Source organism: Clostridium peptidivorans (genome assembly GCF_900205925.1).
Lineage (GTDB): Bacteria > Bacillota > Clostridia > Clostridiales > Clostridiaceae > Clostridium_AK > Clostridium_AK peptidivorans.
In genome coordinates, this window is sequence record NZ_OAOD01000021.1 from 1 (window position 1) to 54179 (window position 54179).

The window sequence follows — 54179 nt, forward strand, 5'->3', positions numbered from 1 at the left end:
TCAACCATATCTTTAGATTTTATTCTAGCAACTTTGCTTAATTCAGCATTTAATGTTAGTGGTTTTAAACCTTGTTTTGATCTTTCAATATTTGTAAGTCTTACTACTTCTTTTTCAAATTCATTTACCTGTGAATCTCCAGCTTGTCCAGCATTGTTATCTGGAGTAGTTGGCTTTGGAGCTTCTGGTTTCACTTCAGGCTGTTTAACTGGCGTAGTAACTTCTGTTTTTTCCTCAGGCTGTGTAACTGGTGCAGTAACTTCTGGCTTGTCTTCAGGCTGTGCTACTGGTGTAGTAGGTTGTTGTTTAATTTGTGATTTATCAACTTGATTCACTATGTCTGTCCACTCACTTGTATCAGTAATACATTTATCATCATTTTGTACATTAACTTCTTTTTCATCTTTATTATTTATAGATGTTTTATCTTTTGAATCATTTTTGTCATTTTTCTCTTTAGCTTCTACTTTAGTAGTTTCTTTATCTTTAGTAGTCTTTTTGTTTTCTGTAACTTTTGAAATTCCTTTTTCGGTTTCTACTTGGCATTTAATTCCTTCTCCATTTGCACTGGCTACTGGTACACTATTAGCCCCTGCTAATTTTTCTACTGATGAATTGCTACATCCTGAAGCTAGAGATGCTATTATCGCAATTGTTGATACAAAAATCGCTAATCTTTTCATTGATAATCCCCCTCTATCACTTTTATTGGCTATTCACCAGACTGATTATAACATGATTTTGTGTGAATTTTAATATTATTTTAAAAATACCATCAATTCCATAAATTTTTTTCAATAATTCACCAACAATGAAAGTTAATTATTTATTTGCTAACCTCCACGACCTAATGTACATTCCCCTCTACCATTAATTATTTATTTTAGCAGTAGGAATATCTTAAATATTATTAAATTATTCCTAAATAGTTTTTAAATGTAAATATTTATAGTAGAATATATTATATAGAAATACTTTAAAAAAATCATAAAAAGGGAGGATGGGAAAATTAAAATGCAAAATTTATTAAATTCACTATTTCATTTACTACCGATAATAATTGTTGTAATAGCAGTATTAGCAGTAATATTATGTTTTTGGCGAAGAGTACCTGCTGACAAAGCAATGGTTATTACAGGATTAAAGAAAAGAGTTTTATCAGGAAAAGGGGGTTTTATGATCCCTATATTAGAGACATCTTGTACCATTTCATTAGAGAATATATCTATGACAACAGATGTAAATGAAGCTCCTGCGAGACAAGGTATATTTGTAAATATAGTAGGTACTGCTGTAGTAAAGGTTAAAAATGATGCTGAAAATGTATTAAAGGCTGTTGAACAATTCTGCAGCGGTGGAGATAATAATACCGTAAATGTTATAAGAACCATAGTTGAACAGATATTGGAAGGTAAATTAAGAGGTATAATTTCTACTTTAACAGTAGAACAAATAAACGAGGATAGAGCTTCTTTTGAGCAAAGAATTGAAGATGATATAAGAAATGAATTAGAATCAATGGGTCTAGTCCTAATATCTTATACAATCTTAAAAATAAGTACTCAAGGTGGTTACCTAGAAAATAGAGCAAAACCTCAAATAGCAGCAGCAAAGTCTGAAGCTGATATAGCTGAAGCTGAAAGAAAAAGAGATACAGAAATAAAAACTGCAAGTGCTACAAGAGAAGGTCAAAAGGCAAAGTTAGAAGCTGAAGCTGAAATAGCTCAAAGCGAAAGAGATAAAAGAATAAAATTGGAATCATACAGAGCTGAGCAAGATAAAGCAAAAGCAAATGCTGACGTTGCATATAAATTACAAGAAGTTGAGAATAATGCAATACTCGCTGAGCAGCAAGCTGAACTTGCTGAAAAAGAAGCACTAGTTGTAGAAAAGAAATTAATAGCAGAAGTTAAAAAGCCTGCTGATGCTAAAAGATATGAAATTGAGGTTGCTGCTGAAGCACATAAAATAGAAGCAATTAAACAAGCTGAAGCTGAAGCTGAGACTATAAGAGTACGAGCAATAGCTGAGGCAGATGCAAAGAAGATACAAGCTCAAGCAGATGCAGAGGCAATAAGAGCAAAAGGACTCGCAGAAGCTGAGGCCATAAAGGCAAAGGGTATTGCAGAGGCTGAGGCAAAAGATAGATTAGCAGAAGCAATGGCGAAATACGGTGAAGCTGCAGTAGTTGAAATGATAGTAAATAAATTACCAGATGTAATGAAAGAAGTATCAAAACCATTAGAACAGATAGATAATTTAACAGTAATAGACAATGGAGGCACCCAAGGGGCATCAAAAGTATCCAAAATAGTTACAGATGTAACCGCAAATGGTTTTGAAGTATTAAAGAATTTAACAGGCGTAGATTTATCAAAGGCATTAAATAATTTTGTTAATAAAGATATGAATACTAATTCTAATGATATTGAACCCAAAGATCTTACTGCTGCAGTGAAAGATGTTAAAAATGAAGAGTCAACTAACATGGATTAAGAGTCTGCCAATAAATTTGTGTAAAATTCTTTAAAAAACTTAAAATGTAGATATATATTTTATTATAAAGAGGATAAATTTGAATTTATCCTCTTTTAATTTTTTCATTCATTGTTGGTTAAAATAACGTCAATACTAAACTACATGGTAGACTTCTAAGATAAATGAAGATAAAATCATTTCCAAGGAACTGGAACATATTCATAAGAATGAAGATTGGGTTGTTTCCAGTTTAAAAACCTTATATCAAACTTAAGTAAAAAGCATTTTACTTGGAACCGTTGATAATAAATGTAACCTAAAAGTTTTTTTATATAAGTAAACTCTTGAGCCCTAACCATACCCATATATATACGGGTTGATTTAAGCTTATTTGCTTCTAAAAAAACTCATTTGTTTATAATACGGTTCACCGTATCGTTATCAAGTGCGATTTTTTGTAAATAAAAAGAGTATACTTAATTGCCTTGTATACTCTTTTATCTTTATTAGGTCTTAAATGTGCATATTATTACCGGTAACGGGAATAAAGGGTATGTTTTATCTGAATTAAAATCAATTACGCAATATTGAAATGTTAAACAAAAGGTACCAGGCTTTAAGTTATCCATTTGATGAACCAAATGAATAACTTAAAGCCTGGCATTTATTTAGATAATATCTATTTAAAACCTGTAAGCAGACTGCATAAGAGCCTGTTTAAGTCATTTCTAATTTATTTTAGCCTGTCTAATGGGAAATAATAATCAGTATATTGTCTTAATACCAGCCCTGTTTTTGCTCGCTTGGGCATAACCTCCTGGCAAAGCACTTCTGAGCGTATTAAGCTTTCCGGCTCATTTATTCCAAATAGTAACCGCATGCATGTAGAACTGCTGAATCTGGGATTTATTTCGAAAATTACTGGCATGCAATCTTTAAGGCGCAATTGAATATTTATAGCCCCATAGGCTCCCAGTGTACTTGCAACCATGGCACAATAATCTGCAATGTGGTGATAATCATCAGAAACTGCAGCAATAGAAACCCCTTCCAGCAAATACCTCCTTAAGGCTATTTTGGAAATGACCTTTCCCTTTTGATTTATGCAAATCCCTACGGTAAACTCTTGCTCCTCATCTGTAAGATATTCCTGTATAATTAGGCTTTTCTTACCCTTTATATTTTCAAGCAGCTGCTGCTTATCCTTAACTAGAACAACACCTACTGAGCCACGTCCAAAACGCGGCTTGACTATCAAGGGAAACCCAGTACTTTCAATAAATGAGGAGAGCATACCAGCATCTTCAGGATACCTGATACTTGCAGGAATTTGAAAACCGGAGCATGATAAATGGCACATGGTCAGCCACTTATCGGTGCAAAGCTCTATCACTGCAGGAGAATTTACAAACACCTTTGCTCCTGTAGATCTTTCAAGGGATTCTCTATTTCTGGAATAAAAGGGAAGCTCCGCTGTAGAGCCGATAAATATCGCTTTAATCTGATGATTTATACAAAGATTTTTAATAAACATATAATATCTTTCTTCATCTGCTACCTGTGGAGCGATAAAGCTTTTGTCGGCAAAAAATAAACCTAGGGAATATGGGTTAGCGTCAATTGCTATTGTTTCAACAGGAAGCACCGATTCTTTCAGTGACCTGATAATACCCAGCCCGTATACGGAACCTGCACCTGTAACCAATACACTGAGAGTACCATTGATTTCATTCATATTTTTGCAAACTGCTGACAATGTAATCAACCTCCTGTTCTGTTAATCCTGGGTAAACAGGTATTGAAACTACCCTTTCGGCAGCTATTCGGGCATTTGTGAAAGATCCGAGAATTTCTCCCTGCTGATACAGGGTCTGGTCAGGGATAGCTGTGGGATAATGGATACCATAGCCAATACCCTGTGTTTCCAGGAATTCTATGAAACCGCTGCGATTGTTGACCCCAAGGGTATATTGGTGATATACATGCTCAAAACCCGTTAAGCACACGGGCTTAATAAAAGCGGGGTTGGTTATCTCCCTTAAATATCGCTCTGCAATAGCTTTGCGCCTTTCATTGAAGCCAGTCAGCTTTCGCAGCTGTTCTATGCCGATTGCTGCATGGATATTGGTCATCCTGTAATTGTAGCCAAGTACATCATGCCGGTATTTGGCTATCTGGCCATGGTTTATCAAACTCCTGGCCTTATCAGCCAGCTCTTTGTCCCAGGTCACAAGCATGCCACCTTCTCCGCAGGTCATGTTTTTTGTAGGGTAAAAGCTAAAAACTCCACAGTGCCCAAAGGTTCCGACTTTGTTGCCATTGATGGATGCACCGTGAGCTTGTGCACAATCCTCTATCACTGGCAGATTGTATTGATTGGCTATTGCCATTAGCTCTGCCATACGCGCGGGATAGCCGTAAAGATGAACTATTAGGATTGCTTTTGCATCAGGATGTTTTTTGATGGTATCTTGCAGCTCTTGAGGCGAAATGTTGTAATCCTGCAGATTAATGTCACAAAAGACAGGAACAGCTTGCGCATAAAGTATGGCATTTGAAGTTGCAATAAAAGAGAAAGGTGTGGTTATAACTTTGTCCCCCGGTTTAATACCTAAAGACAGCAGTGCCACATGAAGGGCTGAGGTGCCTGAAGAGGTGGCGACACAATGCTTGCTGCCCTGGAATAGGGCAAAGTCCCGTTCAAACATTTCCACATATTCTCCATGGGCTAGCTTTCCACTGGAAAGAACTTCACTCACAAGTATTTTTTCCTCTATACCAAGCATAGGTTTAGCTAAAGCGATCATCATTACACTCCTCATAAATTTTTTTACACAACTCTAGATTTAACCGGTGACCGGATCTGAAGCCTATTACATGTCCCAGTACCTTTTTCCCAAGTAAGCCAAGGTCTCCGAGAAGGTCAAGCACTTTATGACGGGCAGGTTCATTGGACCATTTCCAGGACCTGTACTCAGCCCCGGATTTGACTACCAATACATTTGAGCTGACTTTCCCAGTTAGGTTTACAACATCTTCAATCTCTGACTCAATTATATAAGAACGGGCATCTGCCAGCTCTTTAGCAAAGGTTTCAGGAGTTATGTCCATTTCAGCTACTTGAGATAATTGAGGCAGATTGGGATAGTCAACCACATAGGTTAGTTTAAATCCATCGTAGGGAAGAGCTATCAGGAACTTTTCATATTCCATATCCCCTAAGCTTTCACGTTTATATACAATAATGGGCTTAAGTATTTTTATCATTTCCTTCTTGGCATTTTGTTCCACTATCCCAGCTTCCGTGAGCGCTCCTTTGAACTCTTTACTGCTGTAATCCTCTGTTACGGGCAGGCTGGCCTGTTCCAGCTCAATAAATACGTTATCCAAACCTAATCCTGATAAGGCTGCCAAGGCATGCTCCGTGTGTTCGATGCGAACATCTCCATCAACAAGAGAAGTCCATCTGTATTCAACCTTTGCTTTTTCAAATGAGCATTTTACTTTAGGGCAGCCTGGCAGGTCATTACGGATAAATATTATACCTGTATTAGGCGGGGCTGGATAAAAAGTTACCTTTGCATCAGTTTCGCCAGCAATGCTAGTACCCATTAAAGAAACCCTTTGTTTAATAGTTGTCTGATTATCCATTTCAATTTCAATTCCTTTCAACTAAACTGCAGAAATCAAGAATTTGTCTGGCGCGTTCCTTATAACTATGTTTTAAATAAACCTCCAGCTGACCATTGCGCGCTATTTCTTGCCGTGCTGCGGTATTTTTAAGAAAATAATTTACCAGGTCAACTGTATCTTCTGGGGAAGAGGCACATGACAGGTGAACATTATTTATAAACAGCTTGGTGACAGATTGTGTTGGTACGGTAAGCAAAAAACCGCCCGAACCCAGTACTTCAAAAGTCCGAGATGTTAACATGTCATGGTCATTTTGCAAACCTAATATAATTCTAGCTGAATTATATACTTTATTTGTTTCCTCATAAGGTAGTTCACCTTTAAGCATATGCGTTGGGATCTTAAAACCCATTAGCTCCTCATTAAAACGGTCCCATCGCTTACCCCAAATAGCAATGTTATATCCCCTTTCCACTAAAGGCTTAAGTAATATCTGAACGCTATCCTTCCGATATGACTTCCACTCTCGTCCCCCATTCCCAATTAGGACCACATCATAATCATATTTACTGCTTGGAGGTTCATTCTTATTGAATTCCGGATTGCAGCCAAAATCCAGATGCCCGGCGGGAAGCCCAAGCTCCCTGTATTTATTTACACTACCAGGATGTATGGTCATAATTGCATTAGGTTTATAGATTTCAATACACCTGAAGGAACACTTTTCGGTCCATCTTGGATCTTCAGTTGCCCAATAGACATGTTTCACCTTATATTTAGAAGCTCTTTTCACCAACTCGTCTATATGCTCACGGCTATACCTGCGGTAAGCCCATCCCGTTGTTATCATAATCTCAGGCCTAAAGTTGTCAATTGCGTCTATTATAGAGCTTCTACTTAAATCCCTCAGGACAAAAACAGGGCAGTTCAATTCTCTAAAGCCCTGCGGCAGCCCAAGAGTATATTTAGAACTATGTGAAAAAAACAATATTCTTTTCATACTTACACCTCTTTCAACAAAAGCTTGCGTGTGCCCGTTGCCCCACAATTAAATAACATATCAACTATAGACAAATTGGGTATAAAATTGCCCCAAAGCTGCGGATATGCTATAGGCTCATAATCCAAATACTCCAATTTAATACCTTGTTTTTCAAAAATCTCTGGTTGATTATATGCCCTTCCTCCAATACCGGACAGGTAACTGTCAGCAGAAAAGTGGCGACAGATTGCAGCTATCAGTTCATTTTTTCGAAGCTCAGAAAATTGAGGTAAATCTGATAAAAACACAAGCTTTGTTTTAAGTCCCAGCAGGTCATATACCAGCTTGATAAAAGCTATGTTGGTATCTATAAGATATCCGGTATCTTGCAATACCTGCTCCATCATGGGGAAAACTTCTTTGAAATGAGGTGCTTTTGCGTAGTTTACTTTGAGTGCCATAAGATGATGCCTTTTCCAACCCGGTATAACAGTAACTTCATTAAACCGCTGCAAGCCCATGCCTTTGCGTTTCACCGGCACAGTCAGTACCTGAGTCCCTTGGGAAGTTTTGATAAGATTCCTATTATCCAATGAACTGCCTGTTTGAAACTGAGCAGTATCTAAAATAGAAAAAATATCACACTGTGCCATCTTAACAAAATATCCCGGCCAGGGAATATAATTCGGTTGATGACCTGCTAATTTCATTGCCTCACTCCTTTAAATTATTTGCTATTGTTTACTTCATACAAATAGCATTCCCGCAATACCCCATGCCCTCCATAACCTTCTTTGAAACGAAACAGCCCTGTATTGACTCCACTTCCTTTTACCTCAGTGGAAATACCCCAATCTAAATATGAAAAGCCGTTTTTTAGTCCCCATTCCATCATATGACCAAAAATAAGGTTTAACGGCCGCTTATGCTGGAAACCATCGTGGTGGGCAATATAAAAACAGTTTATAACTCTGTCGTTCAGTAAAAATGCCAAAACACCCGCTGCAGGAGTTACTCCTTCATATGCTGCAAAGAGTTTTATCCTGTGAGAATAAAGAGTTTTTAGATGTTTGATTTCATCTAATGTATGTGCAGGCTTTGCATTATGATTATGTTTAAGTTTATTTTCCAGAATAGGCCAAAAATCATTTATATCGGCATCCTCCACCACTGATAACCCACTTTTCAATGCCTTCTGATAGTTTCGAAAAGCTGTGTCACTCATTACCCGCTTTACAAAAGATTCCTCACCTTTTTTTAGCTCAAGGACTGTGGCCAGCTCTGTATACTCAAGCCTAAACCCAGAAAACCTTAAAGCAAAGTCAAGTTGGTCCGAAAGCTCCTTATGGTAAACCTTCGGAACAGGTTTTAGCCGTATATAGTCAAAACCAGCCATGGCACAATATTCCACAAGGGCACTTACTAACTCCAGGCATTTTTTAGTGCTTAGACTGGACTTTATTATGAGCCCTCCATGGGAAGCGCCGGGGTGGGAAACTAGGATGCGTTTATCCTCTTGTTGTACTACGGCAGCAGGAAGAACAGCAATGATTCCCTTATCCTCCATAAATATCAGGGAATGATCTGAAAACCTGTCTGAAGGATGATAACCCAGGAATCTTCTCTCCTGCATAAAAGTGCCGTTAACTGAGGAACTCACAAATCCCTCCCATTCATTCTCAAGTTCTTTTGAATAGCTCTTTACAAACAATATAATTTCACCACACTTTCCTGATTATAGTGCTTAGCATCTCCATCAAAAGATGTTGATTTTCTCTCCGCCTTTTGCGAGAGATTCTGAAATGCAATCAGTTATTTTTGCCACAAATTCTATATTTTTTCTACCGCTAAGAGGCTCCTTGTGTTCTCTAATGCATTCCATAAAATGAATACACTCCTGTGTCAGAGGTTCCGAATTGTCTTCCACTGCCAAAAAATGCTCCTGCTCTCCGTTATGGAAGATTTGGATTTTTCTATCGGCAGTCTGTGCATCGTCAAATACCAATTTTGTTTTCGATGCAACCAGTGTCATTTTCCTGGTTTTTTCCGTATGAATGAAGCTAGCAAATATAGAAGCTATTTTACCATTGGGGAAACCCAACAGTATATTGATAACATTGTTACAAGGACTTTGAATATATCTTTCACCATGGGCAATTACCCAGATAGGGTCCATCCCTATGAGGTGGCGTGAAAGATAAATATCATGAACTGCCAGATCATGAAGAACATCTACTTTGGGAGCCTGAGAGGTGGAACTGGTTCTGGACATGTTGAAGTAACATAGATCATCAATAATATGTTTTTCTTCCAGAAGCCCCTTTATCCTTTTCACAGCAGGATGGTAAATCAATGTATGGCCGGCCATCAATACGGTATTTTGAGCAGCAGCCAATTCAATTAGATCATGACTGTCTTTCCTGTTAATTGTCACGGGCTTTTCTACGAGAACAGCTTTGCCTTTGCTTATTGCTTCCTTCGCCAACATGTAATGGCTTTCAGGTGTCGTGGCAATAACAACCCCCTGTACCGTACTGTCATTTAATATATTGTTTATGTTTTCAGTGTACTGGACTTGAGGGTATGGAGATAAAGCCTCCTTTAGTTTTTGAAGGTCAAGATCATAGGCCCACTTTAATTCACAGCCTTCTATTGAAGTTAAGGTTTTCAGATAATGTTTGCCCCATTTTCCACACCCTATCAAAGCTAGCTTAATCATTGCAATTCCCTTTCCAATTATATTAGATATATATTAGAGTATATGTTAGTGTGCCATATAATAGTATATTCACCAATAAAAAAAAGGGGCATATGCCCCAAAAACTTCTAATTCAAGCTATTCACCGTTTTATTAACACCACACACTCTACGCGGATGGTTTATAGAACATGCTTTAAAAACCTCTGTTACTTGTGATACGGTTCAGTGTCCCTAATTCTAATATTTTAATATAATTCATCGTCATAATATACTATTGTATCCCTACTTAATTGTCCAGATTAAACTAAAAAAATTTCACTATGATGAAATTTCCTCCTTAATCAATCTTAATAAAGACATTTTTAATGTTGAATATAGTATGAGATTTGCATCGTAGAAAGCATTGAGCAAGCATTAAAGGCTCTTTATTTCTGACTTTAAAACACCGTTAAGAGCCTTCTACTGTCTGAGCGACAGCGAGTTTAGAAGGCTTAGGTGTTTTAAAACCGAAGAAATATTAGAGCCTTTTTGCACAGTGAATTGCTTTACTAGATGCAAATCCCATACTACTAATTCAACATTAAAAATCTCTACTTTCTTTTCTTTTTCTTCTGTACTGAAAATCCAAACTTACCTATTGATTTTTCAGGCAATGGATAATATTCTCCATGACAATAAGTCATTAAATTTGCCTTCTCATAATGTATCTTTCCATTTTCATCTATAAGAAAATCCTCTACCTGTACATTTGTAACTTCTCCCAAAAATAGATCATGGGAACCTAGTTTTATAATATCTTTTAATTTACACTCTAGTGCCACAGGGCATTCCTTTATAGATGGAACTGAAATACTCTTGCTTTCTTCTATATTTAAATTAAAGTGTTTTAATTTATCTAGATCTCTCCCAGACTTAACTCCGCAAAAATCCACTGCCTTTACCAAATCCTTAGATGGTAAATTGACCACAAATTCTCCTGTTTCTTTTATATATTCATAGGAAAGTCTTTCAGGTCTTATAGCAAGTGATATTATAGGAGGTCTTGTGCAAGCGGTTCCTACCCACCCCGCTGTAAATACATTTACCTTTCCCTCTGAGTTTTTAGAAGTTACTAAAACTACAGGAACAGGATTTAACATAGCGCTGCCTTTAAAATTTGTTCTACTCATAATCTACCTCCGAAATTTAAAAAGTTGCCCGCAACTTTTTAGGTTCTAGGTACTATCCCCTAGCATCTTTATCCTAATTCCTTAAAATTGCATAGCGATTTCTTATAAATTATATACTAAGTAAAGGAGTTTTTAAATATATGTAGAACTTAATAAATACAATTTATTTTGCATAATTTATATAAATCTGTGATTTCATTACAGATCATCACATCTCAATTCATTGAGATGTTTCATTAATTATAAAGATATGGGGTGAATTACTTAATGAATAGCACAAAATCAAAAATTGTTCTTATGGTACAAAGTGCACGTAAAGTTTATTGCTATTTTACAGTGTCTCCTTTATTTATAAAGGAATTTAGTGATAAGTACGGAGAGCCGCTTTGGAACAGCTCAAAACCTGTTCTTACGGTTTATGAGCTAAATGGGGATGAAGAAAAGGAAATTGAAAGCATATTTATAGATGCTTTTGCTGATAATTGGTATATAGATTTGGATAAAGATGCTATAGATATTTTAATAAAGCTTAGAAGGCTTCTTCCAGATAATACTTATATAGATATTGCTACTTCTAATAAGGTTACAACTCCACGAATGGTCGAATCTCAAGATACATCAGTTTACTACAAGGATATTAAGGAGTGATTTTTTTGAAAAAAGGATACGTAGCTATGGTACTTCACAGCCATATGCCCTTTGTAAGACATCCAGAAATAGATGACGCCCTAGAAGAAAGATGGCTATTTGAAGCTATGAGTGAATGTTACATACCTTTAATTCAAGGCTATGACAAGCTTTTAGATGAAGGTATAGATTTTAATATAACTATGTCCATAACCCCTCCTCTTATGGAAATGCTTGAGGATGACTATTTAAATAAAAAATATGAAGAGTATTTGACAAAAAGCATAGAGCTTTCGGAAAAAGAAATCTTACGAAATAAGGGAAACAAGGGATTACAAAGCTTAGGAATATTTTATAACGAAAGATTTAAGGGACTTTTAAAAACATATAAATCTTATGATAAAAGACTTATGAATGCTTTTAAAAAATTTGATAAGCTAGGAGTTCTTGAGATAATAACTTGCTCTGCAACTCATGGGCTTTTACCTCTACTTTCTGTAAATCCCGAAACTGTAAGGGCTCAAATTTATACTGGGGTAAAATCCTATACAGATTGTATAGGTCATGAGCCTTCTGGAATATGGCTTCCTGAATGTGCTTATAGCTATAATTTAGATGATGTACTTAAAGAAAATGGGCTGAAATATTTCTTAGTTGAAAATATAGGTATATTAAATGCTTCACCAAAGCCTTTATATGGGACCTACGCTCCAATTGTAACTCCTAATGGATTATGTGCTTTTGGACGTGATTTAGAATCTTCTCATCAAGTATGGAGTAACTTTATAGGCTATCCTGGCGATCCTGATTATAGAGAATTTTATAAGGATATAGGCTATGAACTTCCTATGGAATACATAAAGCCTTACTTAAACAAAGCTGGAATACGAGTGGATACTGGATTAAAATATCATAGAATAACAGGCTCTACTGATGATAAAGAATATTATGTACCAGAAAACGCCTTAGTTAAAGCAGAAAGCCACGGTGGTCACTTTGCACACTGTAAACATCATCAAATAGAAAAAGCAAGTTCTCATATGGATATACCTGCTATAATAACTTGTCCTTATGATACAGAATTATTTGGTCACTGGTGGTTTGAAGGCCCTGATTTTATATATACATTTTTAAAAAGATCTTCAGAAAATTGGACTTCCTATGAGCTTACAACTCCTAAAAAATACTTAGAAAAACATTCTAGGGTTCAATGCTCAAGTCCATCCCCTTCTAGTTGGGGAGAACATGGAGATTATTCAGTTTGGATTAATAGTTCAAATGATTGGATATACAGAGACCTTCATGAAGCTGCTGAGAAGATGATAAGACTTGCAAATACTTTTAAGAAACCTACTTCATTACAAAAGAGAGCTCTTAACGAAGCTGCTCGTGAGCTTGTTTTAGCTGAATCCTCAGATTGGCCATTTATTATAAAAAATAACACTTCTGTACAATATGCAGTAAATAGACTAAATGCTCATATAGAAAGATTTAATAAACTTTACGAGCAAATAACTAAAAATGCAATTGATATAAAATATCTTAATAAAATAGAATCTCTTGATAATATATTTCCTAATATAGATTATTCTGTATATAGAAGTCTCTAGTTAATCTTTAGTTTTTATAAATATTAAATAAAAAAGCTTTGCATTAAAGAATTGTTAATTAATTCTTTAATGCAAAGCTATTTTTTATCTAACTATTAAATATTCTTTTTAACTGTTGATTTTTTTCTATAAAAAGCATTAATGGCAAACCAAGACCATAGCATGCTAAAATCTGTCCGAACCCTACTTGAAGCATAGTTATAGCAATAGGCCATTTTAAAGTATAGTTTAAAAGCCAACCTACTATAAGTGCATTTACTACTACTGGTGGCATTGGTGCTAAATATTTTTTAAATCTCAGATTGCTCTTACCAATTAAATAAGTCATAAAAGCTGCTATAAGTGAAGCTAAAGACCCAAATATTATATCTAGTGGTCCAACGGGACTTAATAGATTTGATATTAAACAACCTACAAAAAGACCTGGTATAGCTGCCGTTGAAAAAAAAGGCAGTATTGTAAGAGCTTCTGCAACTCTAAACTGAGATGCTTGATAACTCATTGGGTAAGTTAAGTACATTGTAACAACTGCATATATTGCAGCAATTATAGCGCTTAGTGCTAAATTTCTTGTATTTTTTTTCATATCTAATACCTCCATAGTTTTATTTTAAGGCAGGATGGTTACGAACTGCCTGTACCTATATTAACTTAACACTTGATAAGTTTAATGCAAATAATCCTATAAGTCAATTCAAAAATACACACTTTCCAATTAATATAAACCTTCAACTAAATAAATTATCTTATAATTTCTTATACATTTTAAACATCACACGTGCCCTCTTCTCATAAAATACATTAGGGGGTGAATATTATGAAAAAACTATCCATATTTTATAGGCTCCTTTTCACTTTAATATTTATACTAATAGTGGAAATTATACTAATCTATATTGGTCATAAAATGGAATCTGAAAAAACTCTTAGGGAATTTAAACTTGAAACATCAATAATTTGTTGTGATAAATAACATTTAAAATAATATACATGAATTTAAGGAGATGATATACATGAAAGAAATAATACCCTACATATTTGCAATACTTATAGGTTTATTTACTACCGCTGAATCTTATATGAGTTCAGAGCTTGGAGAAATGACTAGTCCATCTATATCTACATTTTATAATCTTTTTATAGGAGCAATTGTATTTGCTGTTCCTCTTGTTTTAAGTAACAATATAAATAAATCTGTAGAAATTTTAAAAGCCAGACCTCTTTTATTAACAGGAGGAATTTTTGGAGCCTTTATAATATATTTTATAGCTAAATCAGTACCCATATTAGGTCTAACGGTTACTCTTACTTTATCTATAGCTTCTCAAACCCTTAGCAGTTTTTATCTTGATACATTTATATACAAACATGCTTCACTTGGAATATATGAGATAATTGGAGTGCTATTTACTTTAGTGGGAGTGTGGTTTATGGTAAAATAGCATATTATCTCTTGATATTAAGATTATATTTTGCTATAATTTCAAAGGAAAACTCTATTATTAGCCAATGAACAGTACCCAGCTGCTAATGATTATATAGGGTTTCATAAAAACTTTATATATAACTGACAACTATAAACCTATAATTGTCCAAGTGCCGAAGGTAAACACTTTGAAAAGCTTCATCAAAGTGTTTTTTATTTGCCCTAATTTGCGCATAATTTGCAATCTTTTTCAACTTTATGTCAAATATGCGCATTCCAATTACATTAAGGTATTTTATTAAATATTACATAGGAGGAACATCAATGAATTCTCAATCACATAGCTTTTTTAGTGATCTTATCAATGATAAAAAATTTAAAAATAATTTATTAAAACTCGCACTACCTATAACTATTCAAAACTTCCTTACTTCTTCATTAAATATGATTGATACTGTTATAATAGGTAGGCTTGGAGAAAAAGAAATTGCAGCAGTAGGCATTGCAAATCAATATTATTTTTTATTTAACCTATTGATTCTTGGGATTGTAGGAGGATGTGGAATATTTATATCTCAATTTTGGGGTAAAAGAGATATAGATCACATCAAAAAATTCTTAGGATTAGGATTTTTAGGACTTACGGTATTATCCACTATATTTACTTTAATAGCTTTAATTTTCCCAAAACAAATTGTTCTTATATTTAACAGTGATCCTATGGTTATAGAACATGGAGTTAAATTTTTAAGAATTGTAAGTTTAAGCTACATTTTTACTGCAATAAGTTTTAACTATGCTTGTGCATCTAGATGTGTAGGAAAAGCAATGGTGCCAATGATAATTAGTGCTATAGCTGTACTAATAAATGCAATACTAAATATCATCTTTGTATTTGGATACTTTGGCATTTCACCAATGGGAGTATCTGGTTCAGCTCTTGCTACTTTAATTGCAAGAATAATAGAAGCAACAATAATGATTATCTATATATATAAGACTCATGGTGTACTTGCTTCAAGCCTTAAAGATATGTTTAATTTTGATTTAAAACTTGTGAAAAGCTCTTCAAAAATAATACTTCCAGTTATATTAAATGAAGCCTGCTGGGCACTAGGTAACATTGCATATGTAGTTGCTTATGGCAAAATAGGAACTGAGGCTTTAGCTACAGTGCAAATAACCTCTAATATACAAAATCTATTTATGGTTGTAAATCTTGGAGTTGCAAATGCAGCTTCAGTTATGATAGGAAATGCCATTGGTGCCTGTGAAGAAAATAAGGGTAAACTTTATGGAAGACGCTTTGCATTTATATCAATAAGCTTAGGAATTATTATGGGTGGAATGCTTGCCATTAGCTCTCCTGCTATAATAAATTTCTTTAAAGTATCTTCAGAAGTTAGGACAAGCGGTATTTATATATTATATATAATTTCAGCTACTATGTTTTTAAAGATGTTTAATACAGTGTTTGCAATTGGAATACTTCAAGGTGGCGGAGATTCTAAGTATTCCTTTAAACTTCAAATGGCAACCCTTTGGGGTATAGGAGTTCCTTTAGCTTTTATAGGAGCATTATTTTTAAAACTTCCAGTTCATATAGTAGTAGCCATTGTATGTATTCAAGAAGTAGTAAATATTTCTATAGCTATACCAAGGCTTTTATGTGATAAATGGGTAAGAAATGTTACCGAATGCGTTGCATAATTTAGAAAAAATGCGACATTTTTAATGTTGAACGGTCGTATGGAATTTGAACCTAGGAAAGCGTTCATTTCGCTAAAAACGGCTAATATTTATAAATTTGAAATATCTAAGCCTTCTAAACTCGCTGTCGCTCAGACAGTAGAACGCTCTATACGATATTTTAAATTTATAAATAAAGCCGTTTCAAAGCTCATTCAATGCTTTCTACGGTTCAAATTCCATACTGCATTCAACATTAAAAATGTCGTAATTTCCTACTAAAGCTCTTTTAATAGCTTTTCTGCAAAACTTTTTCCAAATTGTACGCACTTTCTTAGTTCCTCTTCAGTTGGCACGTACTTTATACTTAGTGGTTCCTCTAGTACCTTTACTTTAGCTTTCTCTAAATGTTCCTTGAGTATCTTAGGTGATTCTCCACTCCAGCCATAACTTCCAAAGGAAGCCCCTACTTTATTTATGAACTTAAGTCCCATTAGTTCTTCAATATATTGGCTAAGAGAAGATAATATTCCGTTATTTATGGTAGATGAGCCAAGTAATAATCCCTTTGATTTAAAAATATCTGTAATAACATCGTTTTTATCTGCTGTTGCAGAATTATAAATTTTGTAGCTTAATCCTGATTCATCAACACCTCGTGCTATATAATCTGCCATTTTATGAGTTGCTCCATACATAGAATTATATAAAATAACTACACTTTTTTCTGAATTCCACTTTGCCCATTCATAATACTTTTGTACAATCTCCATAGAATTTTTTCTCCATATAACACCATGAGCTGGAGCTATTATATCAATAGGTAAATTCATTCCTTGTAACTCTTCTATTTTTTTAGTGACAAGCTTACTAAAAGGAGTTAGTATATTAGCATAGTATTTTAATGACTCTTGCCAGACTTCATCTTCATCCACCATGTCATTAAATATGTCTGAAGATGCATAATGCTGCCCAAAAGCATCATTTGAAAACAGAATATTTTCCCCAGTTAAATATGTAAACATACTATCTGGCCAATGGAGCATACTTGCTTCTACAAAAGCAATATCATTTTTCCCTATATTTATCTTATCCCCTGTACCTACAACTTTGAAATTCCAACTCTCATTTTCATGATAATACTTCTTAGTACTTTCTAGCCCTTTCTTTGATACAACAATAGTTGCATTTGGACAGTATTTCATAATATGTGGTAATGCTCCTGAATGGTCTGGCTCTGCATGATTTACTACAACGTAATCAATTGTACTAGGATCAACTACCTCTTTTACATTTTCTAAAAATTCGTCTGTAAGTTTCTCTTTCACAGTATCTATAAGTACCGTTTTTTCGTCTTTTATAATATACGAATTATATGTACTTCCTCTATGGGTTGATAATTCTCCTCCATGAAAAGCTCTTACTATCCAATCAATTCCTCCAACCCAATAAACATATTTTTTTAATTTCCTCATGAAAAAGCCTCCTATTTAACTATTTTTCAAATTCTCTTGCAAGGTCCTTTAGATGCTCTCCTGTTAATCTATATACAGTCCATTCATCCATTGCAACTGCACTCATATGCTTATAGAACTTAATTGATGGATTTATATTTATAATTTTTCTATATTGTAATACGCCCTTAACTCCTCAATAAATTCATAAAAACTTAATACACTATCATTTCCTAATATAATTTTAGCACTACGTTGTATTTTTTTATCATCAGTAACTAAAGTGTATTCCTTATTATTACAAATACAAATAAGTTCGTAATCATTTTTAGAGAGCTTATTTTCATTTATATAATATATGTTTTTTTTATAATCATATCTAATGTCTACATTGGAGCTTAAATTTTCTTTTATACTACAACTGTTTGATTCTATTATGTGATCTAGTAATTTTAAAAACTTATTTGTAAGTACAGGTACTCCATTAAATTCTTTAAATTCCTTAGTAGACAGCTCACCTGCTATATGCTTAGAAATTTTAAAATCAACACCTTCTGCATCTTCTATTGCCTTTATTATATAAGAACATTCATTCCAAATTTTTATAATTATATTTGCATCTAATAAATATTTTTTATTTTCCATGTTATTGTCTCCCTTTAGAAAAAATGCTCCATTTTAGGATAATGTTGAACCTCCAGTATGGGATTTGAATTTAGGAAAGCGTTCACTGCGCAAACAAGCTCTAATATTTCTGCCTTTTAAAACACCTAAACTTTCTAAACTCGCTATCGCTCAAACAGTAGAAAGTTCTTAACGGTGCTTTAAGGCAGAAATAAAGAGCTTCTAATGCTTGTTCAATGCTTTCTACAATGCAAATCTCATACTTATGTTCACCATTAAAAATATCACTCAGACTTACTGACCGAAGGAAGGAATTTGGATTTGTCCAAAGTTCCCTTTAAATATATACTTATCAAAGGGTTGGCAAGCCCGCAGACCGATAGGTCGCAAAATATTAATCATTCTATTTTTTATCAAAAATCTTTTATTGTATTACCATATCTTTAATCTGTAAATTAAATTTCCTCATTTATTTCGTATAAGTTCTTGTAAACTCCTAGGGCTATCGCCCTAAAATATTTTTAGAAATTCAGTTAGCTGAATTTCTTCCTTCAGCAGTTCACATGAAGACATTTTTAAAGTTGACGGAGTATAGAATTTTCATCGTAGAAGGCATTGAATGAGCTTTAAAGCGGCTTTATTTATAAATTTAAAATTTCGTTAAGAACCTCCTACTGTCTGAGCGACAGCGAGTTTAGGAGGTTTAGAAATTTTAAATTTATAGATATTAGCCGATTTTAGCGAAATGAACGCCTTCCTAGATGAAAATTCTATACTACTAGTCAACTTTAAAAATGTCGTAATATCCTTTTATTAGTTTTTCCCATAAAAATATTAAAATATCCTAAAATCAAGTTAATCCCTAATCGTTATTTAATGATACACTCACTTTTAACAATTAGGGATTAATAACTAGTAATTTTTAAATTTTTTCTTCTTTCATCAATATTTGTTCAAATATATCTACAATTTTTTCATCATAATGAATACCTTTTAATCTTTTAAGCTCATCCATTGCAATTATTGGAGATAATGCTTTTCTATAAGGTCTATCGCTGGTCATGGCATCATAGGTATCCACTACAGCTATAATTTTTGCTTCAATACAAATTTCATCTTCCTTTAATCCATGAGGATATCCAGAACCATCTAACCTTTCATGATGTTGACGTATTATTTCTCCAACTTCTTGAATACAAGAGTTTTTCATTAAATCGTAGCCATCCTCTGGATGCTTTTTTATATAATCAAATTCCTCTTTTGTTAAACGGCCTGGCTTATTTAAGACTTCAATAGGTACATTAATTTTCCCAATATCATGAAATAATGATGCATATAGCAAATTATAAAGAGTCTTATTATGTAATTTTAATTCTTTAGCTATTCTAATAGAATAATCCTGTAATCTTAAATTATGTTCTTGGGTATACATATCCTTTTCCGAAACTTTTTCCACTATAACATTTAATTCACTAATTTCATTACTTAAATAATGAAATTGAAGTTGAGAACTAACACATAAAAGTGTAGTGTTAGCTTCTGCTTTAAAATATATAGACTCTTTAAGTCCTTTTACATTGAAATATTCATTTTCATTTACAAATATATGTTTTGAATTTATTGTAGTGCTAAGCATTCCATCTACTACATAAAAAAATTCCATTAGCGATTCACTTTCACCTGGGAAAAGTATGAATTTAGTATCTGCCTGTATTTTGTGAATCATCACTTCTGTTTCATCTCCAGTAGCAACCAGTGATACTTCCTGTGATTTTTTACTTATCTTTTCAATATAAGGATCATCCTTTGAAAAAATTATTTCATTCATTATGTTCCTCCTAGAAAGTCAGACTGTAATTAACTTAAATTAATCTCCTAGCGTTCTTATAGGATCAATTAAATAAACTTTATCTCCTATGGTAACTTCAATATATTCCTTTTCAATTTTAATGTCTTCTTTTGCAGCTTTTTTTATCAATACTTCAACCCTTTTATCGGTCTTTTTTATTAGATCTTCAGCTATCTTTTCTGGGTCCTTATTCTCCTTATATGACTTTGAAACTGCTTTATCAATCATATTATAAATTTGTTCATTAGTTTTGTTTACATCATCTAATATTTTACCATTATCCACTCCCGCAGCTTGTACAGGTGTGCATAAAAGTCCAAAAACCAATGTAGCTACTGACATTCCCTTAAAAAACTTTCTCATTATGTTCCCCTCCATTTTTTTATAAGCTTTATTTCTAAACTTATAAATCAGTGTTAAAATTCAAACCCCACTTATACAATCTAACTTTCTAAGAATTACCAAAACCTTTCATATTTATTATATAAGCCTTGGAAAGAAAATTCAATAAATTTATATTTCGTGGCTTATATTCTTATAAACCTTTCCCATATAGTCTTCTACTATCACTTCTATTTTTTCTCTACTATTTTCATTAGAATCAGTGTCATATTCAATGTTATCTTCATAATGTATTTCTTCTATTTTGAAATCCTTTGTCATTCCAAATGGTTTAACATAAGAAGCATTTTTATCCTTTAAAACTCCATTTTCTAATATCTTAATTTCACTTTTTAAATTACTATTACTATAAACTTTTACGGTTATATTTTTCATTTTAAGCATATTTTCATTAATTTTTGTACTATCGTTCTCAAATTTTAAATCATATTTATTCAAAATATTTATAGCAAATTTTAAATTTGCATGTCCCTTTGAAGATGTCTTTGTATTAGGCATGAGATTAATATTAATTCTTTTATTGAATTTATCTAAAAATGGAATATCCATAAGTTTTTCACTAATTGTATTTTTATCACTTTTTGCAATTACTTTAAACTGATAATTATTTTGATATGGAATACTTAATGTACATCCATAATTTAAATTTTGTAAATCCTGAACTTTAACCTCATTCCACTTAGCTACATTTTGGGTTCCTTCTTCTACTGCTCCATAAAGTAGATAAACATTGTACTCATTACTAAGTTCCCGCAAACTCCATTTAAAATCAAGCTTTACTTCTTTTAGATCCTTACTTAAGCTAAGCACCTCATGCTCTACATTATATACAAACTTTTTTTCTTCATAAAACTCATTAAGTGTTTTTGAAACATTAGAACTAATATTATTTATTTTATTATCCAAATGTGATGTAGTATTTTTTACCGAGTTAACTTCATCTTTAATGCAAGATATATCAAAAAATAATTTTATATTTAATATGAAAATCAATATTATGATACCGTATAATATTCTTTTTTTCATTTATACATCTCCCTTTATTCAAATTTACATTTTATTTAATTAAAATAGATCTTAATTAGAATCTAACTACTGGTGATTACATAATGAAACTATGCTATAATTACCTATAGTTGCTCATTAATCATAGGGTTTCTAGTATTTAGTACTTGATTTCTATTTTAAAAAAGGTGGACTAGCTTATGTGTTATGTTTATATGTTAGAGTGTTCTGATAAAACTTTATATACTGGTTGGACGAATAATTTACATAAAAGAATAGAAGCCCATTCTAAAGGTAAAGGTGCAAAATATACCCGATGTAGGCTTCCTGTAAAACTTGTATATTTTGAAGAGCATGATGATAAAGTTTCCGCCCAAAAGAGAGAATATGCCATAAAACAATTGTCTAGAATTCAAAAATTAGACTTAATAAATAAATAATATTTCAATTACTTTACATGAAATTCCTTAAAAGGTTTCATTATTTTTTATTTTAGATTTTTAGTTTTCAATTCCGCATGCCTAAAACATTCCACTACATGATCATTAATTATTCCCATAGCTTGTAAATATGAATATACTATAGTTGGGCCCAAAAACTTAAATCCTCTCTTTTTTAAATCCTTACTTATAACTTCGGATAATTGAGTTTTAGATGGAATATAAGATTCGCTTTTCCAAGAGTTAATTACAGGTTTATTGTCAACAAAACCCCAAATATATTTACTAAAATTTCCAAATTCTTTTTGAACTTCAATAAATTTTTGAGCATTATTTATAGAAGCTCTAATCTTTTTTTCATTTCTTATTATCCCATCATATTGTAATAGTTCTTGAATTTTTTCTTCATCAAAATTAGCTACTGAGCGAATGTTAAAATTATCGTATACCTTTCTATAATTTTCTCTTTTTCTTAAAATTGTAATCCAACTTAAACCTGCCTGTGCAGATTCTAACACTAAAAATTCAAAGTGCTTGTTATCATTAAATTCAGGAACTCCCCATTCTTCGTCATGATATTTTATATAAAGTTCATCCTCTCCGCACCATGAGCATCTCTTTTTCATAACTCTTCACCTCCAATGAATATTATATTTTTCTTCTTATTTTTTCTTTATAGTCTGATATTAAATTCAAATTTACAATTTTTTAATAATAACATCAAATATTGATAACTTATCAATAACTTTCAACTAATACTTTTATTAATACTTTCCATACTATATGTAGAAGCATAATTAATGAAATATCTCAATAAATTGAGATGTGCTGATTTATAATGAAATTATAAATTTCTATAAATCATGCATGAAACACCTAAATAAATCGAGATGTGCTGATTTATAATGAAATTATAAATTTCCATAAATCATGCATGCTTCTTATAGTAATGGAGATGTTGCTTATGTATATACTCTCAAGTTTGATACTTGTATTTTTGTTTTTAGCTTTAATACTTGTAGTATTATTAATTACAATACCTATAAAAATTGCATTTGCATTTAACTCTCAGGAATTTACAAATGTTAATTTAATTGCAACATGGTTAAAACCTTTATTTAAAATAGTTATAGTTAAAACCGATGAAAAAATGTTTTACACACTGTATTTATTTAATAAAAAAGTTTTAACTAACAATCTTACAAGTAAAACATTAGCTAAGGACTATGTTAAAAAAATACAGCTTACACGTAATTTAAAACCTCATTTCATTGATATCAAAGCTTCTTATGGTTTTGAGGATCCTTCTGTCACTGGAATGGTTTGTGGTGTTATTAACTTAGCATCAGATTATCTTGGTGTAAATGTTTTATACAACAATCCTGATTTTAATATGGATTATAACTATTTTAATATAAGTGGTACAGCTGAGCTGAATACAATTTCAATAATAGCTATGCTTCTCAAGTTAACAAAATCAAATTTAGCAATGCAGCCTTTGCATGCTATTAAATAAGGGAGGATTTTACTATGAGTGATAATACAACTTTTTCACAAAACCTAGGTACATTATTTACAGACCTTCACAATTTTGTTGATACAGATTCAGTTTTAGGTAAACCGCTGTCTGTAGGTGATAAAACTTTAGTTCCTGTAATGTCTGTTACACTTGGATATGGAAACACTGGCATGTCAACAAAAATGCAGGCAGTTAATAGTACTAACGCTTCCAGTGGAGTTGGCTTAGGTGCTAGAATTTCCACAAGTTCAGTTATAGTTATAGATAAAGATAACGTATCAATGCTTCCTGTAAATGAAAAAAATACCATGGGTCAAATGATGGATAAACTTCCTCAAACACTATCATCTTTGGGCCAAAACATGATGCAGCCTGGTATGAATCAAAACCAAGGTCAGCAGCAACAACAGCAAAATCAATCACAAAGTAGTCAAAGTTCTACTCAAAACAAACAACAGAATAACTCTAGCAGCTCATCAGGAAGTATGTCATAGAAAATAATAATTAGTAATTAATAAATAACAGATAATAATTTTAGATGAAAGTCGACTTTAAGTCGACTTTCTACATTAATTATTACTTTTTATCTACTATGTATTATTTAATAATTTACTCCCATTCTTTCCAAATTTCTGGCTCATAGCCTACAGTAGCTTGTTTCCCATTTCTTACTATAGGTGTTTTATAAAGCTTTGCATTGTTTAAAAGTATTTCTTCTTTAACACTATCATTCCTTATATTTTGAAGATTTGACTTTTCATATTCTTTAGATTCCTTATTTATTAAATTCGAAAGACCCACCGCTGCTTTAACACTTTCAAGTTCTCTTTTACTTAATGCTTTCATACCCAAATCTATAAATTGATAATTAACTTTTCTTTCCTTAAAATATCTTTCTGCTTTTTTTGTGTCAAAGCACTTCTTTGTTCCATAAATTTGAATGTTCATTTAGAATTTTCTCCTTTATATTAACTTACAAATAATAATTTTCCGCTATATTAAAATTATAGGTTATATTTTTACATATTTCTACTAAAAGTATAAACTATAATTATGTTTTATGATAAAATAAAATGAAATTGCGACATTTTTAATGTTGGTTAGCCGTATGAAATTTACATCTAAGAAAGCGTTCATTTCGCTAAAAATGGCTAATATTTATAAATTTAAAATATCTAAGCCTTCTAAACTCGCTGCCGCTCAGACAGTATAAGGCTCTTAACGATATTTTAAATTTATAAATAAAGCCATTTTAAAGCTCATTCAATACTTTCTACGATGTAAATTCCATACTCATAAGCATTAAAAATGTCTTCATTAGAACTACTGGAGGAAGGAATTTCGTATTAACGAAAATTCCTACAAAATCATATGATTATAGAAATTTAGTTCACTAAATTTCTTCCTTTAGCAGGTATAAGTGATGTTTTTAATGTTGAACATATAGTATGAGATTTGCATTGTAGAAAGCATTGAACAAGTATTAGAAGCTCTTTATTTCTGAATTTAAAGCACCGTTAAGAACTTTATATTGTTTGAGCGATGGCGAGTTTAGAAAGTTTAGGTGGTTTAAATTCAGAAATATTAGGGCATCTTTATGCAGCGAAGGCTTTCTTAAATGCAAATCTCATGCGGTAGGTTTAACATTACGTTAAAATAGCATACTTTTTTTAAGGAGTGAATACTTTGGAAAAACTTTATTATGAAAATCCTTATGTAAAGGAATTTACTGCTGAAATATTAAATATAGTTGAAAAGGGAAATAAATATCATGTTGAATTAGACAAAACCTATTTTTATCCCGGCTCGGAAAATATGCCTTGTGATATAGGAGAAATAAGTTCTCTACCTGTATCTTATGTATATGAAGATGGTGAAAAGATATATCATGTGCTTGATACAAAACCTATAAAAATTCATAAGGTTAAATGCACCATAAATTTAACTAAAAAATATAATTATATGCAACATAATTTGGGTAAGCTTTTACTTTCTCATTACTTTTTAGAATTATTTAATGCAAATACCGTTAAATTTCACTATGAGGATAATTACACTTATATTGATATAGACAAGGTTCTCACCTTTGATGAAATCAAAAAGGTTGAGGAAATAACAAATGAAATAGTTTTTAATAACATTAGCATTGAAAGCTTTTATGCAACAAAAGCTGAACTAAAAAAACTATCACTTAAGAAAGTTTCCCCAAAGGGAAATGAAAAAGTTAGAGTAGTTAGAATTGAAGATATTGCGATAGCTCCATATAGCGAACTACTTCCAAGTTCAACTATAGAAGCTCAAGTAATTAAAATTGTTAGATGGGAAGCTTTGAGTAAAAATACACGAATTGAATTTTTATGTGGCTCAAGGGCAGTTTCCGATTACATTTTAAAACATGAATGCATAAAATCCATGTTTAATTTGCTAAAATGTGATAATGAAAAAGATGCTCTAGCAAAAGTACAAAATCTTAGAAATGAACTTAATGATGCCCTTAGTGAGAAGGGAGCCTTAAAGGCAGAAGTGGCAGAATATGAAGTTAAAGAGATTTTAAATAACTCTGAAAATATAAACGATGTGAAGATAATTAAAAATATATTTGGCAATGGTGATTTAAAATACATAGATCTCTTAGCTTCTAAATTAGTATCCTATCCTAAAGTTATAGTTTTATTTGCAATAAAAACTGGAGATAAAGCTCAATTAATCTTTATGTGTTCCAAGGATTCAAAAGTCATGAGCATGAACTTACTTTTAAAGGATGCCATAACTTTAATTGATGGAAAAGGTGGCGGAAGTGATTTTTCAGCTCAAGGTGGAGGAAAGGATAATAATAATTTAAGTTCCTGCATTGAGTATGCATACAAGAAAGTGTGCAGCTATCTGCATGATTTATAACAAGAGACTTTCTCGTAGTAAACATCAAAAAATAGCTAATCCCTAATCTCTAATAGTTATTAGAGATTAGGGATTAGGAACTAAAATAAATTGCCCTGCAACTTATTTTTTTGGTGCTAAAATCATAGTCATATTGTTTCCTTCAAGTTTTGCTGGTTTTTCAACAGTTCCAATTTCTCCCATTAGTTCAACAAATGACTCCATAATCTTATATCCTACTTGAGTATTATTATTTTGTCTTCCTTTAAACCTAATAGAAACTTTAACTTTATCTTCATTAGATAAAAACTTCTTAGCATTATTAGCTTTAATTTGAATATCACCAACGTCAATTGTTGGACTTAATCTTACTTCTTTAAGATTAACAACCTTTTGATTTTTTCTATTTTCTTTTTCCTTTTTAGATTGCTCATAAAGGAATTTACTATAGTCCATTATTCTACATACTGGTGGATTGGCATTAGGAGAAATCATAACTAAGTCTAATTCTCTCTCTTCAGCCATCATTAAAGCATCTCTAGTGCTTATAATTTTGCTTTCATCTCCATCAATTAATCTAATTTCCTTTTCTCTAATCTCTTCGTTTAACATAACATCCTTACTAATAATACCGCCTCCAAAATTTCAATTTATACAATACATCTAGTATACATTATTATTTGCCATATTACAAAGATTATATTACAAAGAAGAATTTATTTTTAAAATGATGGAATTATTGCTCCTTTATAATTTTCTTCTATAAACTTTTTAATTTCTGGTGAGTTAATAGCCTCAACTAAGGCTTTAATGTATTCTTTATCCTTATTATCTTCTTTTACTGCAATAATATTAGCATATGGTGAATCCTTTGCTTCAATTGCTAAAGCATCTTTAGTTGGATTTAATCCTGCTGGCAAAGCATAGTTTGTATTTATTACTGCTGCATCAACATCTTTTAAAGTTCTTGGAAGCTGAGCTGCTTCTAATTCTTCTATTTTTATATTTTTAGGATTTTCAGTAATATCTAATTTAGTAATTAGTTCTCCTTCTTTAAACTTAGCAATTCCTTCTTTTTCAAGTAATCTTAAAGCTCTTGATCCGTTTGTTGAATCGTTTGGTACCGCAATTGTTGCTCCATCTTTTAAATCTTTTAGATCTTTAATTTTATCAGAGTATAATCCCATTGGCTCCAAGTGAACTTTTGCAACAGAAGCTAAATGAGTACCCTTTTCTTTATTAAATTGTTCTAAGTAAGGAATGTGCTGAAAGAAGTTTGCATCTAATTCCCCTTGCTCAACTGCTGTATTTGGAATAACATAATCATCAAACACCTTAATTTCTAAAGTATAACCTTTTTTCTCTAGTATTGGTTTTACCTTTTCTAGTATTTGCGCATGCGGTTCTGGAGTTGCCCCAACAACTATCTTCTTTTTATCTTCAGGCTGAGCTGCTTCCTTATTTCCACATCCTGTTAAACCAATTGCCCCTAAAACTACTGTACTTGCAAGTATTGCTGATAATATTCTCTTTTTCATTATAAAAAGCCCCCTATTTATTAAAATATTTTTATTTGTTTACTTTTTTATATATTAGAGTTCCTATGCTTTGAAGCACTTGAACTAAAACTACTAAAACTATTACTGTCGCTATTAAAACATCATTTCTAAACATATGGTATCCATATCTTATTGCTACATATCCAAGTCCCCCTGCACCAATAGCACCTGCCATTGCTGAAAATCCTACTACACTAATTGCTGTAAGGGTTATCCCTGATACAATAGAAGGAAGCGCTTCTGGCAGCATTACCTTGAATATAATTTGTGAAATACTAGCCCCAAAGGATTTTGCAGCTTCAACTACACCTTTATCTACTTCTTTTAAAGCTGCTTCTATAATTCTTGCTACAAAAGGTGCTGAACCTATAGTCAGTGGCACGATTGCAGCAGGAGTTCCAATAGACTTTCCCACTATAAATCTTGTAACTGGTATAAGGATTACCATTAAAACTATAAAAGGAAAAGACCTTAAAATATTTATTATTGTATCTAAAATTTTATAAACTGCTTCATTTGGCTTTAGTCCATCCTTAGCTGTTATTATCATTATAATTGCTGGAATAAATCCTATTAATACTGCTAAAGCTGTAGAAATTAAAACCATAATTAAAGTTTCACCTAAAGCTGGAAGTAATATTTGAGTTATCATACTTTATAGCACCTCCCAATGTACATTTTTTTTATCTAAATAGGAAGTAACTTGATTCTTCTTATCTTCTGTAACATTAATTACAAGACTTCCAAGTACTACTCCATTAAACTTCTCAAGTTTTCCCCAAACAATGGACACGTCTATGTTAAGTTCTCTAGCCATAGCTGTTATTACAGAACTTTTACTTATCTCCTTTGGGAAGAATAATTTTATATTTATCCCCTCCTCTGGCAGTATCTCTTCTTCTCCTAAAAGATTTTCTAAATCCTTACTTGGATTTAAGAATACTTCTTCTACCTTTCCAGACTGAATTAATTTTCCACCTTCCATTAAAGCAACCTTTGAGCAAGCTTCCTTTATAACCTCCATTTGGTGAGTTACTATTACAATTGTTATACCTAATTTGTTATTTATCTCTCTTAATAACTCTAAAATGGACTTTGTGGTTTTAGGATCTAAAGCCGAAGTAGCCTCATCGCATAATAAAACTTCCGGATTAAGAGTTAATGCTCTTGCAATTGCCACCCTTTGCTTTTGTCCCCCACTTAGTTCCTTTGGCATACTTTGAGCCTTATCCTCTAAGCCCACAAGGAATAAAAGTTCTTGCACTCTTTTATTTATATCTTCTTTACTATATCCCCAAGTTTCCATAGGGAGAGCTACATTTTGCCACACGTTTTTTCTATTTAATAAACTGAAATTTTGAAATATCATACCTATATTTTTTCTAAATTCTCTAAGTTCCTTTTCTTTAAGTTCTTTTACTTCTTTGTTTTTTACTATTACGCTTCCTGAATTATAGCCTTCAAGTCCATTTATACATCTTAAAAGTGTAGATTTTCCCGCCCCACTATGTCCTACAATTCCATATATTTCTCCTTTTTCTATAGTAATACTTACATTTTGTAAAACCTGATCTTCACCGAAGAATTTATTAACATTATTTATTTCAATCATTGCTGCACCCCCTAGTATCTAATAAAAAAATAAAGACCTAAGGATAACCTTAGGTCTAAAAAGATCCCATCTACCCTCATCTCTCAGCTTTCGCTGCAGGATTTAGCACCTTATATATACTATGATTAAACATAATATATATTGGTTGCCGGGTTTCATCGGGCCAGTCCCTCCACCACTCTTGATAAGTTCTATTCGCTTTTATTGTTTTTTATTATATTACCATTATAAAACCTTGTCAATAACTTTTTCAACTAAATATTTCATAAAATGTGACACAATCAATTCTGTATCATATATTATAGTACAAGTTTTAGGCGTTGCCTTAGTTTTATAAGGGAACTCCCACTGAATTGAGATGTACTGATTTGTTACGAAACCAAAGATTTCTATAAATCATTGATAATCATGTATAAATTATGCAAGGAGTGTATGTTTATGGATAGATTTAGAAATATAACACCTTTTAATGGTTTTTATGAAGATGCTAATTTAGGTCAGCAAAATAACTACGTCTGGGCGATGTCCGAACTAGGCGCTTATATATATGTTGGAGTAGGAAAAAATATAGTTTATTCATTATTAGGTTCTCTACTTAATGTTCCTATTCAATATATTTCCGAAGCTTTTATACCAAAGCCTTCTATAAACCCAGGAGCAGAAATTTGGCGATATAGAAAGGATGGTTCTGAAAATTGGACACAGGTTTATAAATCTAACCTTCAAGATGACATAGGTGATTTTAGATATATGATCAACTATAAAACAGCATCAGGAAAAAGAGTATTATTAGCTGCTGCTAATTCATTCTCATCTTCAGTTAAGATGCTAATATCTGAAGATGGAGAAATCTGGGAAGATGCGAGTCAAGGCATTACAGTTGGTGATACAGCAAGGGCTATGGTAGAACACAATGGAAAAATGTATTTAGGAGTAATGAAGAGACTTGGCGGGAGTTTAGAGACAATTTTATATGAAACAAATGAGCCTAAAAACGGATGGACACAAGTTGAAATAGGAACTGGATCAAATAATCCTCGTGGAGAAATTGCATCAATGGAAAGCTTTGATGGTAATCTTTATATTGGTACAGCTCCTCCTGGAGGGCTTGAAGTATGGAGAACTAGAGAAGGATTACCTCGAAAGGATCAATGGAAGCTTGTTGTAGATAAAGGCGCTGGCGAAGCATTAAATCAACTACCTTTAAGCATGAAGGCTTTTAAAGGCAACTTATATGTAGGAACCGGCATATGGTCTGGAGTTTTCAGCATAGATCCTAGTAAAAGGTTTGCTCCTCCAAAGGGATTTGACCTTATAAGAATCTCTTCTGATGACACTTGGACCGTAATTGTTGGAAATGAAGCTATTTCTCCTACAAATCCAACTACCGATGGAATTAGACGTCCTGAAATTTCGGCAGGCCTTGAGAATGCTTCAAATGCTTACTGCTGGCAACTTAAAGAATATAATAATAGACTTTATTTAGGCACCTGGGATTGGTCAGTACTACTTCCTGCTTTTATAAAAACTCTAATTGAAAATTTTCCAGACATTACATCAAAATTATCTGGCGTTAATATGGACAATATAAAATCCTTGGATTTTAATAATTTAAATATTCAAGATTTAAATATTGCTTCTTTAGACCCTAACTACAATTATGAAACATTGATAGAATCAATTTTACAATCTTTGATGAGTATGAAAGGGACTCAAGGGGGAGATCTGTGGGTTTCGCATAATGGATTTGAATGGAGATATATAACTTTGAATGGACTTGGAGATCCTCACAATTATGGAATAAGAAATTTGCTCCCGTCAGAAAACGGTATGCTTTATGTTGGAACTGCTAATCCTTACGAAGGATGTGAAGTTTGGGTTTCAAAATGGCGTTGCTAGTCTTTAAGTGATATTACAGATAATGTTCAATGAATAATCATTTTCAATGAAAGTCCCCTAAAAGGGGCTTTCTTTTGGTTTTAGGCTTTGGCTTGTAACATATACCCCATGCCACTAGTATCATGTATTATAACACTAATACTATGCTAAAAAAAATGAGAAACAAATATATTAAAACTTTAGGAGATGTCTTTATTATGGGAAATAATTTATGCTCAAGATGTGGCAATTTATTAAAAAACCCAAGTTTTGAATCCGGCTTAGATGACTGGAACAGTAACAATGTAACAGTAGTAGGTAAAGAGGCCGGAGTATCTAGACCTTTTGAAGGAGTTTCAATGGCCAGTATGAATCGAGGAATCTCTAGCTTATCACAAGATGTTTTATTAGAAGCATGCTGCAATTCTCCTCTACTTGTAAGTTTTCAAATTTTCCGTGGAGCTCCTAATGGTCTTATTGGTGACCTTATAGTAGAAGTTCTTTGGTTAGATTCTACTGGAAATATCATATGTACTGGTCTTAGATCATTTATACCTTTTGAACGAACTTCTAATCTGGACAACAGATTAACTTTTGTTGAAATAACTGATACACCACCTTATAATGCTGTATCAGCTAGATTACTGATTACAAAGGGGTCTTTAGCAGATGAAATAAATAATATAAATAATATATTAGATATAGATCAAATAATTCTTACCCCAATAAGCTCAATTAATTTGGTAACTAACTCAGGATTTGAACTAGGCAGCCAATTTTGGAGTAATATTAACGCCAATGAGTCCTTTTTTTCAAACTATGAGGGAACTGGTGATATACTACTCAGTGCCACTAATGGTACTTTGATGCAAAATATACCAATTAATAGTTTTCCTCGTGGGTCATCTTTCTTATTAAGTTTTGCTGTTCTTAGCAACAATCCTGATTCTATACTCAAGGCTCAAGTAATATGGTTAGATAAAAATGGAAACTCCATTGGTACAGGTCTTGATTTATTAATAAATGGAGAAACTCTTGCTTTTGCCAATAATTATGTAACTTATATTGACGTAACTACACCTACTCCTAAAAATGCAGTTACAGCTCAAATTAAGTTTACAGCTACTGGCACATTGAATATATTCAGCATTGATAAAGTTATATTTGCAAGGGTTAATTCTATGAATCTTTTGGTAAATCCAAGCTTTGAAAATTCTAATTCCCCAAGTCCATGGATAGCCAGTGGTTTAACTACTGTAAATCAAGATTCACAGGCTTATGAAGGAACTAGATCATCTAATCTACCTGAACTAGGAGGCTATATTTATCAAGATGTTTCTATTATTCCAGGACGATGCTATTTGCTTAACTTTGGATATAGAACCCCCTTTAGCACTACTGCTGGAAATTTGCTTGCAGAAGTTATATGGCTTGATAGAAATAGGCGTGAAATTGGACTAGGTCTCAATATTATTATTGGTGAAGATACCGCTGTGGGTGCCCTTAAGTGGCTCACTTATTTAGGGATTACAGAACCAGCTCCAGAAAATGCAGCTATGGCAAGAGTTGAATTTTCTAAATCTTTATCTATTACACTTAGTGGAACTATTGAAATAGATAAAGTTGTATTAGCTAGCCTTGTATAGGATTTAGCTAGTGATTAACTGTTAATATTTAACGAGAGAGAGGGAACTTGTATTTTACTGCGGTTCCCTCTCTTTTGCTTGATAATTGCTTGAAATATTACTACCCTCTTCTTGCCTTACCTGTGATATTTTCAATAGATATTTTTATAACTTTTACTCTTTTATTTGCTTCTTTAATATGTTCTATTCCTGGCTCCATATACCCTTTTGAGTATTTATCTAAAATTCCTACAAGTGCATTATACTTTTCCTCATCATACACTTCTTCAGCCTTTCCAAAAACTATTGCACTTTCATAATTAGTTGTAAACTTTTCAGCTATAGGCTGAGTTTTTCCTACAACACAAAAGGATATCTTATTATTATTTTTAATGTTATCGAGTTTATGCCCTGTTACTGCACAGTGAAAATAAATTGCATCATTCATATAAACATAGCTTAGGGGCACACCATAGGCATATCCCTCTTCATTTACTGTGGATAAAATTCCATACTCACCTTTTTTTAATATTTGGGTAGCATCTTTAGTGTCTACACCTCTGTCTTTTCTTCTGATTTCTCTAAACATTTTATCCTCTCCTCTATACTACTCTTTTTTATCTTCCAAGCATTTTTCTGGATTGAGTCTTATAAACTCCCATTTTCCATCCTTAGTCTTTCTATATTGTGCTATTTCCACATCTGTATCGTTAGTTAGTTGTATGAACTCAATTAAATAATCATGTCCATCTGTACCTTCAAAATATATCTTTTTTACATATCCATCTTGCTTGGTAGGTTGAAGTTTTTTTACAAGTGAACACCAATTTCCATACCTAATAAGTACAGATGCCTCTGCATTATGCGCCCATCCATGATAAGCTGCACATAAAAAATCTTCTTTATAAAACTCTATATTCTCTATTTTATATCCATTTCCTTCTTGAGAAAGATATATATATCCATAATAATAAGAAAAGTCTGTGCCCTCTTTTTCTGACCCTCCTATAGTTTCAATCTCTATAAAATATCTTAAGCTTGTAGGATAACTCAAATCAAAAGGTACTCTCTTTAATTTAATCAAATTTATATGAGCTATATCTTTAAAAGATTTAAGATACTTTTCATAACTTAATTTACCCTTATAATTTGATGACAAAAATGCATAAGCTGCAGGATATGGATATTTAGCATAACCTATTGTTCCGCATCCTCCCATCTTATTTTCATCTAAGTTTTCTGCTTCTCTTAAAATACTAAAGTAATTTATTATAGTATCCTCTGGAGTCTTTAGGAGGTATTCAGGAAGTGTATTTTTTGAAGAGTCTTTTTCTGAAAACAAATCAAAGAATTTAGAATCAAAATTCTTATCATTTAAAATATTAAGTTTAGATGGACGAAAGTATTTTTCAGCATCTGTCTTTGGAGTAGTTATATTATATTGTTTTTTTTCACCTGGCTGCTTTTGAAATTGTCCCCCCATAACCATGGTTGCTTTATCTTTGGGGCCATAAAAATTTAAATATAAAAGTCCTCCTAATAAAATTATTAAAACTGAGCTGATTACTGTAAAGATTCTTCCTTTAGCTTTTGTCATATTTCCTCCAATTAAATAAATATACTTATCTTAAAGTATATTTATTTAATTATGGAAATATCACTTTTAAAAGAAGCACGACATTTTTAATGTTGAGCTGGTCGCATAGAATTTTCATCTAGGAAGGCGTTCATTTCGCTAAAAACGGCTAATATTTATAAATTTAAAATACCTAAGCCTCCTAAACTCGCTGTCGCTCAGACAGTAGGAGGCTCTATACGGTATTTTAAATTTATAAATAAAGCCGTTTTAAAGCTCATTCAATGCCTTCTACAATGAAAATTTTATGCTTCTCTCAACATTAAAAATATCTTCATTTTAACAATTGATACATAAAAATCTTTTAGGCCGACAGCCTGAGAGGTTACAAGAACTTATAAGAAATAAATGAAATCAATAAAAAAATTTATAAATTAAGAATCAGGTACTATGACGAAAAGCTCTTAATAAAAAATTCGCTGAATAATATTCTCCGACCTATCGGTCTGCGGGCTTACCATCCCTCGAATAAGCATCAGTTTAAAAGGAACTTTCGCCAAAGCGAAATTCCTTCCTTCAGTCAGTGAACTTGAATGATATTTTAAATGTTGAACATATAGTATGAGATTTCCATTGTAGAAAGCATTGAACAAGCATTAGAAGCTCTTTATTTGTAATTTTAAAACGCCGTTAAGAACTTTCTACTGTCTGAGCAATAGCGAGTTTAGAAAGTTTAGGCGTTTTAAAATTACAAATATTAGAGCTTCTTTTGCGCAGTGAACGGCTTTCCTAAATGCAAATCTCATACGGTAGGTTCAACATTTAAAATGCCGCAATTTTTTTCATGTTGAAGGAGCCACTCTTTTCTCCAAATACCTCCTGCATAGCCTGTAAGTTTTCCATTTGTTCCAACTACCCTATGGCAAGGTATTATTATTCCTAAAAAATTGTTATGATTAGCATTTCCAACTGCTCTAACAGCCTTAGGATTATTAATGGCTTCTGCAATGTATTTATAACTCACTGTATCCCCAAAGGGTATCCTTGTAAGCTCATTCCAAACCTTTTTTTGAAATTCTGTTCCTTGAGTTTCTAGTTTCACAGTGAAATTTTTACGCTGTCCTTTAAAGTATTCATCAAGTTCCTTTATACACTGTACTAGCACCTCTGGATGTTTTTCTGATGCATCCTCTTCTTTTTCAACAAAATCTACAGATAAAATTGCATTATCACTTGATGTCACTTCTACTAATCCAATTGGTGAATTGTAATAGGCCTTATGTGTATTTTTCAAAATGCATTCCTCCTTATTTTTTACTCTTAATGCTTCCCACCGTAGTTCCTTTAGGTATTTGAAGTATTTTGCTTTTAGTTACTCCAATTAATTGAGATGTATATATTCCATAATGTCCTGAAAAAAGATAACTTATTACACATGTCATAAATATATAAATCATTCCCTGTCCTCCAAAGAGTTCTAATCCAAGTACAAAGGATGAAATAGGGGCATTAGTGGCTCCACAAAATACCGCAATAAGTCCAAGCCCTGCTAAAAATGAAGGTGATAAATTTATTATCGAAGATATAGAATTACCAAAGGTTGATCCTATAAAAAACAAAGGTGTAACCTCTCCTCCTTGAAATCCTGCACCTAAAGTTATGGCTGTAAAAATAAGCTTCCACAAAAATGCAAAGGGGGATACTACAGTTTTAAAAGACTCCATTATCATTGGAGTTCCTAGCCCCAAATAATCACGAGTTCCTGCTATATATGTAAGAATAATTATTATAACTCCTCCTACAAAACTTTTAACCATTCCACTTTTAAAGTATTTAGAAAATATTCTCTTTAAACTATGTACCATTTCACTAAAAACTATGCTTATAATTCCAAATAGTATAGATGAAATAACTACCTTTACTGTAACAAGTAGAGTCATATCTGGTACTCCATTAAAAGCATAATGACTATGCTTAGCACCCAAATAAGTTGCCACCAAATTCCCTACAAAACTTGCTGTAAAGCAAGGAATTAATGCTTCATAATGCATATGACCTATTGCCACAACCTCCATCCCAAAAATTGTACCAGCAAGTGGAGTTCCAAATACAGAACTAAACCCACTACTTATTCCACACATTAGAAGAAGTCTTCTATCCGCTTTATCAACTTTAAATATTTTTCCTATAAATTCCGCTATACTCCCTCCCATTTGAACAGCTGTTCCTTCTCTTCCCGCAGAACCACCAAATAAATGAGTTATAACCGTACCTAGAAAAACTAAAGGTGCCATTCTTAAAGGTACTTCTCCATCTCCCTTATAAATCTGCTCAAGTATTAAATTGTTTCCTTGTGAAGATGTCTTTCCAAACTTTATATATAAAAAGCTTACCAGTGCCCCTCCAATAGGTAAAAGATATAAAAGCCATGGATACTGAGCTCTTTTATCCGTCACAAATTGCAAGCTCCATAAAAATAATCCAGACAAAGGTCCCACAACAAGACCTACTAAACTTCCCAGCATTATCCACTTTATAAAATTTAACGTAAGAGCTGTATGCTCTCTCCCATGTGCTAAGTTTAAAACCTTATTTTTGAACTCATTCAAAACTTTCTTCCTTCCTCAGTTGATTAAAATTCCAGGTTCAACATTATCTTAAAATGCCACAATTTTATTATACTATTTTATTTTAAACAACTTAATAAATTATACAAAGAAATTTTTTTATTAGTGATATTACATATAGGTCAATTAGTATATATAGAAAGAGGATAAAATTAAGGGGGAAATTTTATGTTTAATAAAGGTGAAGATAGGTTTCAGATAGCTTACAAACAGGGAAAGCTTTCAGGATATAAGGTAATAGTTGATAAGAAAACAGGAGTAAATTATTTGTTTACCTACGATGGATATGCTGGTGGACTTACTGTCCTTTTAGATAGAGAAGGAAACCCTGTAATTTCTCCTTCAGAAAAATAATAAGTATTTCTTCAATGTTTAAGGAGGGATTTTATGTCTCAAGAAACTTCAAATAGTAAAACTGTAGAACAACATTCTATTTTAAAATCAATATTTTTGCACTTATTCCCAGGATTACTTGCACTTACTTTTTACTGTCTTACTGCTCCTATTGCAGTAGCCTATGGCTTTCCATCCATGTTTGCTTTTATACTTGCTATGATTTGTACATCCCTTCCCTTTGAACTTGGATATTTACTTTATCAAAGTGAACAAATTAATGGTGAAATGTCCTTAAAAGGATTATTCGATTTTAAAAGCAATTTATGCTTGGATGAATATCTTTTATTAGTACCTGCTTTAGTAATCTGGGGAGCTGTATGCCTTGGCTTTATAGGACTTGTAATAGATCCAATAATCATAAATAAACTTTTTTCTTTTTTACCTGAATGGTTTAATGTAAATGACATTATATATAATGCTCCAAAATATCCTAGCAATGCTTTAATAGTTACATTAGTGCTTTCCTTTATCGTACTAGGGATTATTGCACCTTTGATAGAAGAATTATATTTTAGGGGATACCTACTCCCTAGGATTTCTGAATATGAATCTACTTCCCCTTTTATAAGCGCTATATTATCTTGTATGTACCATTTTCATACTCCATGGCAACTTTTTAGTAATTTACTTTTTTACTGGCCATTCGCACACTTAGTTTGGAAAAGAAATGACTTAAAACTTGCCCTTTATATACGTGTAATACTTGGAATTGGCTTATCGCTTAGCTTGATTCCACTTATTTGGGTTGAATAGCACGACATTTTTAATGTTGAACGGTTAGCATGGCATTTGCATTTAGGAAAGCGGTTCACTGCGCAAAGAAGCTCTAATATTTCTGACTTTAAACCACCTAAATTTTCTAAACTCGCTGTCGCTCAGACAGTAGAAAATTCTTAACGGTGTTTTAGATTCAGAAATAAAGAGCTGCATGATTTATAGAAATTCTTTGATTTCGTTATAAATCAGTACATCTCAGATAATGAGATGTTTCTACTATCTGCTTGTTCAATGCTTTCTACAATGCAAATGCCATACTTATGTTCAACATTAAAAATATCATTTAAACTTACCGACTTAAGGAAAGAATTTCGCTTTAGCGAAAATTTTATGCTTTTCTCAACATTAAAAATATCACTCAGACTTACTGACTGAAGGAAGAAATTTTAGCTTTTTCAGCAGCATTTCCACATCTCCCTTGAAAGTAAAACACATTAATTTATCTTCTTCTTCAAATATAATAAAAAATGCCTTAGGTTCTTCCTCCTTTGGAAGTACTATAATTGCTTCATCAACTATTCTATTTATCCATTCATTTTGTAGTATTAATGGAGAATCTAACGAGATTTTAATTGCATATCCTTCCTTTGGTATGGGATTTAGTTTTGCATATATTCCATCTATTCCTTGAAGGTAATTTATGACTAGATTTTGAATTTCACTACTGGAATGGACTGTTTTTATTAATTTATCTTTTTTTATATCATAAATCTCTATATCATTATAATCCTTAGCAAAAGCATTTACTGGAAATATTAATAAAATAGCTAAAATTGCTATAATCTTTTTAATCAATTTCATCAGGCACCACCTCAATATTAGTGTACCCTAAAATTATAGAAAAAACGTTTTTAAAGTAAAAAAGGAATCCAAATTTGAATTCCTTTCTGAAATTATATCTATTATTTGCCGTACTTAATTCCGCTCCAGTAAATATTATCTGCAACTTCAGCAATCTTAGGCAATTTTACGTCCTTAAGAGCCCATTTCTTAAACTCTTCATAACCTGTTCTGTCTACAATGTACCCTATGTGTTCTTTGCCTTCTGGGGCATCTTTATCTATATATTCATTAATATAATCATAAGTATTTAATATAATTTTTATTATGCTTTCTTCATCCACCCATGTTATAAAATCTTCTGCAAGACGTGGATTTTTCTTTCCTGTTCTACCCATGATAGCAAGTTTATAATATTTTTCATCACTTCTTGTCCATGCATTATTTGGGCATTTTACTACACATTCGCCGCAGCCTAAACACTTCTCATGATCTCTTTCAACCTTAAAATTTTCAAGTTTTAAAGCTCCTGTTACTCTGTTTTTGCAGTTAGTTACGCATCGTCCACAGGATATACATCTGTGAGCATCATACTGAGGCATTGTCATACCCATTATTCCAAAGTCCTGCATTCTTGCCTTTATACAATCATTTGGACATCCTGTTAATGCAATTTTAACATGATAATCATTTGGAAATATTGCCTTTTCTATTTTTGCTGCAAACTTTGAAGTATCATAATTTGCAAAAGGACATACCTTATTTCCCACACAAGCGGATACATTTCTAGTACCTGCAGCTGAATATCCCTTTTCCTTATCATTTTGATTTATGTCAAGTTCATCTATTACAGGTTGAATCAATTTATTTACTTCATCCATCTTATCAAAATCAATTCCTGGTATTTCAAAACCCTGTCTAATAGTCACATGTACATTTCCATTTCCATACTTTTCAGCTATTTCATATATTACAGGTAGAACTTTTGAAGGAAGATGTCCCCCTGGCACTCTCACTCTTAAAGCTGTTTTATTTCTTTCTTTAGTTACTCTAAAGGCATTTTTCTTTAAAGCTTTGGTATTTATATCCATAGTTAATCCCCCTCCTAATCTATAAGCTTTTTGCCTTCTGTATAATTAAATACAGGGCCATCTAAACAAATATAAGTTTCTCCAATTTTACAGTGTCCACATTTTCCAAGTCCGCAGCACATTTTTCTTTCTTGAGAAATCCAAATATTTTTTTCTTCGATTCCAAGTTTTAAAACCTCTGCCACTGCAAATTTCATCATTACAGGTGGTCCTACAACTATAAACTGAGCATTTTCTTTGTCTTTTAAATTTAAAAGCGGTATATACTTTGTAACAAGTCCAACCTTTCCTTTGTATCCTTCTTCTGCAGAGTCTACAGTAATTGTTACATCTATGCTATTCTTCCATGCTTCTATGTCATCTTTAAATAGTACGCTATCTACATTTTTAAATCCTGCTATTAAACTAAAGTTTCCACACTCTTCTCTGTTTTTGTGGAAATAGTCTATAACTCCTTTAACAGGAGCAAGTGCTGTCCCCCCCACAACTATAACTAAATCCTTATCTTTGAAGTTGTTTACATCAAATCCATTACCATAAGGTCCTCTCATAAAGAAGCTTTGGCCTACTTCGTACTTGTGTACTTCATCTGTAACTACTCCAACTCTTCTTATAGTCAAATCTACGTAGCCGTCTCCTATTCCGCAAACAGATATTGGAGCTTCACCGTACTTTGGAATGGAAACTTCAAAGAACTGGCCAGGCTTTACCTTAACTTCTCCTTTGTATTCCATTCTAAATGTATATTCTATGTCAGTATGTTTCTTTATATCTAATATTTCAGACTTAAAAGGAATGTATGGATTATTCATGAGCCTTTCCTCCTTCTAATGCATCAGTTAATTTATTTACGCAATTTGAGAATGATATATATTGTGGACATGCATCGTCACATCTTCCGCATCCTACACACATATGATATCCAAATCTCTTATTAAAATCATAAACCTTATGAAGAACTTTAAATCTCATTCTTTGTCCCTTATCTTGTCTAAATCCATGTCCACCTGCCATAGTTGTGTAACCGTCTACTTGACAAGATGCCCAAACCCTTCTTCTTTCTCCTGCATTTTTGTTGTCTCTGTAGAATATATCCTGCATTGAGTTACATGTACAAGTTGGGCAAACAAAGTTGCATTTTCCACAAGCTATACATCTTGCATTATATTCATTCCACAATGGCAATTTAGTAACTTCTCCAAGATCTATCTTATTTCCATCAGGAATATTTACATTTATATCATTATCTTCTACATAAGCTGGAGTAATATCTGAAGCTTCTCCTTCTGCTCCTTCAAAGTATACTGAAAGATTATTATCCTTTATATCGATTTCAATGTAGTCGCCCTTGTCATTTACTGCCATATCATAATCATTTGTCTTATTAGTACCCATGGATGCACAGAAACAATTTTCAAAGGAATTTTCACATCCTATTAAAATAAATTTTACTTTCTCTCTTAATGCCTTATAATATGGGTCTTCTGCGCCATTTTTTAAGTAGATTTGGTCAACTCTTTTTACACCATGCATATCGCAGCTTCTCAAAAATACTAATATCTTTTTATCATCTATTTTAGGTTCCATCCACTGATCTTCAGTGAAATAAAATAATGTTTGAGTTGTTGGAAGTATAACTTCCTTATATGAAAAATGCGATTTATCTACTAAATTTATCTTTTCTCCATCTTTAACTTCTTCATATCTTATAGAATCTGTATCTGAAAAGTTTCCTTTACCCACTAAAGTTACTGGAGCATAAACTTTATATTCTTTTGATAAATTTTGTATAACATTGTTAAAATCTTGTCTTCTAATCTTTAATCCCATTATCTCCACCTCTTACTTTCTTTGTTTTGCTATATTAAAATACGTAAGCGCTACAAAAACTATTCCACCTATCATATTTCCTATTGATACAAATATAAGATTGTGGAAAAGCCCACCTAATGTCACTGCTCCACTGTGTGGAATTAAAAGTCCTATTGAAAGTAATGTCATATTTGCTACTGAGTGCTCAAAACCTGATGTTATAAATGCAAATAGACACCAAAATATCATAATTAATTTTCCAACTTCTTCTTTCATTTTAAAAGAACACCAAACCGCTAAACATACTAGCAAGTTACAAAGTATTCCCCTGTATAATAATTGATCCCAAGGTAAATTCATTTTTGTTTCAGTAGTTTTTGCTATAAAGTTTCCAACAGGTCCTGTTGCAAGTCCACTTTGTACATACATAAGTGCTAAAAGTGCTGAACCTATGAAATTCCCAACATATGATACAATCCAAACCTTTAAGGTCTCTCCCCAAGTTGTCTTTTTATCTAAAGAAGATACTGTCATAACCATGTTGTTACCTGTGAATAATTCTGATCCTGCCATTATTACAAGGCTTAAGGCAATTCCAAAAGAAACTCCCATTAAAACTTTTGTAGCTGGTGAATTTGCCGCATTAAAAATTCCACCTACTGTAAAGATAAGTATTATACCAATTCCTACATAAATTCCAGCTAGTGCTGATGATATTGTATAACCAAAAGGATTGCTTTTTAATAACTTTGCTTTTGCCTCTCCTGCATTACCAACTTTGTTAATTTCTTCACTAAACATGATAAAACTCCTCTCTAATTAACTTATATTTATGATTTTAAGTTATAAAAATAAAAAAGTATGTGACTTTTATCACATACTTTACATTTTCAATAGTAAAATAACTTAAGGTCAGTATATGTTCAAACTTTTTATTCACATAAAAACTGCCTTATAACATAAACCAAAATCTAAGGAATATATTTATATTGGTAAGCATTGAAAGGAGTAGTTACAATGACAAATATATTTAAAGTCAATGGCAAAAAAAATATTCCGCTATTGATCATTATTATAGTTTTAACAGAAGCAGCTGGTGCCTTATCTGGATTTCTAGGAATGTCAAATAGGCAAAATTATGCAAACCTAATAAAGCCAGCATTTTCCCCTCCTGGATGGGTTTTTGGCATAGTATGGCCCATACTATATTTATTAATGTCCATTGCTCTTTATAGAATATTACTACTAAGAAAACAAGGCAAAGATGTTACACGGGGACTTGTATATTATTTCATTCAATTTGGCTTAAACTTACTTTGGCCAATTATATTTTTTAGATTTAACCTTTATGGACTTGCCTTTATAGAATTACTTGTAATGCTTGTATTCATTCTTTTAACTACTTTTGAATTTGCTAGACATGATAAAATATCAGCCTATCTTTTAATTCCATATATACTTTGGGTATCCTTTGCAGGAATTTTGAATTTTTCAATATGGATGCTCAATGAAATGTAGTAGAAAAAATGCTTTGCATTTTTTCTACCTCTTAAAAAACTCCGCCAGCTTTTTTCTATCTTTAATTATTATCTTTCTCTTTTCATTTATTATAAGATCATTTTCCTTGAGTTCTTTGATTGCTCTAGATATAGTTTCTCTAGAGCTTCCAAGCATTTCTGCTATATCATTTACAGTAATATTTAAAGATATTTCTTCTCCTTCTTTAACGGTTTTGCCATAGTCTTTAGATAATTTCCAAAGCTTTGCTGCCACTCTTCTTTCTATTTTTAAAGGAACTGTATTTTTAAGCTGTCTATAAAGCCTTCTTATTTTTTTAGACATAGAACATATTATCTTATAATTAAAATTCCAGTCAATACTCATCGCTTTTAAAAAATCCTCTCTAGGGATTGATAAAATTAACGAAGCTCCATAGGCATCTGCACTAATTGACGCAAACTTTCCATCCATTATAACTTCATTTATTACATAATTCTTTCCTAATATATATACTATCTTTTTTTGTCCACCTTCAGATAATCTATAAAGCACTACATTCCCTTCTGCTACAATATATATATTAGTAACTTCTGTTTTTTCCATAAAGAGATTTTCACCCTTTTTAAGCTTCACTATACTAGCTCTTTCTGTCAAAGCTTTCCAAGCTTCTTTATTTATTTCTTTAAATATATCTATGTTATCAATATATTCTTTAAAATCCATACTTTACACCGCCAAGCTGTAATTTAATTCTTTATTATTATATAGTTTACCCCAAGCTATTGTCTTCGTAAACAATATAGAAATATTACGACATTTTAAAGTAATGTTGAACCTACCGTATGAGATTTGCATTTAAGAAGGCGTTCACTGCACAAAGAAGCTCTAATATTCCTGAATTTAAATCACCTAAACTTTTTAAACTCGCTGTCGCTCAGACAGTAAAAAGTTTTTAACGTTGCTTTAAATTCAGAAATAAAGAGCTTCTAATGCTCGTTCAAAGCCTTCTACAATGCAAATCTCATACTATATATTCAACATTAAAAATATCACCTATACCTGCTAAAGGAGGAAATTTAGTGGACTGAATTTCTAAAATATTTTAAGACTTGGTACATAAAAATCTTTTAGGGCGGTAGCCCGTGAGATTACATGAACATATAGCAATAAATAAAATGAATAGAAAAATTTAATTTATAAGTTAAGGATATGAGAGTATGATAAAAGATTCTTAATATAAAATTGTATGATTAATATTTTCCGCCCTACCGGTTTGAGGGCTTATCAGCCCTTTGATAAGTATCAATTTAAAAGGAAATTTCGCCAAAACGAAATTTCTTCCTTCAGTCAGTAAGTATGAGTGATATTTTTAATGTTGAACATAAGTATGGAATTTGCATTGTAGAAAGCATTGAACAAGCAACTAAAAGCTCTTTATTTCTGATTTTAAGGTGCCGTATAGAGCCTTCTACTGTCTGAGCGATAGCGAGTTTAGAAGGCTTAGGCGCCTTAAAAGGAAGAAATATTAGAGCTTTTTTGCGAAGCGAAGCTTTCCTAAATGCAAATTTCATACGACCCGTTCAACATTAAAAATGTCGCATTTTCCTTTTAATTTCTATATAATATTATTTAAATAAAACTTTATAATATTATTTAAATAAAACTTTACTGGAGGAATTTTATAATGAACTTAAGAATCACCCATGACTTATCAAATATAAGTTGGGATTTAGTACCTAAAATTTTAAAGGAAACTGGAATGGGCTATTTTGATGCAGAAGTTCATAAAAGAGCATTTGAAAATAGTTATACTGTAGTATTTGTTTATGATGATGATAAGCTAGTTGGTTTTGGAAGAGCTATTTCTGATGGAGCTTATCAAGCTGGAATTTATGATGTGGCAGTAATTCCTGAATATCAAGGAAAAGGCATTGGCAAAATGATTATTCAACATATCATAGCAGCTATTCCTCAGTGTAATTTCATATTATATGCAGCTATTGGTAAAGAAAGATTTTATGAAAGTTTAGGCTTTAAAAAAATGAAAACTGGTATGGCATTGTTTAAGAATACTGAGCTGATGCAAATTAAGGGATTCATCGAATAATAATAAGGCGCCTTATTTTATGCTTTATAATTAAAGTGTAAATTTTCATAAATTATACAAATTAAGACTTCTATTATATGTAAAATAGCTTCCTAAAAATTTCATAATATGTTATAACATTAATAAGGAAACATCTCAATGAATTGAGATGTGCTGATTTTCAACAAAATCAAAGATTTTTGCAAATCATGCAAGGAAACATCTCAATAAATTGAGATGTGTTGATTTATAACAAAATCAAAGATTTTTGTAAGTCATGCATAGATATTAAGCCATTATTATAGATTTTAGGGGTAGGTAAAATTGTTATACATCAAAGATTTGATTAATAATAAAAAACCAATAATTTATTTCTTAATTTTATCCACTTTTGCTATTGCGTTAAATTATTTCGCAGTAAGTTTCTTTTTAGGAATATATGTTTTTTTCGGAAGTATAGCTGTATTTTTGATTATGGACATATATGGACCTATGCCTGCTATTGTTATAAGTATAATAGCAAGTTTGCATAACTATACTTTATTGAATAGATGGGACTCGCTTATCATATTTCCTTTAGAAATACTTATAGTTTTTCTATTACAAAAGCGGAATAAGTATTTAATAGTTAGCGATTTTATATTTTGGGTCTTTATTGGTGCACCTATATCTGCAATTTTTTCAAAATTTATATTTAATACAGAGCCTTCTCATATGATTATAATTTATCTTAAAGCAATCATAAATGGTATATTAAATTCATTTTTTGCAAGTATAATTTTAACTCATTTTCAACTCAAAAGAAAAGTTACAAAATGTACCAAAAATTCATTGATACCAGTAAGTCGAATATTTTTTAATATAGTGATAGGCTGCATTTTGATTCCTTCTATAATTCTTACCACTATAATTTATAAAATTAAACTTAATGATACAATGCAAGATTTGGAATATAAGATAAATAAGAGAGCGGATTTTATAATTTCAAAATCTGTAAATATTAATTCATTTTATGAAGCTATAAATACCGACTATTTTGGTAATAATCAATCTGTAATTCTAACCGATGATAATTATAAAATTATATCTATTAGCAATCCTAATAGAAATTCTTCAGGTAAATATACTATTTCAGGATATGAAAATTCTAACATACCTTTTACGAGCTGCGGATTCTTATTATTTCCTACATATAAAAATTTATCTCCCATGTATAGGTGGAAATACTCTTTAGTTATTAAAGAAATAAAACTCACTTCTGATCATAATAATTTTAGAGTTATTATAGAAACACCCTTTAAGCCTTATTATGAACGAATGGAATTCTTCTTTATTCAAACCTTATCTATTATAGTACTTTTAATTATTTTAGGACTTGTACTAGCCTTAACAGCTTCTAAGGCATTGACAAAACCTATAAAGGAACTTACTATTACTACTGCAAATCTACCAAATAAAATTTTTAATAATGAAATTATAAACTGGAACCCAAGTTTAGTTCATGAGTATACTACCTTAATTGAAAACTTTAAAATAACTTCAGATAAATTAAAGGAAAAATTTAATCAAGCAAATATAGCAAGACATGCTCTTGAAACTATGGTTTATGAGGACCCTTTAACAAAACTTCCAAATAGAATTGCCTTTAATGATAAATTTAATGAGGCTGTTGCTAGTGAAAACAAGACCTTTGGTGTTATGCTTTTAGATCTAAATAGATTTAAAATTGTCAATGATACCCTTGGACATCATGTTGGAGATGAGCTTTTAAGATTAGTTTCAATGAGAATTAATTTAGCTATAGGTTCACTTGGTACGCTTTCTAGGATGGGTGGCGATGAGTTTACAATACTAATCCCTAATATAAGTGAAGAAAACGATTTAGCCATCATAGCAGATCAAATAATAACTGCTTTATCTGCTCCATTTGTGTTTAAAAACAAAGAATTTTACATTGGTGTAAGTATTGGAATTTCAGTTTATCCAAAGGATGGAGATAACTATTCTTCCCTTGTACGAAATGCTGATATGGCAATGTATAGGGCAAAACTCAACTCTGGATTAAGTTCATATAAGTTCTTTAATATCTCAATGAACCAGGAATTAAATGAGAACTTAAAACTCGAAATTAGTCTTAGACATGCAATTAAAAATAATGAATTTGTACTTTACTATCAGCCTCAACAATCTTTAAACACAGACCATGTAATAGGAATGGAAGCACTTTTAAGATGGAATAACCCACTGCTTGGCATAATACCACCATCTAAGTTTATACCAATTCTTGAAGAAACAGGTCTTATTATTGAAGTTGGAGAATGGGTTCTACGAGAAGCTTGCAGACAAAATAAATCACTTCAAGACATAGGCATTAAACCTATTAAAGTTGCTGTAAATCTTTCAGTAAAGCAATTTCTTGATATTAACTTTGCTCATAAAGTACAAAAAATATTAGAAGAAACAGGACTTGATTCAAAGTGGCTTGAACTTGAAATTACAGAAAGCATAGCTGTTCAAGATGTAGCACTTACAATTAATATACTTAGAAAGCTTCATTCAATGGGAGTTAGTATTTCTTTAGATGACTTCGGTACAGGCTTTTCTTCCTTGCAATATTTAAAACATTTTAAAATAAACACCTTAAAGATAGATGCATGCTTTATTCGTGATATGGTAAATGATGAGGATTCTAAATCCATTGTAAATACAATAATATCCCTTGCTAAAAATCTTAAACTTAAAGTAATTGCTGAAGGGGTTGAAACTAGAGAACAATGGTTACTACTTAAAAAACAAAAATGTGATGAAATTCAAGGCTACTATTATAGCAAACCTATGCCCTTTGAAGAAGCCTGTGAGTTTTTAGAAAACATAGATAATAAAAATTTAATGACAGTACCTATTATACGTTAAATAATATTTTATAAAAGCCTAGTTGCTTGCAACTAGGCTTAATAGCTATGAAAGGTTTACTGCTGACTTTTTAATTTCTTCTGGAAGCACAGATCCTTGTCTAAAAAATGCCATATTTAAGTTTGCTCCTTCAAAATCGTAGTTAGTATAATCTGCTAAAGGTAATAATGTATATTTTACACTCTTCTTATAAACCTTGCTAAAAAAATCCTTAGGAATTATAGAATCTGGAGTAAAGGTTGTACCAAAAACGCTTATATCTGTAAAGTCATAATTGGAGTAATCTCCCTGTGGTAAAGTTACTTCTTCTAGACTCTTATATCTTATATTTTGGAATAAGTCATAATCACTAGGTAAAATTGCTTTTTCATTAAAAGTACATCCATTTAAATTTACATTTTCAAAATTAAAGTTAGAATAATCTCCCCCTGGAACATACCCTAAATATAAGCTCTTATCCTTTATAACTTGAAAAAGCTCTGGTATATTAGGAAGATGAGTTATTGTATATTTATGGTTTTCTACTATGTCTCTATAAGTTTTAGTAAAGTCTACATCCTTAAAGTCTTCTAAAGTAAGATGACTTAAATTACTTCCGTGCTTCTCAATTAAATCCTTTATATGCATAGTTTAATCCCCCTGCCTTTCTATTAATAAGCTAACACTTGTTGTTTTTATATAATTATATGTATACGAAAAGCTTTAAATTCCTATTTCATTAAATAAATATATAATTAGCAAATAAATAACCTGAAATATCTAAAAAACGAACATTTGTAATAAAATAAAAAAATCGGATTATCTCCGATTTTTATCTAAAGTTCTTATTTATTGTCTGATAATTATTATTTATAATAAGCACTTTTTAAGATATTAACTATTTATATTAACTGTTATTCGCACACTCTCTCAAGTACTATTCTCTCTTCAAATCCGCCCTTTTCTTCTCTTTTTTCAGTTCTTTTAACCAAAACCTCTTCTTCTGAATAACCAAGTTCATTAGCTAAAGAAAAAACTACTTCAACTATATCTGCAAGCCCCTCTAAACTATCATCCTGGAAAAATTCTCTCGCTTCTTCTTTAAGCTTATCTTTTAATAGATCTAACATTTTTTCCTTTTCCGCATATTGTATCACATACTTTTTGCCTTCTTGTTCCAATACTTCAGGTACTTTATCTCTCACAAGTTTATTATATAGACTCATTTGTACTTCTCACTCCTCCTCTAATTAAGGAATTTATTTCGTATTTATCCTCTTCGTTTATATCAAACTCTATGGTTGAAGTAGTTTTTATTATATCTTTATAATTTTTACCTTTAAACTTTAATTTATTCGTTTTATCTATATAACAATACTCCATTTTTTCAAAAGGATATATCTTCCCTTGATAAATTATCCCTTCTTCATTTATTATAATCTTGGAACCTTTAGAAAATATACCAAGTATGCTTAATACTATAAATTGAGAGTATAACCATATTAGTATCCATCCGTCTTCATCATTATTTACATTTAATATTGTAAAGCTGTATATTATAATGTTTGCACTCTCTCTACCTATACTGCTCCAAAAACTAACCTTGACTCTAATCCCATCATATCTAAAGAACCTTATCATTAAATAGAATTCTCTTAGTGCTGCTAGTAATAAAACACCTAGTAATATATATATAAAGTTCATTGCCAAATCCCCCACTATTCCAGTACTACAATTTTATTATAACATAAAAAATGGAAGTAGTTTCCTACTTCGCTAAACTCTTATATATATTATCCAAATTAATTCTCATGCTATCTATATAACTTTTGTCTGGTTCTGTTTTCTCCATACAATATGTTTTTGCAACTTCAACTCCAGCATCCCTCTCTAGGGTATTTACAATATCACTACTTGCCCCATTTTCTAAAAGAACTACCTTTATAGAATTATCCTTCAAGTATTTACATAATTTATTTATTTCTTCCTTTGAGAGCTTAGAGCTTGTAGTAAACTTTTCTATACTTACTTGTTCAAGACCAAACTCTCTGCATAGATATGCAAATGCCGGATGTCCTGTCAATACTACTTTCTTATTAGTTTCCGAGAATCTACGCTTATATTCTGTATATAAATTATCTAAATCCGTAAAAAAGTCATCATAATTTTTCTCATAGTAATCCTTATTTTTAGGATCTATTTTAACTAATGCATCTTTTATATTTTTTGATGCTATTTGAGCATTTTTTAAACTTACCCAAGTATGGGAATCATAACTTCCATAGTACTCCAATGCTTTTGTTCTAGGATTTTCTAGAGCTTCTACTCCCTTTGATGCTTCCACAACAATTAAATCTTTATTCTTAACGTCTTTAAGTGCTTCATCCACCCATTCATCCATACCCATTCCATTGTACACAAATAACTTTGCTGTCTTTAAATCATTTAAATCTTCTTTTTGGGGCTTAAAATTATGTGGAACCATTCCAGTAGGTATCATAGTCTTAATTTCTACTTTATCCTTTCCAATTGCCTTTACAAATTCTTTCATTGGGTTAAAAGTTACTACAACAGGCACTTTGCCGGCAGAGCTTTTTGTTAAGTCTTGGTTTTCATCATTAACCCCAGCCTTATTAGTACATCCAGGTAAAACTATCATAATAGCAAGGATCATTATAGACTGCACGATTTTTTTTAACAAACCCTTCACCTCGTGATTTATAGATAAGTCTTTACTTTAAAAAATCACCCATCAATAATTTTTTAAAACAAAGACTATATTAATAATAATTTCGACTATTTATAAAGTCAACAGGGTTTACAATTTGTTAAATAAATTCATTAGAAAAGTTAATAGATATAGCTATTTTGTGGTTTTTCTGCTTTATTAACTTTCTTTACCTTTAATACAGTTATGTCTCCTTCAGAAGTTTTTTCATAATCAATTGTTCCTTCAACTCTTACCCAATCGTTTATTTTAAATTTAGAAGAATCCTTATATTTACAAAGTATTCCTATTATATCAGTATCTATAGCACTAGATTTCATAACAAATCGTGCTGTTATAAATTCATCATTTTTAAAACTATCATTTTTAAAGATAAATCCTTCCAAAATTATATTCTTACCCTTATACACATCTCTTTCCTCATTTATTTTTCCTATCATATATAAGTAATTTTTTTCATCAATTATTATACTTCCACCTGTTATAGCTTCAGCATTTACACTTTCATGTATATCATTTTCAATATTGTTACTTGCTTCAGTAAAATTTAAGATTACATTTTTATTAGTATTTTCATGTACATGCATATCACCTACTGAAGCAAACCTTCCTATAATTATAGCTACAAAAAACACTTCATATCCTATAATACTTAATTTTTTCTTTTCAATCATTGAAAATATATTAAAAAACTCATTTATCGTAAGAATTATCAAAGCACCTATAGATATTAAAATTAGCTTTTGCATATGAGGATGTAACAAGTTGTTTATATTTCCTGTTTTAATCAAATAAAATAACGCTACCACTAAACTAAGTAGTACTATAAAGTTTAATAAATGTTCCATATTAAATCTTTTCATAATATCACCTTAAAAATATCACTAATAGTTAAATTTAAAACTGTTAAAAATGTAGATATAAATAGGAATATATTAAAGCTCCAAATATTAAATATTTTCCTATAAGCATGAATTTATAAGTAGTTTCCTCCAATACTTTAAAAGTATTTAATGACTGCCTATTATGCTCTAAAATTATTTTATCTTTGAAAAATTTTTTTACAATTGTGCTTTCGTTAAAAAAAACTTGAATACATGCAGTTATGAATGATACTAACAGCATAAATGGAAGTGCTGTTAGCAATATGCTTATAAATATCATAGAAAAATCTTTAGACCCATGTCCTAAAAGTTCTTCTCCATTTAATACAAAAATTATCCACAAAGCCCATAGCATGAATAAGGTTCCTATAAACTTTATAAGATTTTTAATAGTCAAATAAGAATATCTCTCCATTGTAATAACCTCTCAAATAACAGTATTTAAATCTTGCATTAAATACATAGAATTTTATTAAGCTTAAATCTTAATTTCTTAAGTATTCCTCTATCTATCAAATGAGATTCTTGAAGTACTCTTTCAATGCTTCCCATACTGTCTGCTCTTAACATGAAGGCTTTTGGATTTATGTCTTCTATAGCAAGCTTTATGTTTTCCCACTGACCTTTTCTTAAAAGTACACATTTGGTTAAAAGAATTAAATTGCTATAAGTTAATAAAGGTATTAAAAACGAATCCTTATTTTTTAAATAATTTTCAAAATTTTGAGCTTCAGCCACATAATATATGGTGGATATTTTACTAACTTTCTTCATTTCTGATCCATTTAATATTTTAAGCATTTCTTCGAGATTTTTTGTTCCATCCATCTCAATTATAACTCTATGAGGATGATGTAAATTTACTAGATACTTAAAATACTCCTTTGTAAGTGGTTCTTCAGCAGAAATATTTCTAATTATTATATTACTGTTTTGTCTAAACCTTTTTTCAATTTCTCTTCCTCCTGTTTCCTCTTGTAAAATAAGAACTTTTTCCTTAGGTATTAAATTTACATTAAGTAGTGCATTTATAAGTGAGGTTTTTCCTGAGCCCAAAACTCCCGTCACTATTTCAATATCACTCTTAATTTCCATAATTCAACTCCTTATAATTCTTGTGATTTTTCTAATATTATAGTTATGCTTTCGGAAAATTTTATATGATAATTTGGGACATTTTTAATGCTCTGGGTCGTATAGAATTTTCATCTAGGAAGGCGTTCATTTCGCTAAAAACGGCTAATATTTATAAATTTAAAATCCATAAGCCGCCTAAACTCGCTGTCGCTCAGACAGTAGGCGGCTCTTAACGGTATTTTAAATTTATAAATAAAGCCGTTCTAAGGCTCATTCAATGCCTTCTACAATGCAAATTCCATACTTATGTTCAACACTAAAAATGATACTCATGCTTACTGACTGAAGGAAGAAATTTCGCTTTGGCGAAAGTTTCTTTTAAATTAATACTTATCAAAAGACTGGTAAACCCTCAAAACAATGAATTATAAAATATTATTCACCTAATTTTATATTAAGAGTCTTTCATCATACTACCCGATCTTTAATTTATAAGTTAAATCTTATTGTTCATTTCATTTATTTCTTATAAGTCCTTGTGACCTCTCAGGCTGTCGCCATAAAAGATTTTTATGTGCCAAGTCTTAAAATATTTTAGAAATTCAGTTCTCTGAATTTCTTCCTTTACAAGGTATAGATGATATTTTTAATGTTGAACATATAGTATGAGATTTGCATTGTAGAAAGCATTGAACAAACAACTAGAAGCTCTTTATTTCTGACTTTAAAACACCGTAAAGAATTTTCTACTGTCTGAGCGACAGCGAGTTTAGAAAATTTAGGTGGCTTAAAGTC

At 31.6% G+C, this 54179-nt stretch carries 55 protein-coding genes, 1 pseudogene and 1 riboswitch; of the genes and pseudogenes, 17 read left to right on the top strand and 39 right to left on the bottom strand.

What is annotated here, in order from left to right:
• Positions 1–683, bottom strand: a pseudogene (locus CRN98_RS17500) (hypothetical protein); the annotation flags it as partial.
• A gap of 331 nt (positions 684–1014) precedes the next feature.
• Between CRN98_RS17500 and CRN98_RS14170 the strand changes: the two are divergent.
• The gene (locus tag CRN98_RS14170) at positions 1015–2496 is read left to right on the top strand and encodes a flotillin family protein (protein ID WP_097028082.1); all 1482 of its coding nucleotides are present in this window, start codon (positions 1015–1017) and stop codon (positions 2494–2496) included.
• Positions 2497–3211: 715 nt separating this feature from the next.
• Here the strand turns inward: CRN98_RS14170 and CRN98_RS14175 are convergent.
• The 8 genes from CRN98_RS14175 to CRN98_RS14210 form a co-directional block, all read right to left on the bottom strand.
• Positions 3212–4234 (bottom strand): ATP-grasp domain-containing protein, encoded by a 1023-nt coding sequence (locus CRN98_RS14175; protein ID WP_097028083.1) that lies wholly within the window; start codon positions 4232–4234, stop codon positions 3212–3214.
• Entirely contained in the window at positions 4206–5285 is a 1080-nt protein-coding gene (locus CRN98_RS14180; RefSeq protein WP_097028084.1) for a DegT/DnrJ/EryC1/StrS family aminotransferase, read from the bottom strand. Before CRN98_RS14180 ends, CRN98_RS14175 begins: the two co-directional genes overlap by 29 nt.
• Positions 5269–6150 carry a UDP-3-O-acyl-N-acetylglucosamine deacetylase gene (locus CRN98_RS14185; RefSeq protein WP_143331305.1) on the bottom strand — a complete coding sequence of 294 codons (882 nt, stop codon included), beginning with the start codon at positions 6148–6150 and terminating at the stop codon, positions 5269–5271. Before CRN98_RS14185 ends, CRN98_RS14180 begins: the two co-directional genes overlap by 17 nt.
• Entirely contained in the window at positions 6137–7111 is a 975-nt protein-coding gene (locus tag CRN98_RS14190) for a CgeB family protein (protein WP_097028086.1), read from the bottom strand. Before CRN98_RS14190 ends, CRN98_RS14185 begins: the two co-directional genes overlap by 14 nt.
• 2 nt (positions 7112–7113) lie before the next feature.
• Positions 7114–7803 (bottom strand): WbqC family protein, encoded by a 690-nt coding sequence (locus tag CRN98_RS14195; RefSeq protein ID WP_097028087.1) that lies wholly within the window; start codon positions 7801–7803, stop codon positions 7114–7116.
• 17 nt (positions 7804–7820) lie between these two features.
• Entirely contained in the window at positions 7821–8804 is a 984-nt protein-coding gene (locus CRN98_RS14200) for a GNAT family N-acetyltransferase (protein WP_097028088.1), read from the bottom strand.
• A gap of 45 nt (positions 8805–8849) precedes the next feature.
• The gene (locus tag CRN98_RS14205) at positions 8850–9812 is read right to left on the bottom strand and encodes a Gfo/Idh/MocA family protein (RefSeq protein ID WP_097028089.1); all 963 of its coding nucleotides are present in this window, start codon (positions 9810–9812) and stop codon (positions 8850–8852) included.
• A gap of 571 nt (positions 9813–10383) precedes the next feature.
• Positions 10384–10962 (bottom strand): flavin reductase family protein, encoded by a 579-nt coding sequence (locus CRN98_RS14210; protein WP_097028090.1) that lies wholly within the window; start codon positions 10960–10962, stop codon positions 10384–10386.
• Between the two features lie 267 nt (positions 10963–11229).
• Between CRN98_RS14210 and CRN98_RS14215 the strand changes: the two genes are divergently transcribed.
• Both CRN98_RS14215 and CRN98_RS14220 read left to right on the top strand, forming a co-directional pair.
• Entirely contained in the window at positions 11230–11610 is a 381-nt protein-coding gene (locus tag CRN98_RS14215) for a DUF4912 domain-containing protein (protein WP_097028091.1), read from the top strand.
• 5 nt (positions 11611–11615) lie between these two features.
• Positions 11616–13199, top strand: a complete 1584-nt coding sequence (locus tag CRN98_RS14220; RefSeq protein WP_097028092.1) for a glycoside hydrolase family 57 protein — start codon at positions 11616–11618, stop codon at positions 13197–13199.
• Between the two features lie 88 nt (positions 13200–13287).
• Here CRN98_RS14220 and CRN98_RS14225 read toward each other — a convergent pair whose 3' ends face one another.
• Positions 13288–13785: a QueT transporter family protein gene (locus tag CRN98_RS14225; protein WP_097028093.1), complete on the bottom strand. Its 498-nt coding sequence runs from the start codon at positions 13783–13785 to the stop codon at positions 13288–13290.
• A gap of 231 nt (positions 13786–14016) precedes the next feature.
• Here CRN98_RS14225 and CRN98_RS17785 point away from each other — a divergent pair, with 231 nt between their 5' ends.
• From CRN98_RS17785 to CRN98_RS14235, 3 genes are all read left to right on the top strand, one after another.
• Positions 14017–14172, top strand: coding sequence for a hypothetical protein (locus CRN98_RS17785; protein WP_179632167.1), 156 nt, complete (start codon positions 14017–14019; stop codon positions 14170–14172).
• Positions 14173–14212: 40 nt separating this feature from the next.
• The gene (locus tag CRN98_RS14230) at positions 14213–14641 is read left to right on the top strand and encodes a DMT family transporter (protein WP_179632169.1); all 429 of its coding nucleotides are present in this window, start codon (positions 14213–14215) and stop codon (positions 14639–14641) included.
• A 308-nt stretch (positions 14642–14949) separates the two neighbouring features.
• Complete coding sequence (locus CRN98_RS14235) at positions 14950–16335, top strand: MATE family efflux transporter (protein WP_097028095.1); 1386 nt, start codon at positions 14950–14952, stop codon at positions 16333–16335.
• Positions 16336–16592: 257 nt separating this feature from the next.
• Here CRN98_RS14235 and CRN98_RS14240 read toward each other — a convergent pair whose 3' ends face one another.
• The 5 genes from CRN98_RS14240 to CRN98_RS14265 all read right to left on the bottom strand — a co-directional run bounded on the left by CRN98_RS14240 (position 16593) and on the right by CRN98_RS14265 (position 21669).
• On the bottom strand, positions 16593–17789 hold the full coding sequence (locus tag CRN98_RS14240) for an oxygen-binding di-iron domain-containing protein (protein WP_097028096.1): 1197 nt from the start codon (positions 17787–17789) through the stop codon (positions 16593–16595).
• A 138-nt stretch (positions 17790–17927) separates the two neighbouring features.
• Positions 17928–18413, bottom strand: a complete 486-nt coding sequence (locus CRN98_RS14250; RefSeq protein ID WP_097028097.1) for a PIN domain-containing protein — start codon at positions 18411–18413, stop codon at positions 17928–17930.
• A 901-nt stretch (positions 18414–19314) separates the two neighbouring features.
• A complete protein-coding gene (locus tag CRN98_RS14255; protein ID WP_097028098.1) occupies positions 19315–20220 on the bottom strand; it encodes an HD-GYP domain-containing protein in 906 nt (301 codons plus the stop codon).
• 39 nt (positions 20221–20259) lie between these two features.
• Entirely contained in the window at positions 20260–20604 is a 345-nt protein-coding gene (locus CRN98_RS14260; RefSeq protein ID WP_097028099.1) for a hypothetical protein, read from the bottom strand.
• A gap of 150 nt (positions 20605–20754) precedes the next feature.
• Positions 20755–21669: a hypothetical protein gene (locus CRN98_RS14265; protein ID WP_097028100.1), complete on the bottom strand. Its 915-nt coding sequence runs from the start codon at positions 21667–21669 to the stop codon at positions 20755–20757.
• Positions 21670–21848: 179 nt separating this feature from the next.
• On the opposite strand from CRN98_RS14265, the gene CRN98_RS14270 reads away from it, so the two are divergent.
• On the top strand, positions 21849–22088 hold the full coding sequence (locus CRN98_RS14270; RefSeq protein WP_097028101.1) for a GIY-YIG nuclease family protein: 240 nt from the start codon (positions 21849–21851) through the stop codon (positions 22086–22088).
• Positions 22089–22135: 47 nt separating this feature from the next.
• On the opposite strand, the gene CRN98_RS14275 is transcribed toward CRN98_RS14270, so the two are convergent.
• Positions 22136–22714, bottom strand: coding sequence for a DNA-3-methyladenine glycosylase I (locus CRN98_RS14275; protein ID WP_097028102.1), 579 nt, complete (start codon positions 22712–22714; stop codon positions 22136–22138).
• Between the two features lie 356 nt (positions 22715–23070).
• On the opposite strand from CRN98_RS14275, the gene CRN98_RS14280 reads away from it, so the two are divergent.
• Both CRN98_RS14280 and CRN98_RS14285 read left to right on the top strand, forming a co-directional pair.
• The gene (locus CRN98_RS14280; protein ID WP_179632171.1) at positions 23071–23604 is read left to right on the top strand and encodes a DUF2953 domain-containing protein; all 534 of its coding nucleotides are present in this window, start codon (positions 23071–23073) and stop codon (positions 23602–23604) included.
• 14 nt (positions 23605–23618) lie between these two features.
• Positions 23619–24101, top strand: a complete 483-nt coding sequence (locus CRN98_RS14285; RefSeq protein ID WP_097028104.1) for a GerW family sporulation protein — start codon at positions 23619–23621, stop codon at positions 24099–24101.
• Between the two features lie 115 nt (positions 24102–24216).
• Here CRN98_RS14285 and CRN98_RS14290 read toward each other — a convergent pair whose 3' ends face one another.
• Positions 24217–24555 (bottom strand): arsenate reductase family protein, encoded by a 339-nt coding sequence (locus CRN98_RS14290; RefSeq protein ID WP_097028105.1) that lies wholly within the window; start codon positions 24553–24555, stop codon positions 24217–24219.
• 738 nt (positions 24556–25293) lie between these two features.
• Here CRN98_RS14290 and CRN98_RS14295 point away from each other — a divergent pair.
• On the top strand, positions 25294–26505 hold the full coding sequence (locus tag CRN98_RS14295) for an alanine--tRNA ligase (RefSeq protein WP_097028106.1): 1212 nt from the start codon (positions 25294–25296) through the stop codon (positions 26503–26505).
• A gap of 102 nt (positions 26506–26607) precedes the next feature.
• Here CRN98_RS14295 and infC read toward each other — a convergent pair whose 3' ends face one another.
• From infC to CRN98_RS14315, 4 genes are all read right to left on the bottom strand, one after another.
• The gene (gene infC / locus CRN98_RS14300) at positions 26608–27096 is read right to left on the bottom strand and encodes a translation initiation factor IF-3 (protein ID WP_097028107.1); all 489 of its coding nucleotides are present in this window, start codon (positions 27094–27096) and stop codon (positions 26608–26610) included.
• Positions 27097–27206: 110 nt separating this feature from the next.
• Positions 27207–28022, bottom strand: coding sequence for a MetQ/NlpA family ABC transporter substrate-binding protein (locus tag CRN98_RS14305; RefSeq protein WP_097028108.1), 816 nt, complete (start codon positions 28020–28022; stop codon positions 27207–27209).
• Between the two features lie 31 nt (positions 28023–28053).
• Positions 28054–28692, bottom strand: coding sequence for a methionine ABC transporter permease (locus CRN98_RS14310; RefSeq protein WP_097028133.1), 639 nt, complete (start codon positions 28690–28692; stop codon positions 28054–28056).
• Between the two features lie 6 nt (positions 28693–28698).
• Entirely contained in the window at positions 28699–29655 is a 957-nt protein-coding gene (locus CRN98_RS14315; RefSeq protein WP_097028109.1) for a methionine ABC transporter ATP-binding protein, read from the bottom strand.
• A gap of 73 nt (positions 29656–29728) precedes the next feature.
• A riboswitch (SAM riboswitch) is annotated at positions 29729–29846 on the bottom strand.
• 247 nt (positions 29847–30093) lie between these two features.
• Between CRN98_RS14315 and CRN98_RS14320 the strand changes: the two genes are divergently transcribed.
• Both CRN98_RS14320 and CRN98_RS14325 read left to right on the top strand, forming a co-directional pair.
• On the top strand, positions 30094–31554 hold the full coding sequence (locus CRN98_RS14320) for a hypothetical protein (RefSeq protein ID WP_097028110.1): 1461 nt from the start codon (positions 30094–30096) through the stop codon (positions 31552–31554).
• 197 nt (positions 31555–31751) lie between these two features.
• Positions 31752–33179, top strand: coding sequence for a hypothetical protein (locus CRN98_RS14325; RefSeq protein WP_097028111.1), 1428 nt, complete (start codon positions 31752–31754; stop codon positions 33177–33179).
• A gap of 100 nt (positions 33180–33279) precedes the next feature.
• On the opposite strand, the gene CRN98_RS14330 is transcribed toward CRN98_RS14325, so the two are convergent.
• The 4 genes from CRN98_RS14330 to CRN98_RS14345 form a co-directional block, all read right to left on the bottom strand.
• A complete protein-coding gene (locus CRN98_RS14330; protein WP_097028112.1) occupies positions 33280–33747 on the bottom strand; it encodes a pyridoxamine 5'-phosphate oxidase family protein in 468 nt (155 codons plus the stop codon).
• Between the two features lie 18 nt (positions 33748–33765).
• Positions 33766–34755 (bottom strand): hypothetical protein, encoded by a 990-nt coding sequence (locus tag CRN98_RS14335; RefSeq protein ID WP_097028113.1) that lies wholly within the window; start codon positions 34753–34755, stop codon positions 33766–33768.
• A 781-nt stretch (positions 34756–35536) separates the two neighbouring features.
• Positions 35537–36028, bottom strand: coding sequence for a methylated-DNA--[protein]-cysteine S-methyltransferase (locus CRN98_RS14340; RefSeq protein WP_097028114.1), 492 nt, complete (start codon positions 36026–36028; stop codon positions 35537–35539).
• Positions 36029–36041: 13 nt separating this feature from the next.
• Complete coding sequence (locus tag CRN98_RS14345; protein ID WP_423237105.1) at positions 36042–37343, bottom strand: voltage-gated chloride channel family protein; 1302 nt, start codon at positions 37341–37343, stop codon at positions 36042–36044.
• A gap of 186 nt (positions 37344–37529) precedes the next feature.
• Between CRN98_RS14345 and CRN98_RS14350 the strand changes: the two genes are divergently transcribed.
• The gene (locus tag CRN98_RS14350; RefSeq protein ID WP_097028115.1) at positions 37530–37715 is read left to right on the top strand and encodes a DUF6440 family protein; all 186 of its coding nucleotides are present in this window, start codon (positions 37530–37532) and stop codon (positions 37713–37715) included.
• Positions 37716–37748: 33 nt separating this feature from the next.
• Complete coding sequence (locus CRN98_RS14355) at positions 37749–38510, top strand: CPBP family intramembrane glutamic endopeptidase (protein WP_097028116.1); 762 nt, start codon at positions 37749–37751, stop codon at positions 38508–38510.
• 378 nt (positions 38511–38888) lie between these two features.
• On the opposite strand, the gene CRN98_RS14360 is transcribed toward CRN98_RS14355, so the two are convergent.
• The 5 genes from CRN98_RS14360 to CRN98_RS14380 form a co-directional block, all read right to left on the bottom strand.
• Entirely contained in the window at positions 38889–39335 is a 447-nt protein-coding gene (locus CRN98_RS14360; RefSeq protein WP_097028117.1) for a hypothetical protein, read from the bottom strand.
• Positions 39336–39436: 101 nt separating this feature from the next.
• Positions 39437–40405: a sulfite reductase subunit C gene (asrC, locus tag CRN98_RS14365; protein ID WP_097028118.1), complete on the bottom strand. Its 969-nt coding sequence runs from the start codon at positions 40403–40405 to the stop codon at positions 39437–39439.
• 14 nt (positions 40406–40419) lie between these two features.
• A complete protein-coding gene (asrB, locus tag CRN98_RS14370) occupies positions 40420–41217 on the bottom strand; it encodes an anaerobic sulfite reductase subunit AsrB (RefSeq protein ID WP_097028119.1) in 798 nt (265 codons plus the stop codon).
• Complete coding sequence (gene asrA / locus CRN98_RS14375) at positions 41210–42235, bottom strand: anaerobic sulfite reductase subunit AsrA (RefSeq protein WP_097028120.1); 1026 nt, start codon at positions 42233–42235, stop codon at positions 41210–41212. Before asrA ends, asrB begins: the two co-directional genes overlap by 8 nt.
• Before the next feature lie 12 nt (positions 42236–42247).
• Positions 42248–43018 carry a formate/nitrite transporter family protein gene (locus tag CRN98_RS14380; protein WP_097028121.1) on the bottom strand — a complete coding sequence of 257 codons (771 nt, stop codon included), beginning with the start codon at positions 43016–43018 and terminating at the stop codon, positions 42248–42250.
• A 216-nt stretch (positions 43019–43234) separates the two neighbouring features.
• Here CRN98_RS14380 and CRN98_RS14385 point away from each other — a divergent pair, with 216 nt between their 5' ends.
• Positions 43235–43735, top strand: coding sequence for a TspO/MBR family protein (locus tag CRN98_RS14385; RefSeq protein ID WP_097028122.1), 501 nt, complete (start codon positions 43235–43237; stop codon positions 43733–43735).
• Positions 43736–43759: 24 nt separating this feature from the next.
• Here CRN98_RS14385 and CRN98_RS14390 read toward each other — a convergent pair whose 3' ends face one another.
• Together CRN98_RS14390 and CRN98_RS17505 are read right to left on the bottom strand one after the other, a co-directional pair.
• The gene (locus CRN98_RS14390; RefSeq protein ID WP_097028123.1) at positions 43760–44440 is read right to left on the bottom strand and encodes a Crp/Fnr family transcriptional regulator; all 681 of its coding nucleotides are present in this window, start codon (positions 44438–44440) and stop codon (positions 43760–43762) included.
• 620 nt (positions 44441–45060) lie between these two features.
• Positions 45061–45288 (bottom strand): hypothetical protein, encoded by a 228-nt coding sequence (locus CRN98_RS17505; protein ID WP_143331307.1) that lies wholly within the window; start codon positions 45286–45288, stop codon positions 45061–45063.
• Positions 45289–45401: 113 nt separating this feature from the next.
• Between CRN98_RS17505 and CRN98_RS14395 the strand changes: the two genes are divergently transcribed.
• Both CRN98_RS14395 and CRN98_RS14400 read left to right on the top strand, forming a co-directional pair.
• Positions 45402–45824 carry a GNAT family N-acetyltransferase gene (locus tag CRN98_RS14395; RefSeq protein ID WP_097028124.1) on the top strand — a complete coding sequence of 141 codons (423 nt, stop codon included), beginning with the start codon at positions 45402–45404 and terminating at the stop codon, positions 45822–45824.
• 303 nt (positions 45825–46127) lie between these two features.
• On the top strand, positions 46128–48716 hold the full coding sequence (locus tag CRN98_RS14400) for a putative bifunctional diguanylate cyclase/phosphodiesterase (protein ID WP_097028125.1): 2589 nt from the start codon (positions 46128–46130) through the stop codon (positions 48714–48716).
• A gap of 45 nt (positions 48717–48761) precedes the next feature.
• On the opposite strand, the gene CRN98_RS14405 is transcribed toward CRN98_RS14400, so the two are convergent.
• From CRN98_RS14405 to CRN98_RS14435, 7 genes are all read right to left on the bottom strand, one after another.
• Complete coding sequence (locus tag CRN98_RS14405; protein ID WP_097028126.1) at positions 48762–49343, bottom strand: hypothetical protein; 582 nt, start codon at positions 49341–49343, stop codon at positions 48762–48764.
• Positions 49344–49609: 266 nt separating this feature from the next.
• A complete protein-coding gene (locus CRN98_RS14410) occupies positions 49610–49921 on the bottom strand; it encodes a nucleoside triphosphate pyrophosphohydrolase (protein WP_097028127.1) in 312 nt (103 codons plus the stop codon).
• Positions 49908–50399: a hypothetical protein gene (locus tag CRN98_RS14415; protein WP_097028128.1), complete on the bottom strand. Its 492-nt coding sequence runs from the start codon at positions 50397–50399 to the stop codon at positions 49908–49910. The genes CRN98_RS14410 and CRN98_RS14415 overlap by 14 nt, the downstream gene beginning before the upstream one ends.
• Positions 50400–50463: 64 nt before the next feature.
• A complete protein-coding gene (locus CRN98_RS14420; protein ID WP_097028129.1) occupies positions 50464–51396 on the bottom strand; it encodes a metal ABC transporter solute-binding protein, Zn/Mn family in 933 nt (310 codons plus the stop codon).
• 149 nt (positions 51397–51545) lie between these two features.
• Positions 51546–52286 carry a TIGR03943 family putative permease subunit gene (locus CRN98_RS14425; RefSeq protein WP_097028130.1) on the bottom strand — a complete coding sequence of 247 codons (741 nt, stop codon included), beginning with the start codon at positions 52284–52286 and terminating at the stop codon, positions 51546–51548.
• Positions 52287–52329: 43 nt separating this feature from the next.
• Complete coding sequence (locus tag CRN98_RS14430) at positions 52330–52722, bottom strand: hypothetical protein (RefSeq protein WP_097028131.1); 393 nt, start codon at positions 52720–52722, stop codon at positions 52330–52332.
• Between the two features lie 38 nt (positions 52723–52760).
• Complete coding sequence (locus tag CRN98_RS14435; RefSeq protein WP_097028132.1) at positions 52761–53402, bottom strand: GTP-binding protein; 642 nt, start codon at positions 53400–53402, stop codon at positions 52761–52763.
• Between the last annotated feature and the right edge of the window lie 777 nt (positions 53403–54179).

Coding starts and splice junctions, on each gene's coding strand:
- CRN98_RS14170 (WP_097028082.1), top strand. CDS start 1,015: ATGCAAAATTTATTAAATTCACTATTTCATTTACTACCGATAATAATT.
- CRN98_RS14180 (WP_097028084.1), bottom strand. CDS start 5,285: ATGATCGCTTTAGCTAAACCTATGCTTGGTATAGAGGAAAAAATACTT.
- CRN98_RS14190 (WP_097028086.1), bottom strand. CDS start 7,111: ATGAAAAGAATATTGTTTTTTTCACATAGTTCTAAATATACTCTTGGG.
- CRN98_RS14195 (WP_097028087.1), bottom strand. CDS start 7,803: ATGAAATTAGCAGGTCATCAACCGAATTATATTCCCTGGCCGGGATAT.
- CRN98_RS14205 (WP_097028089.1), bottom strand. CDS start 9,812: ATGATTAAGCTAGCTTTGATAGGGTGTGGAAAATGGGGCAAACATTAT.
- CRN98_RS14210 (WP_097028090.1), bottom strand. CDS start 10,962: ATGAGTAGAACAAATTTTAAAGGCAGCGCTATGTTAAATCCTGTTCCT.
- CRN98_RS14215 (WP_097028091.1), top strand. CDS start 11,230: ATGAATAGCACAAAATCAAAAATTGTTCTTATGGTACAAAGTGCACGT.
- CRN98_RS14225 (WP_097028093.1), bottom strand. CDS start 13,785: ATGAAAAAAAATACAAGAAATTTAGCACTAAGCGCTATAATTGCTGCA.
- CRN98_RS17785 (WP_179632167.1), top strand. CDS start 14,017: ATGAAAAAACTATCCATATTTTATAGGCTCCTTTTCACTTTAATATTT.
- CRN98_RS14230 (WP_179632169.1), top strand. CDS start 14,213: ATGAAAGAAATAATACCCTACATATTTGCAATACTTATAGGTTTATTT.
- CRN98_RS14235 (WP_097028095.1), top strand. CDS start 14,950: ATGAATTCTCAATCACATAGCTTTTTTAGTGATCTTATCAATGATAAA.
- CRN98_RS14240 (WP_097028096.1), bottom strand. CDS start 17,789: ATGAGGAAATTAAAAAAATATGTTTATTGGGTTGGAGGAATTGATTGG.
- CRN98_RS14250 (WP_097028097.1), bottom strand. CDS start 18,413: ATGGAAAATAAAAAATATTTATTAGATGCAAATATAATTATAAAAATT.
- CRN98_RS14255 (WP_097028098.1), bottom strand. CDS start 20,220: ATGAATGAAATAATTTTTTCAAAGGATGATCCTTATATTGAAAAGATA.
- CRN98_RS14260 (WP_097028099.1), bottom strand. CDS start 20,604: ATGAGAAAGTTTTTTAAGGGAATGTCAGTAGCTACATTGGTTTTTGGA.
- CRN98_RS14265 (WP_097028100.1), bottom strand. CDS start 21,669: ATGAAAAAAAGAATATTATACGGTATCATAATATTGATTTTCATATTA.
- CRN98_RS14270 (WP_097028101.1), top strand. CDS start 21,849: ATGTGTTATGTTTATATGTTAGAGTGTTCTGATAAAACTTTATATACT.
- CRN98_RS14275 (WP_097028102.1), bottom strand. CDS start 22,714: ATGAAAAAGAGATGCTCATGGTGCGGAGAGGATGAACTTTATATAAAA.
- CRN98_RS14285 (WP_097028104.1), top strand. CDS start 23,619: ATGAGTGATAATACAACTTTTTCACAAAACCTAGGTACATTATTTACA.
- CRN98_RS14290 (WP_097028105.1), bottom strand. CDS start 24,555: ATGAACATTCAAATTTATGGAACAAAGAAGTGCTTTGACACAAAAAAA.
- infC (WP_097028107.1), bottom strand. CDS start 27,096: ATGTTAAACGAAGAGATTAGAGAAAAGGAAATTAGATTAATTGATGGA.
- CRN98_RS14305 (WP_097028108.1), bottom strand. CDS start 28,022: ATGAAAAAGAGAATATTATCAGCAATACTTGCAAGTACAGTAGTTTTA.
- CRN98_RS14315 (WP_097028109.1), bottom strand. CDS start 29,655: ATGATTGAAATAAATAATGTTAATAAATTCTTCGGTGAAGATCAGGTT.
- CRN98_RS14320 (WP_097028110.1), top strand. CDS start 30,094: ATGGATAGATTTAGAAATATAACACCTTTTAATGGTTTTTATGAAGAT.
- CRN98_RS14325 (WP_097028111.1), top strand. CDS start 31,752: ATGGGAAATAATTTATGCTCAAGATGTGGCAATTTATTAAAAAACCCA.
- CRN98_RS14330 (WP_097028112.1), bottom strand. CDS start 33,747: ATGTTTAGAGAAATCAGAAGAAAAGACAGAGGTGTAGACACTAAAGAT.
- CRN98_RS14335 (WP_097028113.1), bottom strand. CDS start 34,755: ATGACAAAAGCTAAAGGAAGAATCTTTACAGTAATCAGCTCAGTTTTA.
- CRN98_RS14350 (WP_097028115.1), top strand. CDS start 37,530: ATGTTTAATAAAGGTGAAGATAGGTTTCAGATAGCTTACAAACAGGGA.
- CRN98_RS14355 (WP_097028116.1), top strand. CDS start 37,749: ATGTCTCAAGAAACTTCAAATAGTAAAACTGTAGAACAACATTCTATT.
- CRN98_RS14360 (WP_097028117.1), bottom strand. CDS start 39,335: ATGAAATTGATTAAAAAGATTATAGCAATTTTAGCTATTTTATTAATA.
- asrC (WP_097028118.1), bottom strand. CDS start 40,405: ATGGATATAAATACCAAAGCTTTAAAGAAAAATGCCTTTAGAGTAACT.
- asrB (WP_097028119.1), bottom strand. CDS start 41,217: ATGAATAATCCATACATTCCTTTTAAGTCTGAAATATTAGATATAAAG.
- asrA (WP_097028120.1), bottom strand. CDS start 42,235: ATGGGATTAAAGATTAGAAGACAAGATTTTAACAATGTTATACAAAAT.
- CRN98_RS14380 (WP_097028121.1), bottom strand. CDS start 43,018: ATGTTTAGTGAAGAAATTAACAAAGTTGGTAATGCAGGAGAGGCAAAA.
- CRN98_RS14385 (WP_097028122.1), top strand. CDS start 43,235: ATGACAAATATATTTAAAGTCAATGGCAAAAAAAATATTCCGCTATTG.
- CRN98_RS14390 (WP_097028123.1), bottom strand. CDS start 44,440: ATGGATTTTAAAGAATATATTGATAACATAGATATATTTAAAGAAATA.
- CRN98_RS17505 (WP_143331307.1), bottom strand. CDS start 45,288: ATGAAATTTGCATTTAGGAAAGCTTCGCTTCGCAAAAAAGCTCTAATA.
- CRN98_RS14395 (WP_097028124.1), top strand. CDS start 45,402: ATGAACTTAAGAATCACCCATGACTTATCAAATATAAGTTGGGATTTA.
- CRN98_RS14405 (WP_097028126.1), bottom strand. CDS start 49,343: ATGCATATAAAGGATTTAATTGAGAAGCACGGAAGTAATTTAAGTCAT.
- CRN98_RS14410 (WP_097028127.1), bottom strand. CDS start 49,921: ATGAGTCTATATAATAAACTTGTGAGAGATAAAGTACCTGAAGTATTG.
- CRN98_RS14415 (WP_097028128.1), bottom strand. CDS start 50,399: ATGAACTTTATATATATATTACTAGGTGTTTTATTACTAGCAGCACTA.
- CRN98_RS14425 (WP_097028130.1), bottom strand. CDS start 52,286: ATGAAAAGATTTAATATGGAACATTTATTAAACTTTATAGTACTACTT.
- CRN98_RS14430 (WP_097028131.1), bottom strand. CDS start 52,722: ATGGAGAGATATTCTTATTTGACTATTAAAAATCTTATAAAGTTTATA.
- CRN98_RS14435 (WP_097028132.1), bottom strand. CDS start 53,402: ATGGAAATTAAGAGTGATATTGAAATAGTGACGGGAGTTTTGGGCTCA.